Source organism: Chryseobacterium gilvum (genome assembly GCF_025628965.1).
Lineage (GTDB): Bacteria > Bacteroidota > Bacteroidia > Flavobacteriales > Weeksellaceae > Chryseobacterium > Chryseobacterium gilvum.
The window spans coordinates 1-57,671 of sequence record NZ_JAOTEN010000001.1 but is presented as its reverse complement, the minus strand read 5'-3'; the positions used below and the strand labels follow the sequence as shown (position 1 = coordinate 57,671).

Here is a 57,671-nt window from a genome sequence, read left to right as displayed (position 1 = left end):
TTTGGGAGTATCCAGTTTCGGAACCAAAACCGAAAGACACACCGAGATGATGATTGCATTTACAGAAAGTAAAATATTGGCCTTGCTATCTGCAATATCACTTAATCTGGTATGATTATTTAAAGTTACCCTGAACAGCGTATCTACACTGCGGTCGGATTTTGTATCTTTTTTACTTTCAGAATCATCTTTGTTGGATTTGTCTTTTTTATCAGATTTACTGAGCTTTTTTTCGAGCTTTTTTACATTTTTCATCTTAAGTGGCTCCCAGTTTTCTTTGGCATACTCTGTAAAATATCGGTGCTTGTTTTTCAGGAAATCGATATTCAGTTCATTCCATTCAGTATTTGAAAAACACATTCCGCCTGTCAATTCCCATTCTTTTCTCAGCGCTTCCGCAGAATCACTGTAAAACGGGCTAGAAAAATGACTGAAATCTGCATCTTTCATAATCTCTTCGAGAAGGTTTTGCGGCTGATGGTATTTTTCGGTAGAAAGAATGAGCTTTGCAACGACATCAACATATTCGTCTGAACGGTTTTCTCCTGCCAAAAATTCTTTCATGATCACCGCACTTCTTTCTTCATGGCCTTCCGCGTTACAGTCGGTAAATCCTACATCGTGGAACCATAAAGCAAGAAGCACTTTTTCGCGGTCTTCGGCAGAAACTTCCGTATGTTCCATGATCTCTTCCGCTTTCTGAACCGCAAACGTAGTATGGATAAAATTATGATAAAAGTATACTGAAGATAACTTATCTTTGAATAAGTTTTCAACATAATCTTTAGCTTTGTGCAAAATGCTCATTTCTGAATTTTCTTAATGTAAATGTATGAATTTATCCTTAAAATATTCTTTAAAAATATTCTTCGTAAGTACAAGAATCATGATCGTTTCTGGCTTTCTTTTTTCCTGTGCCACCTATAACGTACAAAAGGGAAAAAAAGTACATGAAATGAAAAATTCTGAAGCGGTTGCTGAGAATGATTTCAAAATTTTTCTTGTCGGCGATGCCGGAAACGCAGATGAACCACGGGCAAAGCAAACGCTAGATTTTATTAAAAACAAAATAGATTCTGCTGACAAAAATTCGATGCTTCTGTTTTTAGGTGATAATATTTATCCGTTGGGAATGCCGAAAGAAGGGGATAAAGATTACGATCTGGCAAAGGAAAAATTAGAGAACCAATTGGCAATTACCCGGAATTTTAAGGGTAAAACGTTGGTAATTCCCGGAAATCATGATTGGTATCATGGTGTAGATGGCTTAAAAGCTCAGGAAGAACTGGTCAAGAATTATCTGAACGACAAAAAGGCATTCTTACCTAAAAATTCATGCCCCATTGAAGACATCAGTCTTACAAAAGACATTAAACTGATTGTCATAGATTCGGAATGGGCTCTGATCAACTGGGATAAATATCCCGGAATCAACAAAGGCTGTGATATTAAAACACGGGAAGATTTTTACGCAGAATTTAAAGATCTGATTTTAAAAAACCAGGATAAAAGAATTATAGTCGCGATGCATCACCCGGTAATCAGCTCCGGGGTGCATGCAGGTTTTAATTCGGCAAAGTCAAATTTGGCAGCCTTTCACGGGAAGCTTCCGGTTCCGGGGGTTGCAAGCTTAATTAATATTCTCAGAAGCTCTTCCGGTGCAAGTATGGAAGATCTCAGCAACAAACATTACGCAGAATTCGCCAACAGAATCAAAAGTATTATTCAGGATAAAGAAAATGTGATCTTAGTTTCAGGACACGATCACAACCTGCAGTATCACGAAGATAGAAATATCAAACAGATCATCAGTGGAGCCGGTTCTAAAACAGATCCCTCTACAATTACCAAACCCACTGATTTTTCTTACGGTGGAAGCGGTTTTGCAGTTTTAAATCTCAGAAAAAACCTGAGCTCAGATGTTGAATTTTACAGCACTAAAAACAATACATTAAGGAAGCTGACTCAAATTTCGGTCATCAATAAACCTGAGATACTCAACAGCAGGTACGCAACCACTTTTTCTCCTATCGGTACAACGACTATTTATGCTGAAAAACAGACTAAAGCCGGGAAATTTTACACATGGCTTTGGGGAGAGCATTACAGAAAATATTACGCCATGCCGATTGAGGCAAAAACAGCCAATATTTCTGAATTGAACGGAGGATACACTCCTTTCAGGGAAGGCGGCGGAAACCAGTCAAACAGTCTCAGGCTAAAATCAAAAGACGGACAGGAATTTGTGATGCGCGGCGTGAAAAAAAGTGCGGTGCGTTTTCTCAACAATATGGCTTTTAAAAGAAATACGTTTGGAAATGAGCTCAACAATACGTTTCCGGACCGGTTTTTACTAGATTTTTATACCACAAGCCATCCATTTACCGGATTTTCGGTCAATAATATGGCAGACAAAATCAATCTTTTCCACAGCAATCCTGAATTATACTACGTTCCGAAACAAGAAGGTCTAGGAATATACAATAAAAACTACGGAGATGAGCTGTATATGATCGAAGAACATTTTTCTGCCGATCCTAAAACATTGGCTTCATTAGACAATGCGCAGGATATTCTCTCTACCGATGATGTGTTAAAGAATCTGAGAAAAGACAGTAAATATTCCGTAGATCAGGATCTGTACCTTCGTGCGAGAATTTTTGATATGCTAATCGGAGACTGGGACAGACATGAAGATCAGTGGAAATGGGCAGAATATAAAAACGGAAACAAAATCATATACAAACCCATTCCCAGAGACCGCGATCAGGCTTTCAGCAAATTTGACGGTACGGCTTTTAAAGTTATTATGAATATTCCGGCAATCCGTCATATGAAAACATTTAAAGATGACATCAAAAGTGTGCGATGGATGAATATGGAACCTTATCCCTTAGATTTAATTTTATTGAAAAATTCTGAACAAGGAGACTGGATTGTACAGGCAAAATACATTCAGGAACATTTAACGGATAATGATATCAACACCGCTTTTGACAACTTACCAAAAGAAGTAAAAGATGAGACCATCACCGATATTCAGAGAAAGCTTAAACTAAGAAAAGAAAAGCTCGAAGAGTATGCAATGCGGTATTTTGATGTGCTACAGGAAAAAGTACCTTTGACAGGAACGGTGAACAAGGACAAATTTGTAATTCTGAAAAACGGAAATTCTGTTGAAGTAAAACAATATGAAATTACTAAAGATAACGGAGAAAAGCTGGTTTTCGAAAAAACATACAACGATACCAAAACCAAAGAACTCTGGCTTTACGGGCTGGAAGACGATGATGTATATGAAGTTTCGGGGGAGGGAAAAGCAAGGATCAACATTCGGCTTATTGGTGGTTATAATCATGACACATACAATGTAGCCAACGGAAGCAGGATTAAAATTTATGATTTTAAATCCCAGAAAAATACCTATAACGCACGATCGGCTTCAAAACATATTAGCAACGATTACGAAGTTAATACCTACAACTGGAAACACCCGAAATACAATTTCTTTGCAGGCTATCCCAATGCTAATTTCAATCCCGACGACGGAGTTATTGTAGGTATCGTAGCCAATTACACGGTTAATAACTTTATCCGCGATCCTTACACCCAGAAGCACAGTTTAAGAGCCAATCTGTATACGGCAACCGGTGGATTTAATCTTGGGTATAAAGGGATTTTTAAAAAAGCGATCGGAAACTGGGATGCCGGAATTGACGCTTCTTACACTACCCCGTTTTTTGCAAGAACCTTTTTCGGGTTAGGAAACGAAACCGTATATGATAAAGACGTTGTAGAAAAAGACTACAACCGAGTGAGAATTTCTCAGATCAAATTTGCACCCTCCATTTCCACAACCAGCTGGCTGAATTTAAAACATCAGTTTCAGTTGAGTTTTGAGCATTCTAAGGTACAGAGAAATGAAGACCGTTTTATTGCTGTTTCGCCGGATGTGAATCCTGAAGTTTTTAACGGACAGCAATTTGCAGGGGGAAATTACACCTTCAGTTTTAAAAATTTTGATCAGAACGCATTTCCTATTTTAGGTTTAGAATTAGCATTAAATGCAGGATGGAAAGCCAATATTTCTGAAATTAAACAGAATTTTGCAGCATTTGAAGGGACTTTAAACCTGTTTCACCGAATTGATAAAAAAGGAAGATTTGTTTTTGCCAATTCCAGCAATACCATGATCATTAACAATAATAATTTTGAATTTTATCAGGCTGCAGCTATTGGAGGGAATAACGCCATGCGTGCCTATCGAAACGAGCGATTTGCCGGAAAATCCTATTTCGCCAATAATTCTGAGATCCGTTGGAATTTCGGAAGAATTAAAAACAATATTGCCCCAACCAATATGGGAATTCTGGTGGGTTACGACGTGGGAAGAGTCTGGAAAGACAACGAAATATCAGATAAATGGCATCAAGGGGTTGGAGCCGGATTATGGCTGAATATCCTTGAAACGTTTTCTGCAAAATTATCTTACTTTACCGGTGAAGACGGCGGAAGAATTTCCGGCGGTATCGGGATGAATTTTTAAGCGAAAATTCACAGATAAATCTACAAACAACCCTTCCAGCGTTTGAAACGCTGGAAGGGTTCTGAAAGGTAACTATTTAGAATCTATAGTAAACAAATAAATTTTTCCGCCTGTATCCTTGTCTTTCTCATCGGCAATAAGCACAGTTTGATCATCCGCAAAAACTACCGCTTCCTTTTGGGAATTGTGATTTAAAGATATTTTCTGAATTTTAGCGGTATTAAAATTGTCTGCCGTAAAGCCAGAAAGCAGATGAATATTTTTGTGGGTAAGCAAAACAACCTGATTTTTAGAATTTATAGATGCGGAAGTGATCGCAGCATCATTATAACCGCCTTCAAGCTTTAATTTCCCAACCAATTTTGCCTCAAAATCGCCTTCTTTATTAGGAATCTGAAAAACGAGAAAAGTCCCGTCAAAACCTTTGCTCCTGTTTTTGGTGAAAAGATAAAAATTACCTTCTTTTTCTACAAAAGCTTCGCTATCATACAACCAGTTTGATTTTTTTGGAGGAAACTCAGTTTGGCCTTCATAATGGAATGTGGTAGTCTGAGTTACTTTTGTAGTGTTCTGAGCACCATTTTTAAGATCAAGCTTAAGAATAGAAAGATTTTGCCGGTCATTATCATTATTCCCGAAATCCCCGATGTATATATTTCCTGCCGTATCTTTTGTAATATCTTCCCAATCTGTATTTTGGGTATTTTCCACCAAGGCCTCAGTGATGAGTTTCCCGGAACGGTCTAATCCGTAAACTACATTTTTATTTCCCTGGTCTTCAATAGCCCAGATTGTTTTCTGATCTTGGGATAACGCAATTCCTGAAACTTCTTTCAGTTTTTTTGGAAGAGAAAATTCAACTTTTAAGGGATTATTTGTTACCTGTTCGTTTTTGGTTTTCGGATTGCAGTTAATCAGCAAAAGTGAGGTTATCACGCAAATCATTGGTGTTTTCATGAGTTTTTGTTTACTGTTTTGGCTTGTTCCCAAAGCACATCCATTTCTTCTAATGACAGGTCTTCGAGTTTTACATTTTTATTGGAGGCGATTTTTTCCATGGTCTGAAATCTGGAAATAAATTTCAGATTGGTTCTTTCTAATGCCGAATCGGGATTTAAACCTGAAATTCTGGCATAATTTATCAGCGAAAAAAATACGTCGCCCAACTCCTGCTCTTTCTTATCAAGATCGGTTTCAGCATGAAATTCCTGAATTTCTTCATCCACTTTTTTCCATGCGTCTTCTGCATCATGGAACTCAAAACCGATTCCTTTTACTTTATCCTGAATTCTGTAGGCTTTTACCAAACTTGGCAATCCTTTCGGAACTCCACCCAAAATAGAGATATTGCCTTCTTTCAGTTTAAGTTTTTCCCAGTTTTGCTTGACTTCTTCTTCATCTTTTACCTCAACATCGCCATAAATATGAGGATGACGGAAAATAAGTTTCTCGTTGAGCGAATTAATCACATCTGCGATATCAAAACTTCCTTTTTCAGACCCTATTTTTGCATAAAAAACCAGGTGAAGAAGCACATCGCCCAATTCTTTTTTAATTTCAGTTAAATCTTCCTGCAGCAAAGCATCCGAAAGCTCGTATGTTTCTTCCAACGTTAGATGACGCAGGGTTTGTAAGGTCTGTTTCTGATCCCACGGACATTTTTCCCGCAGATCATCCATAATATCCAAAAGCCTTCCGAAAGCTTCAAGTTTTTCTTGTTTGGTATTCATGATAAGTGATCGACTGATTTATTTAAACAAAAAACTTTGCCAAATGAAATGACAAAGTTATTGAAAATTGTATCGTTAAGGATATTTATCCCATTTTTCTGTGCGTGCTTTTTGTGGCCGCTTTCGCGCCGGTAGATGCTTTTACTTTCGGAGTAGCCGGCTTATCTGCTTTCGGAGCCGCTTTTTTAGGCGCTTCTTTTTCAGCGGTGATATCGGCTTCTTCATTAGCAGAATCTGTAGTTTCCGGTTCTGCTTTTACAAAGCTTTCCGGAGTAATATATCCTGCCTTATGCAGAATATTGTACCATTGAGCCAGTTTTTTAATATCAGAATAATATACTCTTTCTGTATCATAATTGGGAAGAGATGCGCTCATAAAGTTTTTCAGCTCCTCTTCCGTAGATTTGTGAGAAATGGTTTCCTTATAATCGTAATTTTTGGCAATGTTTTCAAAAACCTCAAACAAAGGAACTTCTTTTTCAAAGGTAAACATGGCAATATTATCAAGAAGGCTTACCTGGCTTGAGTTACCAATGCTTACTTTCTTTTTTGTCGTTACATCTTCAATGATGAACCCATTCCTCAGTTGTGAAACTAATTTGAAAAGTCCCGGTTTTCCAGAAATTGAAATTATTTTTTCTAACAGCATAATTTATTTTTTTTTTAAAATTGAACACTCTGCCTGCGCAAAATGTGTTATTATGATTTATGTATTTATTATTTTGGAAATCTCATTTTATAGTTGATCGCAACATCGCCCTGAGAAATCTTTACCAATTTACCTTTGACCAGCTTTTTCTTTAAAGAGCTTAAATGATCGGTAAACAGTGTTCCTTCAATATGATCATATTCATGCTGAATTACGCGGGCTCTAATATCGGAAAAAGTTTCTGTATGCTTCACAAAATTTTCGTCATAATATTCTATAACGATATCACTTTTTCTTTTTACATCTTCTCTTACGTCCGGAATCGAAAGACAGCCTTCATTGAATTTCCACTCTTCCCCGGATTCTTCAAGAATCTGTGCATTGATAAAAACTTTTTTAAAATCTTTCAGTTCTTCAGCAATGTCTTCATAATCTTCATCATCTGCCAAAGGGCTCACATCTACGATAAATAAACGGATGTCTAACCCAATCTGAGGAGCCGCCAAACCTATTCCGTTGGCGCTGTACATGGTTTCAAACATATTATCAATCAGCTCCTGTAAACCGGGATACTCTTTTTCTATGTCTTTTCCTACTTTTCTCAAAACAGGATCTCCAAAAGCTCTTATTGGTAAAATCATCTTGTTCTTTGTTCTAAAAAATTCTGCAATATGATGGTTGCGCTCACTTTATCTATTAACCCTTTATCCTGTCTCTGTTTTTTACTTTTCCCGCTTTGAGAGATAAAAAACGAAGCCATTTTTGATGTAAATCTTTCATCCAAACGGTGAACCTGAACCTCCGGGAATTCTTTTTTGAACTCTTCGATAAATTTCAGAATATCTGTTTCTACCTCAGAAAGGTTCCCTCTTAAATCGGTAGGTAATCCTACGACAATAGCTTCAACGTTATTTTCACTGAAATACTTTTTTAAAAATACCGGGAAAACTTTCGTTTCTACAGTGGGAAGTCCGCTTGCGATAATCTGCATATCATCCGTCGCTGCAAGGCCACAACGCACTTTTCCGTAGTCAACTGCAAGGATTTGTCCCATAAGTCTGCAAATTTAAGAAATTTTAATGATTTTATCTGCAACGTAATTTTTTTTATAAATGTTGTTTTTTTCCACATTTTTTTTTATAATTTTAATTTTCCAAACTCAAAACTATGAAGAGACTTATCCTGGTGAGACATGCAAAAAGCGATTGGCCCGAAGAAACCGAAGATTTTGACAGACCTTTGGCAGACAAAGGGTTACAGGATGCATTGAAGATGTCTACATTTTTAAAAACCAGTAATGTAGCGATTGATTATCTGGTTTCCAGCCCGGCTGTGCGAGCATTGAATACCTGTAAAATTTTTAATCAGACGTATCAGATTAATTATATTACTGACGAAAAGCTGTATAATCCATCTGAAAACAATTTTCAGTCGGTTATTTATGATCTGAAAGATGAGGTAGATTCGGTGGCATTTTTTTCTCACAATAACGGGATTTCTAATTTTGCGAATTCTATTTCAGACGATATTTTTCATTTTCCCACCTGCGGTGTGGCGGGCTTTGAAATAGACTGCAAATCGTGGTCTGAGTTTGATAGTGCCAATAAAAAGCTGCTGTTTTTTTACGAACCGAATAAAATTCAGCTGTAAAATTGTATTATGAAAAACAAAATCAACCATTCTATTCTCATTGCGAGCTTCGTCTGTTTAGGATATATTTTGTTTTTGGTATACTATTCTTCTAATATGGAAAAAATTAATCTTGTAAATGTTTTTGCCGAGATTCTGACTATTCCAATCATTATAGCAACCGTTTTCATTTTCTCTTTTAACCTATATATTTTAATTAAAAATAAATTTAAATCAGCATCTGTACCTATTTTGAGTTTGTGTATACAGATAGTCTGCTTTTTAACCATGTTCTTTGCTGACTGATGCTTTCACAGGTTTTGGCTAAAGCCTGTTGAAGTGCATAATAAAAAAAACGGACTAAAGTCCGTTTCTATAATCATTGTAAACTAAGAAAGTTATTTCCTTTTCAAATCCAGATCATCAAAATCAAAGCTGAAATCCGTAACATCTGAAACAGGTTTCATTTTTGCAGATACCGCTTTTCCGTTTTCATCATACTCGAAGATCATATACGCATCGGCATCATAGCTTCTGTCATCCCATTTTACAATGAAAGAATTGTATGAATAAGGCAGCAATTCGCCTTTCAGCCTTGGAGAATTTTGACATGAAATTCTGTACATGTTTCCCTGCTGCATGATTTCTACATCCCCAAACCAAATATCATTGTATTTTCCGACAAACTGTTCCGGTTTTGGCTGCAGGTTTTTATCTTTTTTAAAAGCTTCAGATTTTGCAAACGCTTCTTTTTTCTGCTTGTTGAATCCTTCTTCCATTTTTTCCATTCGGTCACCGTATGTTTTCAGCCAGTTTCTGTCAGCAATGCCCAGATAAGAATCTTTTACCGTATTGGTAATGGTGTTAAAGGCGGCTCCTGACTGCTGATTGGTTAAAACAACAATTCCCAGTTTCATATCCGGAATCAGCGTAAACTGCGTCACTGTACCGATCAAACCTCCGGTATGTTGAATTTGCTTATGCCCTTTCACATCGCTTAAAAACCAGCCCATTCCGTATCCGTAAAAGCTGGTGTCATAAGGATTTTTCATCGCAACAGGACTTGGAATCTGCAAGCTCCAGAGCTGCTGAATCTGTTTATCGGAAACCAGCTTTTTTCCGTCTTTAGTGGTAAAACCATTTAAGAGGAATTCTGCCCAAGTAGTCATATCTTTGATATTGCTCATAATACCTCCCGCTGCATTTCCTATTTCACTCCAATCGTGGGGAACAGCAATAGCTTTTCCGTCTACAGGAGCATGAGCGTCAATTTTATTGCTCACGGCTTTGGCTCTGGTATAGCTTCCGAAACTTGAATTCATCCCGACTGGCTTCATAATTCTCTGCTCGATAAATTCTGCCCAGCTTACTCCCGAAACTCTGTGGATCACTTCTCCGGCCACGATAAACATGATATTATTATAGTCTAATGTAGTTCTGAAAGGATTTTCAGGCTTTAAGTACCGTACATGATGAACAATATCGTTCACCGAAAGATTTCCGCCTTCCGGAAAAAACATTAAATCTCCCTGTCCTAAACCCAAACCGGCTCTGTGTGTAACCAAATCTTTAATCGTAACATTTTGAGAAACATACGGATCATACATTTGAAACTCGGGGATATATTTTGAAACTTTATCATCCCAGCTCAGTTTGCCTTCATCTGCTAAAATAGCCAAGGCAGTGCAGGTGAAACCTTTTGAATTCGAAGCAATTCCTACCAAAGTAGTATCATCCATCGGTTGTTTCGTGGTTAGAGAGCGCACCCCGAATCCTTTAGAATATATAATTTTACCGTCTTTGATGATTCCCACAGACATTCCGGGAACATCAAAAGTTTTTAACGTATTCTGGATCAATTCATCCAGTTTTTTTTCTTCGACCTGAGCGAAAGTGATAAAAGAGATAAGAATAAAAAATAGAGATAGCTTTTGCTTCATTTTTAAATTTTTTCAAAGTTAATCAATTCAGGATTATTGAGTAAATTTGGATTTTGAAAATCTCATGCAATAATGACTAAAATCCTTCTCCTTTCCGATTCTCATTCTTATATTGATGACCGAATTGTAGAATATGCCAAACAAGCCGATGAAATATGGCATGGCGGGGATTTTGGAAGCTTTGAGATTATTGAGCAGCTTGAAAAAATAAAACCATTAAAAGGAGTGTACGGGAATATTGATGGCGCAAAAATCCGTTCTGAATTCCAGGAAGTGAGCCGGTTTTTCTGTGAAAATGTGGAGGTCTTAATGATTCACATTGGTGGATATCCCGGGAAATACACTCCTTTGGCACAAAAAGAGATTTCTGAAAAAGCTCCGAAACTATTTATTTCCGGGCATTCTCATATTTTAAAAGCGATGTTTGACCATAAAAATAATCTGCTCCACCTTAATCCCGGAGCTTGCGGAAAACAGGGATGGCACAAAATGAGGACAATGATGCGGTTTGTGATTGATGATACGGAAATAAAAGACTTAGAAATTATTGAGTTAGGAGCAAAAGTTTAACTTTTTTGCGTGTAGAATTGAATATAGATTATTTTGGCATCGAGGAAAGTTAAGATTGTAAGAGTTAAGAAATTGCTTCGCTTCCAACAATGACAAAGAAAAAATTATGAAAATAGGCGATACAGTTTCAGTGGTAGATGAAGATTTAAGCGGGGTGATCACTTCGGTGAACGGAAACATTGTGGTTTTCAAAGATGAATATGGCTTTACATATCAATATCCGAGAGAAAAGCTGGTGCCAAAAAACGCTTCAATCTATGAAAACATTCAGATTGTAAAAAAAGAAGAGACTAAAAGAGTTATTTCAAAAAAACATGATAAAAACCCTTTGGTCTTAGATCTCCACTTTGAGAATCTGGTTAAAAACCCAAATGATTATGACAGTTTTGAACGCCTGTTTCTGCAGAAAGAAAAACTGACGCAGGTAATTGGTTTTTGCAGGAAAAACCATCTGAAAAGGCTGGAAATTGTACATGGAATTGGTGACGGCGTACTTCAGAAAATGGTTTGGGATGTTTTGGAAAGCCAGACCGGACTTGATTTTTATAACAAAGAAATACTTCATCACCAATCGGGTGCGGTAATGGTAGAATTTCACTAAATTTGCATTAATTGTGATATGAACGTACTTACTTTACTTTTTACCAAAGACGGATTAATGTATCAGATCTCCAAAAACAAAAATGTTTTGGAAGAGAAATCCTATCTTGTCAATGAGGAATCTCCGGAAAATTTTATTGCCGGAAAGCTGGAAGAAGCTTTGCTCAAGCAAAGGTATGATGAAGTGTCTGTAATTTCAGCATTCAATCATTTTACCCTTATGCCGGAAGGTTTTTCTGATCACGAAGCAGGATATGAGCTGATTGCTTACAACGCTCCCGTTGATAAAGAACATGAAGAACTGATGCTTTCTGTGAATAAAAAATTTAAAGTACAGTTTTACTATACTTTTCCAAAAGATTTTTACAAGAAAATTAAAGACCTGTCGATTCCGGTGCTATTTAATTTCTCCGGAGAAAAGTTTCTGAATGCGCTCAGCAATAAAAACAATAAAGAAATTCATATTAATCTTTATCAGAACCAGTGTGAATTTTTCGCGATTAACCAGCAAAAAGTAATTTTATACAATAATCTGGATGTCACCTCTGAAGTGGATTTTTTATACTTCGTGATGTTTACTTTAAGCAAGATCGGCTTCGGAATCAATGAAACGAAATTTTTTGTTTATGGCGAGACTACTGAAAATGAAACATTCATCTCAGAATTGCAAAAGTTTGTGAAAAATTTAAAAATTGTCTTCGATAATATCCCGAACAGGAATTTTATTCTCAATTAATTTTAGGTTTATTTTGAGATTATTTTTCTCACATTTCTAAAATTTTTATGCCTTAAACAAATACTATGTACAGAATCATTGCCGGCAAATGGAAAGCCAAAAAAATAGCAGCACCAAAGAATTTTGATGTAAGACCTACAACAGATTTTGCCAAAGAAGCATTGTTCAGCATTCTGGAAAACAAATATGATATGCAGTCGATTTCCGTCCTGGACCTGTTTGCTGGAATCGGATCAATCACTTTTGAGTTTGCTTCAAGAGGCTGTCAGGATATTGCGTCTGTGGAAATGAATCCTAAGCATACTTCATTTTTGAATTCTACTGCGTCAGAACTGGGTTTCAGTCTTAATGTAAGTGTGCAGAGAGGAGATGTTTTTGATTGGCTGAAAAAATTCAGGAATAAAAAAAGCTATGAAATTGTATTTTCTGATGCGCCTTTTGAAACTGAAGAGAAGAAATATTACGAATTGCTGTCATTGGTTTTAAACAATAGATATCTGAAACCCAATGGCGTTTTAATCATCGAACATCAAAGCAGGTTAAAATTTGATCACCCGAATTTGATCGACACAAGGAAATACGGAAATGTAAGCTTCAGTTTTTTTGATCCGAACGCGGAAGAAGAAGAAGATCTAACAACAGAATAATTAACACAAAAGACTCATTGCTGAGTCTTTTTGATTTATAATACCTTCAGTTCAAGATCGATACTTTTCCCGAAGAATTTTTTTGAGATTTTTTCGAAGTTTTTGGTGATATCTGAAAGATAAAACTTGTAAGCCGGTGAAGGATTACTTTCGTTGAGCAAATGATATTTATCTAAAATGATATTCAGATGATTGGCGACAATATTCGGAGAATCAATGACCCGAACGCGGTTGCCGTAATATTGTCTGATCTCATCGATAAGCAAAGGATAATGGGTACATCCGAGAATCAAAGTTTCAATATTCTTCAATTTGGCATTGCTCAGATAATTATAAATGATGGAATGGGTAATCGGATGGTTTTTAAACCCCTCTTCAATAGCAGGAACGAGTAATGGTGTAGCCAATTCGTCCACTTTGATAAATTTATTGTGCTTACGGATGCTTTTTTTGTACAGCCCGGAATTTACCGTCGCTTTTGTAGCGATGACCCCCACATTATTATGAATTTCATACGCCACTTTTTCTGCAACAGGATTGATAACATCGATGACAGGAACTTTACCCGCCACAGAATCCATTACGTCATTTAATGCGTTTGCGGTAGCTGTATTACAGGCAATTACAATGGCTTTGCAGTTTTGCTGCAGCAGAAAATTGGTAATTTTTGTTGAATACTCGATAATCGCTTCTTTCGATTTTTCACCGTAAGGAAGGTGCTTTGTATCTCCGAAATAAATGAGGTCTTCGTGCGGAAGAAGTCTTTTAATTTCTTTAGCCACCGTTAAACCTCCTACTCCGCTGTCAAAAATGCCGATCGGCTGTTTGGGCGAAAGATGCGAATAGTTTTGTTTTTTATGTTTCAACGAAATAAAATTTTATGCAAAAATAGTGAATAGTTGACGAATTAATTCAGATTGCTGATTGAAAAATCTTTCGGGAACCTTACTTTATAACTGACTCTGATTTTTTTCGTTTCCGAAGGTGAAATTTTTACATTCCAGGTTAAAAATCCTTTTTCCTTATCCAGTTCGGCATTATCTGTCTGTAACAATTCTACTTTAACCAATTCATCTTTAGTGAGAGGAAACTGATCTTTTATCTCGATGTCAATACTTTCTTTTTTATTATTTCGCACAACAATATCGTATGTAACAGTTTTTTCCTGATAGGATGAAAACATTTTCACACTTGATTTATCATCAATTACCTCTTTTCTTACACTGATTTTCTTATCGTCCCCCAAAGTGATACTGAGTTCGTCTGTGGTCTGATTAGGTTTAATGGTTGTTTCACCGATATACATATTTTCAAAAACGATGTTTGCCGGAGCAGAAATAAGATCATATTTATTAAAATCTTTTATTTTAGCAACCAAGAAAGCGTCTTTACTATATTTAGGAGCCACAAAATACTTATATGTTGCAGGAATTTTTGTCTGTTTCAAATTGATAAAATTTTCCTGATTGTTTGATAAGATATCGTATGGAATATCAACATCAAAACTGATATTGAACTGATTTTCAACGGATCTGAAACCGACGCCCGTAACTACAACTTCTTCAATATTTTTTTCCATTGCTATCGTGTCTGAAATCCTGCCTGAATTTATTCTTCCTTCCAACTGTGGTTTATAAGATTCTAAAAACCATGGCTGCATCACAGGTGCAGTACTGTTTCTACTTGAATTTCCGTTGATTAACGACAGCTTTACCCCTTTCCAGTCTAAACCTGTTTCCTGTCGCACTTTTGCTTTAAACATGACATCGAGCGGCTCAGAAATTTTATTTCCTCGCACCTCATAAAAAGGATCCCAGGAAGCATTCTCCGCAAGATAATTGATCTCTGCTTTTACACTCACAGCGCTACTGCTCATCACTTTTAAAATCAAAACACCGTCAGAAGAAGCCTCTTCCATTTCAGAATTTATTTTTAAGCTGCTTCTCAATCGGTTGAGCTTTTTTTGTAAATCCAGGTTTTTTTTATTAATCTGAGCTACGGCAGTGCTTATTTCTATCCTTTTATTCTTATAATATTCGGTAAGCTGCATCAGCTGTGCAACACTTGAAGTATTGCTTCCCACTAAAACGGTTTGGTTTTTATCCAAAAGCTCAAGTGTTTTGTTACTTGCCTCTAATTCTATATTTGATTTGTAAATCAGATTTTCTACTAAACTGATACTGTCTGTAACCTTTTTGATTCTGGGATTGGTGTTGTCCATATCATATTCGGAAGTATAACTGTCGGTATACTGAACGGATAAAATATTCACATTTTTATTATTAATGCTTACCTGCAAAGATTTTTCATAAATTTCATCCGAAATATTGGAAATAACAATCTCTGAATTTCCCGTCGGCAAAGAAAATACGGCAGAATTCTGCAGTTCGGCAGAGGTTCTATAGACATTTACAGCATTTACTTTTGCCTTTGAAAAAATGGGTTTTTGCGCGTAATACAAGCTGCTCATTAATAGAAAAAACAGGAATATATTATTTTTCATTTGATCTTAATTTAATTTTAAATATACATGATTTGAATTTTAAACAACAAATAAATCCGAAGCAATTCCGTCTGCCATAAACCAATGCTTTTCAGGGATTTTGAGATGATTGTTTTCGATAGTCAGAATTCCGTCATTTATTTTGGATTGTATTTGTCTGGACAATTTTTCGATCCTATGCTCCGGAAACTTGGTTTTCAAGATTTGCATATCTACACCCCAAATTGTTCTTAAACCAATCATGATCATTTCATTAAACTGGTCATTTTCTGACAGAATTTCTTCTTCTTTGGCTAAAATATGAGAATTTATTTTACTGATGTACTGTTGATTATTCGCAATATTCCAGCTTCTGGTATCCAAACCGTTATAAGAATGCGCCGAAGGACCAATTCCCAGATATTCCCGGTATTTCCAGTACGCAGAATTGTGTTTAGAATAAAATCCGGGTTTTGCAAAGTTGGATACTTCATAATGTTCAAAACCGTGGTCTTTTAAAAAGTCGATCATATAATAAAACTCTTTATTCTGATCTTCTTCTTTAGGACCGGCAATTTTCCCTTTTAAAATCCAGTCACTCAACATCGTTTTAGGTTCTACTGTAAGTGCATAAGAAGAGATATGAGGAATATCCAGAGCAATGGTTTTATGAAGGTTTTCTTTCCAAATTTCCAGATTGGAAGTGGGCGAACCATACATGAGATCGATACTTAAATTTTCAAAACCGAAATCCTGGGCTCTTTTGATGGATGCTTCTGCTTCCGAAGCATTATGAGCACGGTTCATTAATCGTAAATCTTCATCAAAAAAACTTTGTGTACCGATCGAAAGGCGGTTTACAGGAGAATCTGATAATGCTTTCAAAAAAATTTTATCCAGATCATCAGGATTGGCTTCTAAAGTGATTTCAATATCATTGCTGAAGCTGAAATATTTTAAAACCTCATCAATGATAGATTTGATCTCATCACCGGAAAGAATGGAAGGGGTACCACCACCAAAATAAAGAGACTGCAGGTTTTTATTCTGCAATTCATCTTTTCTGAGGAATATTTCTTTTTTCATTGCGGCCACCATTTGATCTTTATGCTGTAAAGAGGTGGAAAAATGAAAATTGCAGTAGCTGCATTTCTGTTTACAGAATGGGATGTGAATATAAATCATAAAAAAAGCCCTGAAAAATTCAGAGCTCAAATTTATTTAAATTAAATCATATTAGTATCTAAATCCTCTATGATTAATAAAGTTATCAAAATTATACCCTACTCCCAACATAAAGCTGTTACCACCATATTCCTGAATATCAGACATTCCCAGATTATAAGTAGCGCCGATCATGAATTTGTTGAACCTTACTTTTACGACAGGAGAAACGCTCAATTGCTGATTGTCAAATCTGTTCTGAACTGTTCTGTAGCTCACTCCGAAAGAGAATGCGTTGATATCGTTTGAGAATGTAGCCATTAAGTTCAAATCCATCATTCTGGTAGAGTTGGTATTTAAGTTTACCAATACAGAAGGGGTTATTGCGATATTATCTGCAAGATTCCAGTTGTATCCTAAATTTAAAAAGAATTTAATCGGAGACGGCTCATAATTGTTAACAATAGCTTCGTCGTTACTTAAAGCGATATCATTTACAGAAACTCCTCCAAATATATTGTTATACGTTGCCGCTAAACCGAAGTTGGCGTATGCAATAAAAATATTACTCTCATTTCCTTGCAATAAAGGATCGTAGCCATCTTCCGTATTAATTTTAGAATAGTCAAAATTCATATTATAAAAATTAACACTGGTACCAAAAGAAAACTGGTCCTTTCTTTCTCCATCACTGCTTAGAGGAATAAAGTAAGAAGCTCCCGCTGTAATACCACCTGCAGAAATAGGGCCGTTGCTGTCTCTGAATACCGAAATACCCGCTCCCACTCTATCAAAAATATTCGCGTTGATCCCTACAGACTGTACGTTTGGGGATTCGCTGAATTTTGAAAATTGTTGCTGGTAGTTTAGATTGAGCTGAACATAGTCCGTTTTACCATATTGCGCAGGGTTAAACAGGAATTCACCATCCAAAAGATATTGCTGATAGTATGGTAATGATTCTTGTGCTTTGTATGCATTAGACAAAAGAGCTAAACATACGATAGCATATAGTTTTCTCATAACAAATCTTGATTTCAATTCAACAAATATAAAAAAATTCTTAATATATTTTTAGTTTTCTAAATAATTTCTCCATTTTTTTACAGCATCCGCCATATCTTGAGGCATTGGGCTTTCAAAATACAATTCCTTTTTTGTAGTAGGATGTATAAAACCTAAAGTATGGGCATGAAGTGCATGTCTTGGTAAAACCTCAAAAACATTTTTTATAAAATGCTTATACTTAGGTAAGTTAACGCCTCTTAAGGCAATATTCCCTTCATATCTTTCATCATTAAACAAAGTATGGCCGATGTGTTTGAAATGCGCCCTGATCTGGTGCGTTCTGCCGGTTTCCAGCTTACATTCCACCCAAGTCATGTATTTGAATCTTTCGAGCACCTTATAGTGGGTTACTGCGTGTTTACCCTGGCTTCCGTCTTCATAGGTAAACATCTGCATCCTGTTTTTAGGATGACGTCCGATATGTCCGGTAATGGTTCCAGTATCTTCTTTTACGTTTCCCCATACAAAAGCCCAGTACATTCGCTTGGTTTTTCTTTCAAAAAACTGTTTGGCAAGAAAACTCAGGGCATATTCGTTTTTAGCGATGACGAGAAGTCCCGAAGTGTCTTTATCGATTCTGTGAACCAATCCTACCCTGTCAAGATCAGTCTTTACTCCATTTTTATTAAAATGAAAAGCCAGTGCATTAACCAAAGTTCCGTCCCAATTTCCAAAACCAGGATGCACCACCATTCCCGGATCTTTATCTACAACCACGAGATCATCGTCTTCATAGACAATATTTACCGGGATATCCTGCGGAACGATGACATTTTCTCTCGGTGGATGCGCAAGCAAGACTGAAATCTGGTCTCCCGGTTTTACGCGGTAGTTTTGCTTAACAGGATTTCCGTTAACTACTACATTTCCTGCTCTGCATGTCTGTGAAATTTTATTTCTGGATGAGTTCTGACGGAATATCAGCAAAAATTTATCGATCCTCAAAGGTTCCTGTTTTGGATCAACGGTGATATTGACATGCTCATACAATCCTTTATTTTCCTCATCAATATCAATATTGATGGGATCCGGGAATTCTTCGTCTAAAAAATCATCTTTATCTTCTGTCATTCTTTCATTTTTACATAAAAGGCTCCAACATGGTACGTTGAAGCCTGAATTTTTATTATAAAGCGGTAAATTAATTAAATAATAACCCTTTTGGCTTTCGGTTTTTCTGCAGGTGCAGTAGTTTTAGGACGATCTGCAGTTCCTGTTGCTGATGTTTTAGGCTTAACTTCTGTTTTACCTGCTGTACCTGTTTTTACACCTGTATTTGCTGCGGGTTTTTGAACTTCTGTCTTCGGAGCTTCTTTTTTTGCGGGCGGTGTTGTTACCGGCGGTGTTTCCTCAGGAGTATTTTCCTGAAAATTAGGAACTTCTTCGTATCGGATTGGCGGCAAAGTAGTATCAACCTTCATACGGTAAATAGAATTTAGCTGTTCTATCTTATTTCGCAATTCGGCGGGTGTCTTCTTACTTGCCCAGAGATCAATCTGCATTCCCTGATCGCGCGCATCTCCTGCTGCAGGGTCTTGATAATAGACAATATCAGAATCGTCACTTCCTCCATCTTCATGTTCTACCAATCCCGCTTCAAAAAGATTTCTGGCAATAACTGCTTTTGCATCTTTTACCGTTAATCCCACTACATTCGGAATTGTTATGTTTCTCATAGGCCCTGATCCGATCACTACATCAATAGTTGAAAATCTTGGCAATAAAGAACCCGGTTTTATGGTATTTCCTTTAAATAAAATTCTAAGAACCGCATCTTTCTGAATACTTGGTTCAAAAATAGTATCATTAACTTTAAGGCCCACCTGTTCCAGTCTCTGAAAAGCCAGCCCGGAGTATTTATTGATTACATCCGGCACGGCAACAGGAGCCCAGCTTTTAGGATTTACCATTAAACGTATGGCTCGCCCGTCTTTTACACGCGAACCTGGTGAAGGATACACTTTAAGAACCTGAAGCGGTCTGTATTTAGGGTTAAAAGTAGCGCTGTCAACTTCATAATCAAGACCTGTATCTTCTAATATCCGCACTGCATCATGTACAGATTTGTTGATTACATTGGGAACGGGGATTTCCTGCCCGTGATTTGTATGATATTCCAACCAGCGAAACGTGAGATATACTAAACCCACGAAAAGACCGATGGCAACTAACAAATTGACTAAAACTTTCCAATTGAAAAGTGATTTAAGCATACTGAAAATACTTTAATTATAACGGCAAATATAGCCAATAATTTTAGAACATACTTTTTATTTGGCAGAATTCGCTTTTGAATTCAAAATTTGTAAAATTCCGTACCTGCGTGATATAATTTCATTAAATTTGCCTTAATTGATATAATTGGATATGAGCAAAAAACACGTTGCCGTGGTTATGGGAGGCTATTCTGACGAATATGTGGTTTCATTAAAAAGCGGGCAGTTAATCTATGATTCTTTAGACCGGGATCTTTACAATGTTTATAAAGTAATCATCCTGAAAGACGAATGGTATTTTTTAACGGAAAATGATGAAAAAATTCCTGTGAATAAAAGTGATTTTTCAGTCGTATTAAATACTAACGAAAAACTGAATTTTGACGTATGTTTTAATATCATCCACGGAACTCCCGGTGAAAATGGCCTTCTTCAGGCCTATTGGGATGCAATCGGGCAAGTCTATACCGGGTGTGATTTTTACCAGAGTGCACTTACCTTTAATAAAAAAGACACCCTCGCCGTTCTATCCAAATACGGAATCCCTTCCGCAAAAAGTGTCTATTTAAGAAAAGGAGAACCTATTGATGCTGATAAAATCATTAATCAGCTTGAGCTTCCCGTTTTTGTAAAGCCAAATCAATCCGGCTCTTCCCTTGGTATTTCTAAGGTAAAGGAAAAATCTGAACTGATTGCCGCTACTGAAATTGCCTTTAAGGAAGATGATGAAATTTTAATCGAAAGCTTCCTCAACGGGATGGAAGTTTCCGTAGGTGTGATTGATTTTAAAGGCGAAACTATTGTCTTAGGCATTACAGAAATTGTTCCCCAAAATGAATTTTTTGATTACGAAGCCAAATATGAAGGCGCTTCAGAAGAGATCACCCCTGCAAGAATTGATAAAGAAACCACCAAAAGAGTGGAAGAAATTGCCAAAAGAGCCTATGATTCTTTAGGAATGAGCGGTTTTTCAAGAAGTGAATTTATTCTGGTGGATGGAATACCATATATGCTGGAAATGAACACCAATCCCGGATTTTCTCCGGCAAGTATTTTACCGCAACAGGCAAAGCATTATGGGATTTCTATTAAAGACCTTTGCGGAAACGAAGTTGAAAAAGCACTTAATAAAATTAGAAATTAGGAGTTAGAAATTAAGATAAAGCCGAATATTGAAAAGTTAAAATTGACCATTCGTTATTTAATTTATCATTTATAAGCCATAACTATAGTAAACATGAGAATTGCCGTTTTCCCGGGATCTTTTGATCCTATTACATTAGGACATTACGATATTATTGAAAGAGCTGCGGCACTTTTCGATAAACTGATTATTGCAATTGGCCAGAATTCACAGAAAAAATATATGTTTCCGCTGGAAAAAAGAATGGAATTTATTCAGAATTCCGTTGCGGATTTCCCCAATGTGGAAGTCGATTATTTTGAAGGCTTAACGGTAGATTTCTGTTTTGAGAAAAACGCGCAGTTTATCCTTCGCGGGCTGCGGAATCCTGCCGATTTCGAATTTGAAAAAGCAATTGCCCATACCAATCATACTTTGGCCCACAAAAAACTGGAAACGGTTTTTCTTTTGACCTCATCAGGAAAATCATTCATCAGCAGCAGTATTGTGCGTGAAATCATCAATCACGGCGGCGAATATGAATTGTTGGTTCCGGAAGCGGTAAGAGTTGAGCATAAGTAATGGGTAATAGGTAATTAGTAATCTTTAATGTTATGGATTTTAATCAGATTTTCAGAGACAGAACAAAATCTTTTTCGATTTCTATCATTAAATTATTATCACCATTATCTTATTCAGATGCTCTTTCAATTATAAGAAAACAAATCATCAGATCATCTACTTCTGTAGCAGCAAATTATAGAGCCGTCGCACGAGCAAGATCTGATAAAGAAAGATTTGCAAAAATCTGTATTGTAGTTGAAGAAATTGATGAAACTCAGCTTTGGCTTGAAGTTATTGAAGAACTTCAATATGTAAATTTGGATGAATTATCTCCTTTAAAACTTGAATGCGACGAATTGGTAAAAGTAATGACCACCTACAAATTTAAATTATCTCAAAATTTAAAATAGCTCCAAATTACTTATCACCAATTACACATTACCCATATCCAATGCACGAACAGCTCAATTTTGCAATAGAAATCCTTGGAACGATCTCATTCTCGATGTCGGGAAGTTTTGCTGCAATGCAGAAACGGCTTGATCCTTTCGGCGTGCTTATTATTGCATTTGTGACTTCAGTGGGTGGCGGAACCGTGAGAGATCTGCTGCTTGATATCCCCGTATTCTGGATGCATGATTTGCTGATGTGCGGATTGATTTTGGCAACAAGCGCTTTTTCAATGGTTTTTAAATCGGTGGAGAAAAATTTTAAAGTCACTTTATTTATTTTTGACAGCTTCGGATTGGGATTATTTACCATAATCGGCATTCAGAAAGGTTTAAATGCAGGAATCCATCCTTTGATCTGTATTGGCCTTGGAACGATTACCGGCTGTTTTGGAGGGATTATCAGAGATATTTTATTAAACAGGATCCCATTAATTTTCCGGAAAGAGATTTACGCAAGCGCCTGTATCGTCGGTGGTGCTATTTTTCTCTTACTTACTCATTACACCCATTTATCGTACACGCTTATACAGGTTTTTACGATTTTGCTGATTGTAGCCATCAGAACATTAGCTGTCAAATACCATTGGCAAATGCCAAAATTTTATGGATACGAAAGCAATTCTGAAATGTGAAATATTTCAGAATTTATTATTTTTTAACTAAAAATTCGTATATTTAGGCTTAATTAATTTAAAAGCTTATGAAAATATCTACTATTTTTTACGGATTTATGATTACCCTTTTAGGATTTACAAAAATCACTGCACAACAGGAGGTGGTCATCGGAACAGGAACATCTTCATGGTACTATTCTCCGATCACAAGATTGTTTGAAAACGGAGCGAGCGAAACAATTTATGACAGCTCAGAAATAGGAACCACCGGTACTATAAATTCTGTAGGCTGGAACATTGTAAGCAGCGCCTATGCTACACCTACCGGTAACGTGTCCATTTACATGAAAATGACCACTCAGACAGACATTACGACGACTACATCTGTAACAGGTTATACATTGGTATATTCCGGAAGTGTTGCCAATAATGTTCTGGGATGGCAGAATATCGCTTTAACAACCCCTTTTCAGTATACTGATTCTTCAAAAAACCTGATGGTTTTAGTAGTACATGCCTCTGGAAATTATACTTTATCGCCTCCTAATTACGCGTACTCCACTGTTGCCAATAAATCTTCTTATTACTACAGCATTTCAAATGCATGGAATGATACGAGAACGATGACTACGACAAGCAACAGAACCAATATCAAGCTGTATTTTCAGAACCTGAGCACGGTAGAAATTGAAGGAAACCATTCATTAAAGTATTATCCTAATCCTGTGAAAAACTTATTAACGGTTTCCGGAAATCAGGCTTTTGTTTTATTGGAGATTTACAATATGATGGGACAGCGAATTGCAGAAAAGAAAACAAATGATAAGGAAGCGAAACTTGACACCTCAAGTTTTAAGTCCGGAAATTATATTTTAAAAATCACGCATAAAGACGGTTCCACGAAAACAGCAAAAATTATAAAAGAATAATAATACTTTACTAAATAAAAAAGGCAGAAATAATTTCTGCCTTTTTTATTTTAAAATTTTCCTCTCTGTCTCATATTGGGATTATGCATATGTTTCTGCATTGTCGGCATTTTCAGCTGATCTTTCATCATTTTGATCTGATCAGTCATCATTCCTGCAGTATCCAGCCTTTTTGCTTCTTCTAGAAGTCTTTGCCCTTCCTGCCTTCTTCCTTTAGAAATAGCTCCGGCTGCGAGATTGAGTGTAGCTATTGCTCGGTCATGCTTCATATTCAGACCGTATTCCAAGGCTTTCTTCATCAGCGGTTCTACTTTTGTAGGATGTTCCTGAGCTAAAGTCAACCCCTGAAGGTAGTGATAATATCCATACTGGTTTTTATGAAGCTGAGATTGAAAATCAGTTATGTTATTCAAAAACTTAGAAGCTTTAACCATATCCTGCTTTCTCAGCTGCCAAAATGCCAAAAGAATATTTTCATTTTTAAAGAAAAGGAAGATTGGAAGCGCTGCCAAAAGAAAAACAACAATTCCCCAACCCAGGTTTCTTGTGAAAATCATCAGATAAAGGCCCGCAATGATCAGAAGCGCCGCGACTGCAATTTTTATATATTTATTCATGATTAAAATTTAGAAGTGCAAAGATAAATAATTTAGGCAAGAAGCCGGAAGTTACTGCCAATAATTCTTACAGCGAATTGTCCTTAATCTTCTCAAAAGTCTGAAAATAAAAATCATACGGATTGTTATCATCTTTTTCATGAAAAACCTCACTGGTTTTTTTCCAGAAGTTTTCATGTATTTTAGGAAAAAAAGTATCCGCTTCCAAATTGGCTTTTACTAAAGTAACTTCAAGTTTGTCAGCAATTTCCATCGTCTGTTCATAAATATTTCCGCCACCGATGATGAAAATATCTTCATCTATTTTTTTGGCAAATTTCACGGCTTCTTTAATACTGCCTACAATCAGAATACCTTCCTGAAACCAGTTTTTCTTTCTCGAAACCACAATATTTGTACGGTTAGGAAGTGCCTTACCAATACTTTCGTATGTTTTTCTTCCCATAATAATAGGATGTCCCGAAGTAAGTTCTTTAAAATGTTTTAAATCCTTCGGAAGATGCCAAAGCAATTGGTTTTCAGAACCAATCTCATTATTCTCCCCCATTGCAACCACTATTGTCGTCATTGATTATAATTTTCTGCAAAATTAGCACATAATTTGTATATTTGAGTAGCACAAAAATTAAAACCTTAGATTCGCAATGATTCAAAATAAGAATAATTCAAAAGCGATTCTAAATAACTATTAAAATAAATAAAAATTCACATATGAAAAACAAAGGTTGTTTGAGCGCCGGAACGATTGGTATTGCGCTTCTTATTATTGTAGCAGTATTATTCTTCTGGGGGAAAAGCGGATACAATAACTTCGTAACCAAAGAACAAACGGTCAATACAAAATGGTCTAACGTAGAAACGGTATATCAGAAAAGAGCCAACCTGATTCCCAATCTGGAAAGAACGGTAAAATCCTATTCAAAATTTGAGCAGGAAACTTTAACAAAAGTTGTTGAGGCCCGTTCTAAAGCAACTTCAATCAATATTGATCCTACCAATATGACCGAGCAGGATCTAGCTAAATTTCAGGCTGCACAGGGAGAATTATCCGGAGCTTTAAGCCGATTGATGGCCGTGGTAGAATCTTATCCCAATTTAAAAGCAGATCAGCAGTATATTAACTTCCAAAGAGAATATACGGCGATCGAAAACAGCATCAGAGCCGAAACGGTATATTACAACAATGCTGCTCAGGATTACAATACATCCATAAAAACGTTCCCGAATAATATCTTGGCCAACTTTACCAACTTTAAAGAAAAACCATACTTCAAGGCTGCTGCGGGAGCAGAAAAAGCGCCGGAAGTTTTCACAGAATAATGAGCGCTTTTCTTACAAATGAACAGATAGCTTCCCTTGTGGAAGCTATTCAGTCTGCGGAAGATCATTCTACAGGAGAAATCCGGGTGCACATCGATTCTTCCACAGAAGACCATAATGCAGAAACCGCTTTTAAAGTTTTCAAAAAGCTCTCCATGGATCAAACGGCAGAAAGAAATGCCGTGCTCTTTCATGTAAATTTTGAGCAAAAATACCTTACGATTATAGGAGATAAAGGAATTCACGAAAAGGTACAGCAAGCGTATTGGGATCATCTTCACGACTATATCACTTCAGAATTTGCAAAAGGAAATTATTATAAAGCCTTAAAAAGCGCCATACTGGAAACTGGCCTTGAACTGAAAAAACATTTTCCCATAACAGGAAAAAACCACAACGAGCTTCCCAATGAGATTACCTTCTCTTAAAATATTGTTTTCCTTTCTGCTCTTCTGCTTTTACGGTTTCGTATCAGCACAATACAGCATTCCTGAAAAGCCTGCCGTTTTATATCCTGTTTACGATGAGGCCAATCTGCTTACCCAACAGGAAAAAGACGCCCTGAATCAGAAGCTGATTAAATTTTCAGATTCAAACTCAACGGAGATTGAAGTCATCATCATCCCGACCACAAAAGGGGAAGATGTAAATTATCTTGCCACCATGTTTGGTGAAAAATGGGGAATCGGACAAAAAGACGTCGATAACGGAGTGGTTTTCTTAATTGCAAAAGATGACAGAAAAATGTCTATCCAACAAGGAAGAGCGGTTGAACAATATATCACCGCATCTGTTGCCGGACAAATAATAGATTATATTGTTACCCCCAATTTTAAACAGGGAAAATGGTTTGAAGGCATCAATGGCGGAACTTCCGCAATTATGGAAGCCGTGCAGGGAAAATTCAAGCCTTTGGCAAAACAGGAAAAATCCGGCAATTCAGGAGTAACCCGATTACTTATTATCGCTTTTGTTATTTTTATTATTCTTGCCGTTTTGTTTGGAAATAAAGGCGGTGGCGGAAATAATGACGACGATGATGTCATCTTGACAAGAAGAGGGCGCAGAAATTATCCCGGTGGATTTTTCCCTTTTCCGGGGAGCTTCGGAGGTGGCGGCTTTGGCGGAGGAAGTTCCGGAGGCGGCGGAGGTTTTGGCGGCTTTGGCGGTGGAGGAAGTTTTGGCGGCGGCGGTGCTTCCGGTGGTTGGTAATAAAGCCGAAATTGATTATCTCTATTATTATCAATATTGATTTAATTAAGCTTTAAATCTACTTGCACTCATGATTTTTCAGTTAAAATTTAGTAAATTTACTAAAAACAGGTTTTATGAAGAAGACACTGGTCGTTTTTGCACATCCATATCTCGAGCATTCAACCTCGAATGTAGAACTTATGAATTTCTACGTTCGTCATCAGCATTATACTTTAAGAGACCTGTATGAAGATTACCCGGATTTTCATATTGCCGCTTTCCGCGAAAGAAAACGCCTGAAAAATTACGACCGTTTTATCTTTCAGTTTCCTATTATTTGGTTTGGCATTCCGCCATTACTCAAATTATGGATCGATGAGGTTTTTGACAGAAGCTGGCTCAACGAAGGTGAAAACAATCCTCTGGAAGGTAAAGAAGTATATATTGTTGTAACAACAGGCGGCAAAGAAAGATCATTCTCCAAAACCGGCACTTATAAATACACCATTGATGAGCTGATCAGCGGTCTGACTGTTTCTCTCAATGTTTTTAAAGCGAATATTAAAGACCTGTTTGTTGTATACGAAGCCAATAAGCTTTCAAAAAAAGAAATCATTTTGCGTAAACAGAAGTTTGTAGAACTGCTCAATCAATAATATGGAATCTACTTTAGCTATGAATACCTTGCTTTTTCTGGGTGTTGCCATTATTATGGTTCCGCTGGCAAGAAAACTGGGCTTAAGTTCGGTGATCGGTTATATTCTCGGCGGGATTATTATCGGGCCTTATGTTTTAAAACTGACCGGAAATGATGTAGATGATATCATGCACGCCAGTGAATTTGGGGTAATCATGCTTTTATTTCTCGTAGGGCTGGAATTGGAACCTAGAAAATTCTGGGAAATGCGGAAGAAAATTCTCGGTCTTGGATTGACGCAGATGCTGCTCACGATTACCCTGCTCTTTTTGATTTTTATTACATTTGGATGGAAAACCGATAAAGCCATATCCATCGCGATTTGTTTTGCATTATCGTCTACTGCCATCGTATTGCAGACTTTACAGGAAAAAAACAGTCTGAAATCTGTTGCCGGTGAAGCCTCATTTTCTACGCTTTTGTTCCAGGATATTGCTGTGATTCCTATTTTGGCAATTTTACCGCTTATTGCTAACTATAAATCCAGAAATAATGATAATGAAGTTCAGATCTTAATTCAGACGCTTCCGGAATGGCTTCAGGCAGTCACTGTAATTATGGGTGTTGTGAGTTTAATATTACTGGGAAGGTACGTTTTTGTGCCTTTTCTACGGTACGTTTCAAAATCCGGAATGACCGAATTATTAACCGCTTCTTCCCTTTTTCTGGTAATCGGAGTTTCAGAGTTAATGGTTTCCATTGGTTTATCTCCTGCTTTAGGGGCTTTTTTAGCGGGTGTGATGCTGGCAAACAGTGAGTTCAGGCATGAACTGGAAGCACAGATCAATCCTTTTAAAGGTCTTTTACTGGCTGTATTTTTCGTAAGTGTAGGTTCTACGATCAATTTTAATATCATTCAGAGAGATCCCGTATTTATTTTCAGTACTGTTTTTGCTGTTTTAGCGGTGAAATTTGCCGTATTATTTTCCATAGGAAAATTCTTTAAAATTGATACTCCGCAAAGTTTATTTTATGCCTTTGCACTCTCTCAGGTTGGAGAATTTGCGTTTGTTTTAATAAATTATGCATCTGATCTTTATCTTTTAAATGCCGAACTGAATGCACAGATGATGGCGGTGACGGCAATTACCATGTGCATAACCCCTTTTCTTTTGATTATTAATGATCATTGGATCATGCCTAAAATGATTACAGAAATTCCGGATTCGGATCAGGCCTTCAATATTCTTGACGGCAATATCAGCCAGAAAAAAATCATTATCGTAGGATTCGGACATTTCGGGAGTACCGTCGGACGATTGCTTAAAGCTAACAAAATTGCAGCAACGGTTCTGGACAGAGATCCGGACAGGATCAAACTCCTGAGAAGCTACGGCTTTAAAGTATACTACGGAGATGCGACAAGACTGCCCGTTTTGAGAGCTGCAGGAATTGAGGAGGCAAAAATCCTGGTGCTCTGTCTTGATGATCCTGATGATAATAAATTTGTCGCAGATGTCGTTCGGGAGCATTACCCCGAAGTAAGAATCTTTGTAAGAGCCAAAAACAGGATTGATGCGTATTCTTATCTGAATAACGGAATTGATCATATCTACCGTGAAACATTAGGAGCTGCTGTAGATATGGCCGTTGATGTGCTTCACGAAACAGGCATGAGAAAATATGCGGCAACACGCCTCGGAAAAAGGTTTATGGCCATTGATAAAGCATCTATCAGGAAGTTGGCTAAAGCCAATGATGAGGATGATGAGATCCGTCTTTTTACCACAAGAGAGATCCTCCAGCGTGAGGAGGAATTATTGGCTTATGACAACCTTAATTTTGACAACAACAGCAAAAACTGGGAAGGTTCCTCAACAGCCACCGAAGATGATGATGAGGAAACTTCCGGTTAAATTATTAATTGATTGTTACACTTCCGCCACTGTTTTCTTCTTTTTTAACCGCTGTAACATTTCCTTTTTTATACACATTCACGCTTCCTCCCGATGAAGCTTCCGCGTCTACCGTTGAGGTTGCACTTACTTCCAGGCTTGCTCCGCTCGATGCATCTGCTTTCAGATTTTTAACCATCATACTTTTTGCGTTGATACTGCTTCCTGATGAAGAACTGATGTCTGCATTTTCAGATTTTCCCGAAATACTGATACTTGCCGCAGATGAAGCATCCACATTAAGGTCTACAGCCCAGATTTTACCCTCAAAACTACTGCTGCTGTCTACAGAAATTTCAAAATCATTTGCCTCAAGATTTCCTACAATACTTGCCGCGCTTGACGCTTCAATATCCGTTTTTTCTTGCGTAAACTGGTCTTTTACTGTAATACTTGCAGAAGAATTCGCGATTAGCTTTACAAAATCTTTCGTATAAATTTTTGCCGAAACCTTATTGGTATTCATGACTCTGATGCCTGTCTTGTAATGAATATGTATTTTTTCTCCGGAACGGTCTACCAAAACTTCGTCAATAATATTGGCTGGAGCATAGATCACCACTTTTTCCGTTTCAGATTTAATGATTTCTGCTTCTATAGACTGGGAAACTTCGATTTCGTCAAAGTCTCCGCCGACTTCCTTTTGTTTTAAAGGGCCGTGATCCTGATTGGTGACATCAGAAAGCCATTTTGTTTTTTCGTTTTTTTCATTACAGGCAGAAAAAACCATCAATCCTGATAAAAGTAAAATTGCAGTAGATTTCATGGGTATTGTTTTAAATATTCGTTTATTAATTTATAACAACGAATGTATAAAAAATATTACATCATTTCGGATAATGCATCCAATCGAACTAAGTTGACCTGTATTGAAACTCATTTCGTTTTTATATGCACTTGAGAAGGCACCATGATTTTCAATTACTTTTTAATATCTTTATATTTTAATAATAACTATATGAAAAATATTTCATCCGTATTGCTAATTTCTGCTTTAGCATTTAATTACTCTTGTACCACCATGAAAACAAATGATATCAAACAGGAGATTCCTGTGCCAGATTCTTCTTTATCCTCAAATCCTTTGATGAAAAAAAGCAAGCTTCAGTACGAAGCCCCTGAATTTGACAAAATCAAAAATGAACATTTTAAACCGGCTTTCGACTTTGGATTAAAACAGCACGATGCTGAAATTTTACAAATCGCAAACAATACCCAAACTCCTACTTTTGAAAACACCATTGTTGCATTGGAAAAAAGCGGTGAAATTCTAAAAAGAGCGTTAACCATATTTTCAAATTTAACCGGCGCAAATACAAACCCTACATTACAGGCTTTGGATGAAGAATATGCACCTGTTTTTGCCGCTCATTCTGATAAAATGTATTTAAATGAAAATCTTTATAACAGAATAAAAGCGATCACAGAAAACGGATTGGATACTGAAAGCAAAAGATTATTACAGTTTTACAAACAGAATTTCGAAATTGCGGGCGCCAATCTATCCGTTTCAGATAAAGAGAAATTAAAGCAGGTAAATCAGGAATTGGCTTCCCTTTCTACCCAATATTCAAATAAATTACTGGAAGCCAGAAAACAGGGTGGTGTTTTCTTTTCTGATGCTAAAGAGCTGGATGGACTTTCGCCGGATGAGATCGAAGCGGCCGCGGCTGATGCCAAAACAGCAGGACAACCCGGAAAATATCTTCTAGCTTTACAGAACACAACGCAACAACCTCTTTTACAGAATTTAAAAAACAGAGCTACCAGAGAAAAGCTGTTTAAAGCGTCATGGTCGAGAGCTGAAAAAGGAGATGCAAACGATACAAGGGAAACCATAGAGAAACTGGCAAAATTAAGACTGAGAAAAGCTCAGATTTTAGGAAAGAAAAGTTTTGCAGAATGGAAACTGCAGGATCAGATGGCAAAAACTCCTGAAGCAGCGGTTCACCTGATGAATCAGATTGCAACTCCTGCCGTAGAAACCTCAAAACGTGAAGCAAAAGACATTCAGGACCTGATTGATCAGCAAAAAGGAGGCTTCAAAGTAGAACCATGGGACTGGAATTTCTACGCCGAACAGGTAAGAAAAGCAAAATTTGACCTTGATGAAAACCAGATCAAACCTTATTTTGAAATCACAACGGTTTTGGAAAAAGGAGTTTTCTTCGCTGCTGAAAAATTCTACGGGCTTACTTTTAAAAAAAGAACAGATCTTCCGGTATATCATCCGGATGTCGTTACATATGAAGTTTTCGATCGGGACGGAAAATCCATCGCGATTTATTATTTAGATTTTTATACAAGAGATTCTAAAAACGGCGGAGCCTGGATGAGTAATTTTGTGGAGCAGTCTTACCTTTTAGGAACAAAACCTGTGATTGTAAATTGCTATAATTACCAAAAACCCGCTCCTGGAAAACCTTCATTAATCAGCTATGATGATGTTTCAACAATCTTCCACGAATTTGGCCACTCTATTCACGGGATGTTTGCAAGCCAGAAATATCCTTCTCTTTCAGGAACCAATGTGCCGAGAGATTTTGTAGAATTCCCTTCTCAGATTAATGAACACTGGGCTTTAGATCCCGTTGTTCTTAAAAATTATGCGCTTCATTACGAAACAAAACAGCCTATTCCGCAAGCTTTGGTTGATAAGATTAAAAAAGCAGCCACTTTCAATCAGGGTTATATGACGACCGAATTGGTTTCTGCAGCAGCTCTGGATATGGATTGGCATTCTGTAACCAACGAAAGTCAGCTTATTCCGGTTTTAGATTTTGAAAAGCAATCGCTGACCAACCACGGATTTACATTGGCCACAGTTCCGCCAAGATATCACACCCCTTATTTTGCTCATATTTGGGGAGGAGGTTATTCAGCGGGATATTATGCGTATTTATGGTCTGAAACTTTGGACAACGACGCTTGGGAATGGATTTCAAAGAATGGCGGCTTGACCAGAGAAAATGGCGACCGTTTCAGAAAATACATTCTTTCCGTTGGAAACTCTGTTGATTTGAACCAAGCATTTAGAGATTTTACAGGACACGATCCGGATATTAAACCTTTATTGAGAAACAGAGGTTTTATTAAATAAATGTACAAGCATTCATTAATTTGGATGCTTTTTTTTGTTTAAACCGAATTAAACAAATGCTGTTGCAAACTGCATATGAATGTTAATGTGTTTACATTTCGGCTAAAGCCAATTTGGAATTATCATATTATTCAAACGGGCTAAAGCCCGTTCCTATTGATATGAAATGAGTGTTATTTTTTGAAAGAATATTCGTGTACATTTGTATTTTAAATTTAAAAATAGAAATGAATTGCCCCTGCTGCTCCGGAAAATCCTACGAAGAATGCTGCAAACCGTATCACGCGGGAGAAAAGTATGCTCCAACTGCAGAAGCTTTGATGCGCTCGAGGTTTTCTGCGTTTGCAATTCCGAATGGAGAATATTTAATGGAAACCACTCTTCCCGAAAAAAGAAAATTCCATAATAAAGAAGATCTTCAGGAATGGGGCGAAATCAATCAATGGACAAAACTGGAAATTATAAAAACTCCTGCTTTGAATCAGGTAGAATTTAAGGCTTATTATAATGATGAAGACGGAAAACCGCAGATTCATCATGAGTTTTCAACTTTTAAGAAAGTTGATGAACGCTGGTATTACGTTTCGGGAAAATTTTTAGAATAATTTAATCAAAAAAAATGTCCGATAAAATCGGACATTTATATTATATTTAGATGTTATTAGTGAGCTTCGTCTCCGTCAACACCGTGAGCATGGCCATGAGCCAACTCTTCTTCTGTCGCAGGACGCGTATTTAAAATTTCGACCTGGAAATCCAAAACTTTACCCGCCATTGGATGGTTAAGGTCTGCAATGACCACTTCCGGGGTAACTTCTACCACAAATGCCTGAAAATTATTTCCCTGATCATCAGATAAGGGTAAAATAGCTCCTACAGGCGGAATTCCGGCGTCGCCAAACATCTCGATAGGCAATTGTGCAATAGCATCTTCCTGCTTTTCACCGTATGCTTCTTCCGGCTGAATGACAAAAGCAGCTTTATCACCCGCTTTTAAACCGAAGATATTCTGTTCAAATTTTGGAATCATCATTCCAACTCCATATAAAAATGTAAGTGGATTTTCTGCAGTCGTTTCTTCAACAAGAACTTTACTTCCATCCCCTTCAATAGTGTGAAGTATGTAGCTCACCGCTACTACGTGATTGTGATCAATTGTCATAATTTTACTTTTTTTCGTGAGATTTTTCACGATTAACGGCGCAAATATACTGCTTTTGAAATCATTGAATGCTGAAATACCTGCAAAGATTCATCGTTTGAATGTTTTATTTTAGTTTAATTTAAGTATAAATTTTAAATAAATACACGATTGCTAAGTGTACAATTTGCCATACTCCATCACGCCTAATTGCCCTTTATTCTTTTCTACTATATTTAAAAATTACTTATCAACCTGTTGTCTCTTCCATAAAGAATTGCAAATCCTTTTTGGTTAATTGCAAGTTTATCTAAAGCCCTTTGAAAATTGTCAATTGCACTCGGTTCTACAATAATCTCAAGTTTCAATTTGTTTTTTTGTTCTTCTCTAAATTCTGTAGCAACCTTATCTTCTAAATTTATTTCAAGTCCTATGTGTCCTATTTTGTCTATACAATAAAATCGCATAGAAAAATAAGCATAGCCATCTTTATATCCAGTTTCATAAAATGTAGTTTGGTGGTGATTTGGAAAATTAATTAAAGTCTGTGCAAAATTTAATAATGATTCTGTCGTATCGTAAACTTCTGTAATACCATAATAACGCCCGTTAGATACTGTAACTTTTAATTCAAACATATCATCATCTTTCCAAATTATTTCCAACTCTAAAAATGACTTTAATTTTTCTTTATCCATTTAGCTTTTATTTAGTTTCGGAAAGCAGCTTCTGCATACTATTTCTCATTTTTTGCTTCATTTTTCTTTTTCTGCCTTAAAACATAGAGATACAGACTTTCTACTTTTGCTCTCGCCCACTCTGTTTTACGCAAAAATTTCAGCGAAGAGTTTATACTCGGATTGTCTGTAAAGCATTTGATATTGATTTGTTCGCCCAGTTTTTCAAATCCCTGATAATATTCTACCAGTTCTTCAAGAATCGCATCGAGACGCTTTCCGTGTAGAGGATCTTTTGATTGTTGCTCCATGCTGTAAAAATAGAAATAAAATTGTATTTCTTTACAAATAAGACTGTTTTAGCTTAACGTAAACCGCATTTGGTTACAAACAGCATTGAAACAAACCAACCGCAACCGCATTTAATTACAAACAATAGTGTTTTAAACAAAAGTATTCTGCATTTGGTTCTCAACAAATTGAAACAAACCAACTGCAACTGCATTTGGTTACAAACAAACGTTGAAAAATTTCTCACTTCCAAACTGACCTGTTAAATAAAAATTATTTTTCAATAAAAAAACGTCAGAATTAAAAATTGAAAATAGCATCTGATACAAATTTTATCTACAGAATAGATTAATTTAGCAATACCAATTATAAAGTAAAATCTACATAATAAAGTTGAGATGAGTAGAAATACAGAAGCCAACAGAAAAGCAAATAAAAAGAAAATAGATAATAAAAAACGTAAAATTCAGGAAGCTGAACTGAAAAGAAAAAACCGATTAAAGGAAATGCGTGAAAATACAAAATCCAAATTAGCTTCAGAACCAGAAGACCAATCTCAAGCATTATGAAAATCCTCCACACCGCCGATTGGCATCTCGGTAAACGCCTCGACCGTTTTTCGCGGCTTGAAGAGCAGGTTTTGGTCATGAATGAAATTGTAGAAATTGCTGATACGCAGGATGTTGATGTAGTTTTAATCGCCGGAGATTTATTTGATAATTTCAACCCTGGTGTTGAAGCAGTAGAACTTTTCTATAAAACCTTAAAGCGCCTGTCGTTAAATGGAAAGCGTCCCGTAATTGCCATATCAGGAAATCATGATTCACCGAATCTTATTAACGCGCCGGATCCTTTAGCCCGCGAGTGCGGAATCATCCTGATCGGGCATCCCAAAACGAAAATTGCTCCTTTTGAACTCGAATATTTTAAAATTTCAAATTCTGCCGAAGGTTTTATTGAGCTGGAATTAAAAAACCACAAATTCCCGATCAGGATTTTGCATACCCCTTTTGCGAATGAGGTGCGCCTGAAAGAATATTTTGGCGAAAATAAAGAGGAAAAACTCAATCAGGTTTTAGCGGAAAGCTGGAGTAAAACCGCTAATGAATTTGGTGATCAGAATGGTGTTAATATTTTGGTCGCACATTTATACATGAATAAAAGAGGTGCTCCGCTTCTTGAAGAGCCGGAAGGTGAAAAACCTATTAAAATAGGCAATGCAGACCTGATTTATTCGGACAGCATTCCTCCGCAGATTCAGTACACTGCTTTAGGGCATCTCCATGGTTTCCAAAATATAGGGACCACTGAAAAACCTGTTGTTTATGCGTCATCACCTTTATGCTACAGCTTTAGCGAGGCAGGACAAACCAAGTACGTATCTATCATTGAAGCTGAGCCAAATCAACCCGTAACCTTTGAAAAGATCGCTATACAAAACGGAAGATGTCTTACAAGAAAATCTTTTGATTCTGTGGAAACTTCAGTACAGTGGCTTCGTGAATATCCAAACACATTCGTTGAGCTTACTATAGAAAGCGAAACTTTTCTGAAAGCCGATGAAAGAAAACAGATTTATCAGTCTCACAGCGGGATTGTACATCTTATCCCCAAAGTGAAAAATCAGGAATTCAATGAAAATCAATTGCAGGATATTAATCTGAATCAGGATATTCAGGTACTTTTTAAAGATTTTTTTAAATCTAAGAACGGCGGCCAGGAAGCTAATGATGAACTTATTCATTTATTTAAAGAAATTTTAAATCCGTAAAACATGATTCCTATTCAGCTTACTATTGAAGGGTTATATTCTTATCAGACCCGCCAAACCATTGATTTCAAAAACCTTACGGACGCAGGTTTATTTGGAATTTTCGGATCGGTAGGCTCCGGAAAATCTTCCATTCTGGAGGCCATCTCTTTTGCATTGTACGGAGAAACTGAACGCCTGAATATGCGTGACAAGAGGGCTTATAATATGATGAATCTGAAATCAAACGCATCTTATATCCAGTTTGATTTTATCAATTATGAAAACAAAATCTTCCGTGCAACACGAGATTTTAAAAGAAATTCCAAAAAATTTGATGACGTAAAACCTTCATCCGTTACTTTTTACGAGAAAATAAAAGAGCAATGGATTCCGCTGGAGCATTCGGATGCTGAAAAAATCGTTGGGTTAAGCTATGCTAACTTTAAGCGCACCATTATTATTCCGCAAGGTCAGTTCAAAGAATTTCTGGAATTGGGCGCTGCTGAAAGAACCAATATGATGAAAGAAATTTTCAGCCTTCAGCGTTTTGATCTTCAGCATAATGTTTCTGCTCTTGCGGTCAGAAATAAGTCAGATCTGGATCAGCTCGAAGGTCAGCTGAAAGGTTTTGAAGACGTCAGCGAAGAACAGATTCTTCTTCAGAAGGAAAATCTTATCCATGAAAGTCAAAAATTAAAAGATGTAAGCGCACGATTTGAAGAGATTAATGAAAAATACCGGCTGCTCAAAAATTTGAAATCTGACTTTGAGTTGCTGAATCAGAAGAAAGAACTTTTTAAAAAAGCATCCCTTCAAAAACCTGAAATTGACGCTTTAGAAGCAAAAACAGAATTATTCGACACTGTTTTCAGGGTTTTTAATCCTTTACGCATTGAAAAAAATAAGCTTCGGGACGAAATTTTATCGAAGAGGCAGGAAAAAGAACATCACAGCACAATTTTAAAAGCCACCGAAGACCAGTTTTCTGTTTTAAGAGAGCAGCTTGCAGCCATTCTTCCAAAATTTGAGGCATTAGACCAATCTAAAATTCAGGAAAATGATCTGGGTTTAATTGTGCACATGCTGAAGTTTTCTGAGGAAATTGAAATTTTAAAAGAAAGAACAAAAAAAGGCTCAGAAAAGGTAGAGGAAGTTGAAGAGAAAAATAAACTGATTGAAAAAAAGCTTACGGAGCTTGCACAAGAATCGGAAATTTTAAAGCCGAAAAAATTAAATTCAACTTTATTAATCGATGTCGGAAACTGGTTTTTAGAAAAGAAAAACCTGACAGAAGCTTATCAAAATCAAATTGAAAAAACAAATCAGAAGAAAGCTGAAATCGCAAAAATTGCCGCGGAATTACAGCCTTTTGGAATTAATGCTGAAAGTTTTAAAAATGATTTTAAGAGTAAATCTGATGCTTTAGAAATTCAGAGAAAGCAATTGTTAGAGAAGCAAAAGCATCTGGAAGTTCAGCAAAAGTTATCCCATTTTGCCAGTGAATTGCATGATGGCGAATCTTGCCCGCTTTGCGGCTCGCTGGAACATCCGAATGTTGTGGAATTTGATGATGTACATTCTGAACTGGATGAAATTCAAAAACAAATCGACAATCTTGAAGTTCAAAAGCAGGAAATTCAGAAAAAAACTCTGGAAATCGAAAAAATTCTCAACCGGAAAAATATTTTTGAAGAGCAGTTAAAATCCGAGGAAGAAATCTTAAAGCAAATTCAGATCAGTTTAAAAAATCATGCGCAGAATTTTATCTGGAAAGATTTTGATGCTGAAAATGAATCTGAATTTGAACAAAAACGCCTGCAGTCTTTTGAAATAGAAAAACAGATTGACCTGATAAGCCAGAATATTTCGTTGGAACAGAAAAATCTTGAGAAAGAGCGTGATACTCTTGACCAATACAACAAAGCTTTGGAAAAACTCAGGCTGGATGAAGCGAAAAAAGCAGAACAGATTAAAACCAATGAATCGAATCTGAAAATTGCAGAATGGAAAAATTACCAGCAAAAATCAATTGCCGAAGTTGAAGAAAGCTTTCAGAAACTCGTACAGTCAAATACAGAAACCGAACAAAATTATCAGCATTTAGTGAGAAAAGAAAAAGAACTTTCTCCGAAACTGGCTGAATATAAAACCATCGTCTTACAGCTTGATAAAAGAATCCTGGAGCTAGAGAAAGAAATTTCGGAAAATGAAAATGATATACAGCAATCTTTAGAACGTCACAATTTCAAAGATCTGAGTGAAATTGAGCCTATTTTATCACAGGAAATCAACGTTCAGGAAGCCAGAAATGAAATTCAGAAATTCAGGATAGATTTTGAAACGTTAAAAAATAGTATTGAAGATTTAAACACAAAACTTAACGGTTTTTCTTTTGATGAAGAACAGTTTTCTGCCAGTGAAAATCAGTTTAAACAGGTTGAACATGAACGGAAAATGGCATATGACGCTGTTGTAAAAACAAGTTCTGAAATTGAAAGGCTGGAAAAAGAATACCGCAAAAAAGAAAATCTTTTACATGAATTTGTCAAGCTGCAGAAACGCGCCGATAACCTTAAAATCATGACAAATCTTTTCAAAGGAGCCGGTTTTGTACAGTATGTTTCGTCGATTTATCTGAGACAGCTTTGTGATCATGCCAATATCCGTTTTCACCGGATGACGAGAAACCAGCTCAGTCTGCAGCTGAACGAAAACAATGATTTTGAAATCATCGATTACCTCAACGAAGGCAGAAGCAGAAGTGTAAAAACGCTTTCCGGCGGCCAGGCTTTTCAGGTTTCATTAAGTCTTGCGCTCGCTTTGGCAGAAAGTGTTCAGGCCAATGCGCAATCTGAAAAGAATTTCTTTTTTATTGATGAGGGTTTCGGAACCCAGGATCTGGAATCGGTAAATATTGTTTTTGAAACACTGATGAGCCTTCAGAAAGAAAACCGCATTGTAGGAATCATTTCCCATGTTGAAGAGCTGAAAGAGAAAATTCCCGTTTCACTGAATATTACCAAAGATGAGGAAAAAGGAAGCCTGATAGAAATTAAATAAGCTTATATTTTAAATCTTATGCAGAATGTACCCGTTATTTTAAAACCCAGTAAAATTAAAAGCATCATTCTTATGCTGATCAGCATTGGTTTTGTAAGTCTAGGGATTTCTTTGCTGGAGCGCAATATAATGATCGCTATTTTAAACATTATTTTCTTTGGAATGACAATGATTATTTTTATCATCAATCTGATCCCAAATTCTGTCTATCTTAAAATTGATGAGAAGGGAATTGAGATGAAGAATCTTTTCAGAATTACATTTATTCCTTGGCAGGCTGTGAGTAATTTTACGGTGAAGGATCTGTTTTTTAAAAAATGGTCATGTATCGTATTAGTGAAAAACTTTTGAGCGGTAAGGAAAAACGGCCGAAAGAAGCAGGATTTCCCGATACTTATGGAATGTCTGCTCAAAAACTGGCTGCAATGCTGAACGAGTATAAGAATTATTTTAGTGAAAAATAAAAACATAAATTAAAAGCTCCATTATAAAATGGAGCTTAATTATTATTTTACATTCTGGGCAACTTTATCACCCATTAATTCTATAGATTTCATCATGATGTCATGATTCGGATCTCCTACATCCATATGCCCAACAAATCGTGTAATCCCGAAAATTTCTTTTATATAGTTAATCTTATCCGAAACTTCTTTCGGATTCCCTATGAATAAAGCCCCTTCTCTTGCTCTTCCGCCATCGTACTGCATTTTTGTATATGGCGCCCAACCTCTGGATTTGCCTATTCTATCCATCTGAGATTTATAGTTATGAAAATATCCGTCTACAACATTCTGGTCTTCACTTACAAACGTATGTGAATGAATAGCAATCTGCATTTCGGATGCATCATGACCTGCATTCAGATATTCCTGCTTATAGAAATCAACTAAATTTTTAAACTGAACCGGCATTCCTCCGATAATGGCAACTACCAAAGGCATCCCCAATTTTGCAGCACTTAAAACCGATTGCGGAGTTCCGCCAACGGCTCTCCAGATCGGAAGTTTTCCATTATTTTTCGCTCTGGGATAAACGGTTTGGTTCTGCATGGGTGCACGCAGTTTTCCGGACCATGAAACGTTTTCTTCAGAATTTATCTTTAGCAATAATTCTAATTTTTCGTCAAAAAGTTCATCATAATCATTTAGAGAGTATCCGTACAGCGGAAAAGATTCAATAAAACTTCCACGTCCTACGAATATTTCGGCTCTTCCGTCCGAAATCAAATCCAGTGTTGAAAAATCTTCATATACTTTTACGGGTTCTGAAGAGCTCAATACTGTTACTCCACTTGCCAATTTTATATTTTTGGTGATACTTGCCGCTGCTGCCAAAACCATTTCCGGGGAAGAGACTGCGTAGTCTGCACGGTGATGCTCTCCCATTGCAAAAACATCTATTCCTACCTCATCCATTAATTTTACCTGCTCAAGAATCTCACGGATTTTAATTCCCGCATCTTTATATTTTCCGGTTTTCGGGTCAAAAGCTAAATCGCCGAACATTCCTATTCCTAATTCCATAGTGTTTGTATTTATAAGAACAAAATTAAGATAATGAAAAATCAAATGCATTGATAAATGATAAGAACGGATTTTTCACACACAAATATCACCAACATTTCATATATTTCGCATGAATTATTTACTTCTTTGGTATAATACAATAGTGTCATTATATATTTAAAATAAAAATCCAACCTCATCGGCTGGATTTAATTTTATTTCTTTAAATACTGATCAAAATAATCGGTGACTTTCTGCATCAGATGCACTCTGTCTTTCCCGATTACGTTGTGAGGATGTCCCGGATATACAAAATAATCCAGCTGAACACCATTATCTACGGCAGATTTAATGAATTTAACGGAATGTTGCCAAACTACCACATCATCCTGCGCGCCGTGAATCATTAATAGTTTTCCTTTTAAATTCTGAACCTTATCTAAAAGATTGGCGGTTGCATATCCCTGCGGATTTTCTTCCGGCGTATCCATATATCTTTCGCCATACATGATCTCATACATTTTCCAATCGATTACCGGACCTCCAGCAACACCTACTTTGAAAACTTCAGGATGACGGAGCATGAAGCTGGTTGTCATGAATCCGCCAAAGCTCCAGCCGTGAATTCCCATTCTCTCGGAATCAACATAGGGAAGCGATTTTAAATATTCTACGCCTTTCATCTGATCATTCATTTCGGTTGTTCCTAAATTTCTGAAAACCGCCTGTTCAAATTTCATCCCCCTGTTTGCAGAACCTCTTCCATCCATTGTGAAAATAATGTATCCGTTTTGAGCCATATATTCGTACCATAGATTGCCTGAAGCCGGAAAAGTATTGGTAATCAATTGTAAGTGAGGTCCGTTGTATAAATAAACAATGACAGGATATTTCTTGTTCGGGTCAAAGTTTGTCGGAAGAATAATCTTTCCATATAACGGTGTCCCGTCATCGGCTATAAGGTTTACATTTTTAACTTCAGGACGCTGATAATTTTTTAAGGTATTTTCAGCGGTAAGAATAGTAGCGGTTTTTAACGTATTGGTATTGATAATATTGACAGCTCGCGGTGTGGTTGCATTGGTGTACATATCATACAGATAATTTCCGTCACTGCTTAAAATTCCCATATGAACGCCTTCTGCATTGTCTAAACGCTGCATTTTGAAATTGGCCCAGTTGATTTTATACAAATGCTTTTCTAAAGGAGTTTCTTTGGTTGAGGTAAAATAAATTTCCTTTTTCTTTTCATTGAACCCTAAAATATCGGTAACCAGCCAATCTCCTTTTGTGATCTGAGCAACCAATCCTTTTTCCAAACTGTAATGGAACAGATGATTATACCCTGTTCTCTGGCTTTGCCAGATAAAATCTGTATTAGAATTCGGAAAAAAAGTCAGCGGATGTTGTGGTTCTACATATTTGCTGTCTGTTTCTTCGAATAAAGTTTTTACTAAATTTCCTGTCGCTGCATCATATTGATTCATTTTCATATGATTCTGGCCTCTGTTTAGTACCCCGACAAAAATATATTTTGAATCCGGGCTCCAGGTAACTGCCGTTAAGTATTGATCTTTTTCACCTTCGATATTCAGGAACGTTGTTGATGCATTCTTTATATTGTAAACGCCTAATGTTACCTGATGCGACGTTTGTCCTGCCATCGGATATTTAACATTATGATTTACAGCAGGGGTTACCGACCAATCGATGACAGGATAATCTGCAACCATAGTCTGATCCATTCTGTAAAAAGCGATATGTTCAGCGTTGGGAGAGGGGAAAATCCCGGTATCAATCCCGAATTCGTTCCGGTGAACATTGGAAGCACCGTTGAGAATATTCTCATCAGAATCGTTGGTTATCGCAATCTTTTTCCCGTTTTTATTGATCAAAAGATTATTCTTAACCGTATATACAACAGTCTGATTATCTGCAAGAACTTTGATATTTTCAGCATTTTCACCTACCTCAGATGAACGTTTTACTTTCCATTCGCTTCCCGATTTTTCAATCCAGTACATTTGGTTATTGGCTGAAAAATAAGCGTTAGAAATGCCGGTAAATTTGATTGGAGGAAGACCTTTAAGATTTTTATCCGCAAAATTTTTATTGAGCTGAGATAATGAAACCAGAGTGTCCTGCTTATTCGTTTTCAGGTCTGTCATTACGTACCCGCCTTTTACTGCCTGGATATAGGATTTCCCATCATTTGACCATGAAAACTGAGCGATATTTTTTACGGCAAGATTGCTTCGTAATCCATTCACGGCTTCTGCCATGGTAAATTTCTGAGTCTGAGCAAAGGCCGAACTGCCCAAAACCATCAGTAATAAAGAGAAGGTATTTAATTTCATTATATAAAAATTGAATCTGTCAAAAATAAGAAATAAAAGCTTATCTGTTAATACATGTTAAAAAAACCTTTAAAAAGTGATATTTAATAAGTTCTCTCGTTCTGAAAATAATATAGCATAGTCTGATTAAAATAAGAAGATGTAAAGCAAATGATTTTCTTATCCTAAGTCAATGATTTGTATCGTCTTCCTGTCATACATTTGCACCATACAATAACAAATTAAAAATAATACAATGGCTACAAAATGGAATTTAGACCCTGCACACAGTGAAATTACTTTTAAAGTAAAGCACATGATGATTTCTAATATTAAAGGAAACTTTACCGATTTCACCGCTGAAATCGATGCAGAAGATGATACCTTCAGAAATGCGAAAACGACGGCTACAATTCAGGCCAATTCTATCTCTACACACAATACCGACAGAGACAATCACCTGAAATCTGCTGAGTTTTTCAATACGGAAGCAAATCCGACAATTACTTTTGAATCTGACGCTTTAAATGATTCGGTAACCGGAAACCTTACCGTAAACGGGGTTACAAAACCTATCACTCTGGATGTAGATTTTGGCGGAATCAACGTAGATCCTTGGGGAAATACGAAAGCCGGTTTTTCTTTTGAGGGAAAAATCAACAGAAAAGATTTCGGACTCAACTGGAATGCCGCTCTGGAAGCAGGAGGTGTAATGGTGAGCGAAGAAGTAAAAATTGCAGGCGAACTGCAGTTTGTAAAACAAGCATAGTAAATTAATATATTTTTGAGATTCGATGATTTATAGTAAAATCATCGAATCTTTTTATTTTAAATATTGTTATGAATCTCAACGACCTGCAAAACATCAGTGATCAATTCAGAAGTACTCAAAAGATGCCTGTTCTTTTTCTGGGACATGGCTCTCCAATGAATGCTATTGAAGAAAATCAGTTTGTGAAAGGCTTCCGGGATATTGCAAAAGAAATCCCTAAACCGAATGCCATTATTTGTATTTCTGCACATTGGCTGACTAAGGGAACATTTGTAACTGCGATGGAAATTCCCAAAACCATTCATGATTTCGGAGGGTTTCCACAGGCCTTATTTGATGTACAATATCCTGCACCGGGAAATCCGGAATTGGCAAAAGAAACAGTAGAAATACTTGCTCCATTTCTGGTTGAGGAAGATCACAGCTGGGGTCTGGATCATGGAGCATGGTCTGTTATTAAACACCTGTATCCAACAGCAGAAATTCCTGTCATTCAGCTGAGTATCGATTATACAAAGCCTCCTCAATATCATTTTGATTTGGCAAAAAAACTGGACAAACTTCGCGAAAAAGGAATTTTAATCATCGGAAGCGGCAATATTGTTCATAATCTGAGAATGATCGACTGGAAAAACATCAACACGGTGGGTTCTGGATGGGATTGGGCCATCGAAGCACGTGAAAATATCAACAACTGGCTTTTGGATGGTAATTTCCAGAATATTATTGATTATCAGAAGCAGGGAACTTCCCTGCAATATGCAGTTCCGACTCCTGATCATTACTTGCCATTAATTTATTCTTTAGGCTTAAAAGATACATCAGAAAACCTTACTTTATTTAATGATGAATTAATTGCCGGCTCGCTCAGCATGACCAGTGTGAAAATTGGGTAAAGATCTTAGATCAATTTATAAAATTCTTATAAGCAAAAAAAGCTTCCTAACGGAAGCTTTTTATTTATAAAAAAATTTAATTGACGATAAATTTTCTTTCATTAATCAATTCGGCAATCGCCAACATATCTTTTCCAATCAATCGGTCATCTTCCAGCTTATCCACTTTCGAACGTAGAATAGCAAAGTTTTCTTCAATGATTTTCGAACATTTTGCAGGCCTTCTGAATTCTAAACCTTGTGCGGCAAACATCAATTCTACCGCTAAGATATTCACTAAATTGCCAAGAACCTGGTTAAACTTTCTTCCGGAAATACTTCCCATCGACACATGATCTTCCTGTCCTAAACTGGTAGGAATAGAATCTGCTGAAGCCGGGAAACATAAAGTTTTATTTTCGGTAACCAAAGCCGCCGAAGTATACTGAGGGATCATAAAACCGGAATTCAAGCCTGAACTTTCTGTCAATAATCTCGGCAAACCATATTTTCCTTCCAGTAAAAGATAACTTCTACGGTCTGAGATATTTCCCAATTCGGCAGCAGCCAAAGTAGCATAATCCAAAGGCATTGCCATTAACTGCCCATGAAAATTACCTCCGGAAATAGATTCTTCTGCGCTCAGAACAATAGGATTATCGGTCACAGAATTCAATTCTGTTTCTGCCATCAATTTTAAATGTTCAAACGCATTTCTGCTGGCTCCGTGAACCTGCGGAACACATCGCATGGAATAAGGATCCTGTACTCTGTCACAGTATTCATGGGACTTCAGGTTATCAGAATTTTTTAAAAATTTCAGCATTCTTGCTGCTACTTTTTTACTTCCTTCAAAAGGTCTTATATCATGGAGTTCTTTTTTAAAGGGACTTGCAGAACCTCGGTAGGCTTCAATACTCATTGCCGCCGTCATATCTGCTAAATCTAAAAGATATTCAAATTTTTCTAAACCTTTTATGGCATGTGCCAGAATAAATTGGGTCCCGTTAATCAGTCCTAATCCTTCTTTCGGTCCTAAAACCAAAGGTTCAAGATCATGTTTCTCAAGAATTTCGGCCGTTTCAAAGACTTCATTTCCAACCCAGACCTCCCCTAAACCCAAAAGTGGCAATACCAAATGGGACAACGGTGCCAAATCTCCTGAAGCCCCTACAGAACCTTGCTCCGGAACTACAGGAATAATATCTTTTTCAAGCATTAAAATCAATCGTTCAATCACTTCCAGAGAAACTCCCGAAAAACCCTTTGACAATGCATGTACTTTGGCAATCATCATAATTTTAGATAATTCTTTATCAATAGGTTTACCTACTCCTACAGCATGGGAAATAATTAAATTATACTGAAGCTGCGCCGTTTCATCGGCTGAAATTTTAGTATCGCACAAAGGTCCGAATCCGGTATTGATTCCGTAAACGCATCGGTCAGACGCTACAATCTCCTTTACATTATTCTGAGATTTTAAAATCTGGTTTCGTGATTTCTCATTAAGTCTCGCTTTATCAGGGGTTTTGCAGATTTCCAAAACATCATGAAAACCCAAAACATCTACTCCGTATATCATTTCAAAAATTTGCTTAAAAATACACATTTTAAAGGAAAGTATAAAAAGGTGGTTTCATCAAAATTAATTTCCTGAAAAGTCAATTTATTTGTTATTTTTACGCCTTAAATAAACCAATACCTTATGAAAATTAAAGCTTTATTATTTGTATTATGTTTAGTAAGCGCAACGACTTTTGCGCAAAAAACAAAATACTCCAAAGAAGAAATCAAAAAGATGGAACAATACCTTTTCAATGAAGGATTCAATGCTCCGTCTCCAAAAAAGACCTCTACTGTTATTTTAAAAGACGGAAGCGTTCACAAAGGTTTCTGCAGCAACATTGAGACTAAAAAAGGACAGATTTATGAAGTTGCCCTTAAAGACAGTGCTACTAAAAAGAATGAAAAATTTGTTGCGGATAATATCAGTGAGATGTATGTGTACCCCAGTAACGCAGAAAAAATCGCAAAAGTGGCAAAATATATGGGGAACATTAGAAATTACAGCACAAAAAAACTTACTAAAAATACCAATAACGACCGCATTTATTTCGTAAATCAAACGGTTTCTTTAAAGAATAAAAAAGATGACAAAGAATTTCTGATGCAGGTTATCAATCCAGGATTTGACGATATTATATCGGTATATCATGACCCGAGAGCTAAAGAAACTACCGGCTTTTCTGTAATGGGCTCTCCTCAATTGGGTGGCGGCGTCATCAAATCTTATTATGTAAAAAAAGGCGACAAAGTCTTATGGCTTCACAAAGATGATTTCGAAGATAATTATGATTTCCTTTTCGGGGATAATGCGGAATTTATGAAGAAGTACCCAAAAAATTCTACGGAATGGGATTATTTCAGCTTTCTGGTGAGTGAATATACCCAGTTGAGCAACGGATAAAAATATAAGAATAAACAAAAATAAATGGCTGCAGTATCTTCTGCAGCTTTTTTTTTATGCCTTTAATCCGTAATTTTGTTTTTATGAATCCTTCGTTAGAATTACAGCTTCAGACTTTACCATCCGAACCCGGCGTTTATCGTTACTATGATAAAAACGAAAATTTACTGTACGTAGGGAAAGCAAAAAATTTAAAGAAAAGGGTTCTTTCCTATTTCAATAAAAATCTTTTAGGATACAGAACGAAAATAATGGTCGGGAAAATTAACCGGCTGGAAACTACCATTGTCAACAGTGAATATGATGCGCTTTTACTGGAAAATAATCTGATTAAAGAACATCAGCCGTTTTATAATGTCATGCTGAAAGATGATAAAACGTATCCCTGGATCTGTATTAAAAATGAGCCTTTTCCCAGAATCTTTCTTACACGGACGATGATTAAAGATGGTTCTGAATATTACGGACCCTATGCTAAAGTGCGTCCCGCAAAAATTTTATTGGATACGATAAAGCATATTTACAAACTACGGACGTGTAATCTGAATCTTGCCCCGAATAAAATTGATGAGGGAAAGTACAAAGTGTGCCTTGAATTTCATATTAAAAATTGTGAAGGCCCATGCGAAGCGCTCGAAAGCAAGGAAGAATATGACGAAAAAATAGACGCCATACGCGGGATTATAAAAGGAGATTTTCAGAAAGCGAAGCAATATCTCATTAATCAAATGATGAAGCATGCGAGCAATCTTCAGTTTGAAAGCGCACAGATCATTAAGGAAAGAATCAACATATTGGAAGACTATCAGGTGAAACATACTGTGGTAAATCCCAATATTGATGATGTGGATGTTTTCGGAATGACCAGTGATGAAACCGCGGCATATGTAAATTTTTTCAAAATCAGAAACGGAAATATTATTCAGAGCTTTACCACCGAAATCAAAAAAATTCTTGAAGAAAGTGATGAAGACATTCTTGAGGAAGCTTTGATTGAGATCCGGCAGAAATTCGGGTCAGATTCGAAAGAAGTTTTAATCCCGTTTCATTTAACCGTAGAAATCCCAAATGTAAAACTGATCGTTCCTAAAGTCGGCGACAAAAAAAGGATTGTTGAATTATCTGAAAAAAATGCAAAAGAATACCGGATTGAAAAACTAAAACAGGTGCAGATCGTAGATCCGGAACGGCATTCAAACAGAATCATGGCAGAAATGCAGAAGCTTTTGAGAATGCCCGTAGAACCGCGCCATATTGAAGGTTTTGATAACTCTAATATTCAAGGGACCAATCCTGTCTCGGCATGTGTGGTTTTTAAAGATGGAAAACCGAGTAAAGCCGATTATAGAATTTTTCACCCGAAAACAGTAGAAGGCCCCAATGATTTTGCAACGATGGAAGAAGTGATCTACCGACGTTACAAAAGGCTTTTAGACGAAGGTGATGCGCTTCCGCAGCTTATTTTGATTGATGGTGGAAAAGGGCAATTGTCTTCTGCGGTAAAAAGTTTAAAATTACTGGGACTTTACGGAAAAATAACAATTGTAGGCATCGCAAAAAGACTGGAAGAAATTTTCTTTCCGGAAGATCCGATCCCTTTATATCTGGACAAAAAATCTGAAACCCTTAAAATTTTACAACGGGTGCGGGATGAAGCGCACCGTTTCGGGGTAAGGCATCACAGAACGAGAAGAACCAACTCAACCATACAGTCTGAACTGGAACTCATTCCCGGTGTGGGCGGAAGAACCATTGAGCTGCTTTTGTCTAGATTAAAATCGGTAAAAAGAATTAAAGAATCGAGCCTGGAAACCCTTGAGGAAATTCTGGGTAAAAGTAAAGCAAAAATAGTCTACGATTTTTTTAATAAAGGCCCTATTAAACAATAAAAGCTCGGTTCAAATCTGAACCGAGCTTTTTTTATAATAATGTCTTCTAATTAATTTTTTAAACGCCTCCCATTACAAACATATTCTCCATGGTAGGTACTTCGCTACCTCCTTTCTTTTCAAGAGTAATGGCAAACGCCTGTGCATTAGGAATATTTGACAAGGCAATGACACTGTCTTTATCTTCAGAATACATTCCTGCATTTACAGGTTTTCCGTCTGCAATGGCCCAAAGCTGATACTGCATTCCTTCAGGAGCTTTCGGAAGGCTGTTTGCCGTTAAATATACATCTTTAGAAGTGGTATCCCAAAATACGGTCGCTTTAGAATCCGGATGCTTTTCTACACCTGCCAATATGATTTTTTTCATATCGGGATTGGCAACCATATTAAATTTCTGCTGCATATTCTGCAAAGCGATGTCTTTCGATTTCTTTTCTGCTTCTAGTTTGGAAATCTGTTCCTCACTTGTAGAATGATTGCTCATCCAGTACAAATTACTCGCGACACTTACCAGAAATAATAATGAAGCTGCAACAGCATATGTTTTCCAGCTGCTGTTATTTTCCTTTTTTACCTTCTGTACATTGTTTTCGTGTACACCAGATCTTGCTTCATCAATAGAAACAATCGGTTTTAGTTCTTCAGATTTTGGCTGCTGCTGAATTTTGTCCCAAATTTTATTCTTTAAATCTGCGGGCGGTGTTACAGCTTGCGCCGTGGCAAGCATTTCCAGCGTTTTCTGAGTTTCTTCGAAAGCTTCTTTTACTTCTGCATTATTTTTCATCACACACTCCAGAATCCCTGCTTCCTCAGGAGAAGCAAGACCTAGAATATAAGATTCTAGAATTCCGGACGATATGTATTCTTTACTATTCAATTTATTGATAATCTTTTAATAAATCCTTTAATTTTAACAATGCATTACGCATTTTTGTTTTAACAGTACCCAAAGGCATATTCAGCTTTTCTGATATTTCATTTTGCGTATATCCCTGATAGTAGGCAAGATCTATTATTTCCTGCTTATCGGATTCTAAACTTTCCAGCACATTGCTAAAACCAATAAAATCAGTTTTATTAGCTGTTGAAAGTTCCGCATTGTCATATACGAAATCCGGAAGCGGTTGGTTTTTTAATTCGTTCTGAAAACTTTTAGATTTTAAATAATCGATCGCAGTATTTCTGGCAATATTGATCATCCAGGTATAAAATCTTCCTTTGGAAGCATCATATTGCTGAATAGAATTCCAGATTTTCATAAAAACGTCCTGAATAATTTCTTCAGTATATTCTTTTGACTGCACTATCCGAAGAATAACACCGTACAATGCACCAGAATAGTGATCGTACAGGTGGTGAAAACCATTTTCGCTTTTTTGTCTAAGCAAAATGATAAGTTCCTCTTCTGAATAGGTTGTTTTTATAGCAAATATTTTACATCTCAAATTTAATCAAATTAACCGGAAAACAATACCGATTTTTAAAAATTTAATGCTCTTTGTTTATTAAAAGAAGAAAGCAGACACAAATTTATATGTAAAATAAGAAACTGTTTATTTTAAAATCTGATCTAAAAATTTATTTTATATCAATTAAAAAAAAATAAGTGTCTCTTTTTCAATATTTTACATAAAATAAATATTTTTTGAAATCTAAATATAATCTGTACTCGTAGATGATTATAACAAAAAGAAATTCGATAACACTCAAATAATAATTAATAAAAAATCTAAAAGAAATGAACACAAGATCAAAAATCGCAGTATTCGGAATGGTAGCTTTATCATTTGCATTCAGTGGAAATGTCGCTGCACAGAAGATGAAAGAAAAAACGGTGATGGTAGGTGGCGCAGCAATGTATCCTTCTAAAAATATAATCGAAAATGCGGTAAATTCCAAAGATCACAAAACGTTGGTTGCCGCAGTAAAAGCAGCCGGCCTGGTTGAAACTTTGCAAGGTGATGGTCCTTTCACCGTTTTTGCTCCTACAGACGCAGCTTTTGCAAAATTGCCAAAAGGTACTGTTGAAAGTTTGGTAAAGCCTGAAAATAAGGAAATGCTTACCAAGATTTTAACATATCACGTACTTGCAGGTAAATACAGCGCAAAACAGGTTTGGGCAGCAGTAAAGGCAGGGAACGGAAAAGCGATGATGAAAACGGTAGAGGGTGAAGAGCTTACCTTCTGGACAAAAGGAAAAGATTTATACATTAAAGATGCAAAAGGAAACAATGCAAAAGTCACTATTGCTGATGTTAATCAATCTAATGGGGTAATTCATGTAATAGACACGGTTCTATTACCATAGTTTTAGTTTTTTATGGTTTATTTAGAAACCTTACTTTTAGGAGTAAGGTTTCTTTTTTGATACTATCAGTTTAATTATTGTGAAAAACCTCTTTAGAATATTCTCCGTTTGGCTGAGGCATTTCAATGACAATATTTTTATCTTCTAAATACCCAATTGTTGTTGTTCCATTTTTTAATTTTACCCTAAAAACATCCTTCTTTGTGGTTGCCCTGAATGTAGCATAAGGAGTAGATTCGTTGGTTTCTATAAGGATAAACTGATTGCCATCGATCTGAACTCTTTGAAACATGGTTTTGCCATTGCTGTATTTTGCAGACCTGCTTTCCGAAGATTTTGGGCTTTCATTAGATTCGTTAGTGCTGCTGCTTTCCACCTGAGTCGTAGAAATTACCATTTTGGGATTGGATACCGGTACCGTTACCAAGGCTTGTTTCAAAGCATCCTGAAATCCTTCAACATATTCTTTAATGATGGTATTTGCCTTTTGGCTAGAAACAACATTGTTGTTACAATCTTTGAATTCTAAAATAATCTTATTCCTGAGCAATCCGCTGTCATTTACAACATCTGCATTCAAAACACTGCATGGATTGGAAAATGCTTCTTCCGGCCACTCGCTTTTATTACCAGAAATTACAATATACTTTTTTCCTTTTAAGGATTTTGCAAGCGCAGTATCTACTCCGTACTGATTGTTTTTAAATCCGGTAAACTTTTCAGGGATGGAAATATATTTATAATCTGAAACTTTTTGTGCAAAAGAAAATGATGCGCAAAAAACAGCTATTGTTATTGATAATTTTTTCATAAGATTGATGTATCTATAAAAGTTTAATCATTTCTAAACTCTCCCATATCCAGTTTTAGTGAGAAGAAATTAGAATAAAAATTAGATCCGCCGATCCCAGAATTGCTGATGGCATAATCCAATGTTAACCCTCTGTATTTTATTCCGATCCCTGCACTGGGCTGAAAAGAAACTTTTCTCTGAAGGTCTTCTATATCTGTAATCGACTGGAATCTGTTGACCCCCACTCTCACAAAAATCATTTTCTGATATCCCAGTTCAGCTCCCGCATACGGTGTAATACTGGCGAAATCTGTTGAGACAAGTGCCGCTGTTTTAGCAAAGTCAACATTGATCCCGGCTTCCGGTAAGAGGTATAAACTGCTGTTGATATCAAATTTTTTACTGGCGCCTGCATTTAACTTTGGCATCGTTAATTCTAACTTATCTGTAGGTGCAGGGTTAAATTCTTCCCCATTAACAATCGTGGTAAGCTCTTTCTGATTAATTGTCCAGAAATTGACCGTAGTGGTGGCATCACGAAGCATACCTCCGAATCTCCATCCGTTATCAGCTTTATAAATAGCTCCTACATCAAAACCAAAACCATAGCCACTGGCAAATTTTCCTACATTTCTGTACACTAGTTTGGCATTCACCCCAACATCCAGTTTAGGATTTCCTCCCGGATTAAAAGCATACGAGATTAATGCTGCATAATCTGACTGTGAAAATTTCGTGATTTTATCATAATCAATATTTCCTTCTGTGTCAATCAATTGGGTGGTATTCAAAATATTGTCAACTCCTAATCGTACAATGGAAATTCCGAAAACGCCTTCTTCCAACACTTTTGCATAGGCCAAATAATCATATTTCGCAATAGATTCGAAGTATTCTGCGTGCATCGCTGCGCCTTGCCAGTCTTTTTGGATGGCCATCAATCCGGCGGGATTCCACATCGGAGAATATACGTCATCCTGATTGGAGATTACTGCGCCTCCCATTCCCAAGCCTCTTGCTCCGGCTCCGATATTTAAAAATTCATTGGAATATTTTCTGATGATCTGAGATTGAGAAAATCCAAATAACAGAGAAAATAAAAGTAAAAGATATTTTTTCATCATATTTTATTGATGCTTAATTAATGTTTTTTGTTTTCTGTTTTTTATCAGTGCATTGGCAACAATTGCCAAAATCATAACAAACGATGCTATATAAAATATAGGACTCATATGTTCTGATTCTCCAAAGATAAAAAAAGCTAGTATAATTCCGTAGACCGGCTCTAAATTAACTGTTAAAATTAAAGTAAATGGCGAAATATATTTCATTAATTTCACTGATTCCAACATTGGGAAAGCTGTGAAAACACTTGCCAATAAGCATATTAACGCAAGATCCCGGTAGTTTATTTCATTCATTTGAAATATTTGTCCGGAGAATAGATAAAAAATCAATAAAATAAGCCATCCGGAGAATATTTCATAAAAAATAATTTTTTCAGGTGAAGTTTTACCAAATAATTTGCCGTTAAAAACAGAAAATATAGTTCCGAAAACAGCACACAGCACTCCGAAAATAATGCCTTCTTTATAATGAAATTCAGTTTTGAATATTAATAAAATACACGCTACAATAACAACACCCATGATAACCTCCGAAATATCGATCTTTCTCTTAAAAATAATGGGTTCTAAAATTGCTGCAAATAACGTTGACAATGAGAGACAGCTTAAAGCAATAGAAACATTAGAAACCTTGATTGCGTAAAAAAAGCAAAACCAGTGGAGCGCCATAAAAAATCCTACGGTTGCCAGTTGAAAAAAAAGTTTCTTTGAAATTTTAAGGCTTTCTTTTTTAAAGAACCTTATAAAAATAAATAAAAATACTGATGCAAAAAACATTCTGTAAAAGACCAGAATAGTTGCATTTGCATGAATGAGCTTTCCCAGAATTGCAGTAAATCCCCATAAGAAAACGATAGAATGTAATCTGAGGAGCGCTAATTTCTGCATAACTTCTTTAAAATTTATATCAATGCAAATCTACGAATACGTTTACAGAAATTCCCGAAATCAATCAATAATTATTATAATTGATCCATATAAAATATAGTTTATAACAGATATTTAATCAAAAACCCTGAAAGTCTGTTCAACTTTCAGGGCCTTCAAATAATAAACTATTAAAAAAATAAACTAGGAACTAGAGGAATTGTATGGAGTAATCAGCTCCTTCCTCTTTTGTAAAATTAGAAAAAAAAACAAATAAAAAAAAATATTTAGTTGTTAAATATTTCATAAATTTCTGACTATCATAACTTTAAATATTAATAGCTGTTATCAATATATTTTTTATAAAATTAGTATCTTAGACACTTAAAATAGAAATTTCATGGATATTGAATTCAACAAAAGAGAAGATCAAAACAAACTAAAATTATCTGAAATAAATCGCCTGCTTTCTGAAATCAAAAAAGGAGGTGGAGAAAAAAGGCTGCAGAAACTTCGTGATGAAGGGAAAATGACTGCAAGAGAAAGAATTGATTATCTTCTCGATAAAGATTCAAATTCCATAGAAATCGGGGCTTTTGCCGGTTATGAAATGTATGAAGAACACGGAGGCTGCCCAAGCGGTGGTGTGGTAGTGGTAATGGGATATGTTTCCGGTAAGCAATGTTTGGTGGTTGCCAATGACGCTTCCGTAAAAGCAGGGGCATGGTTTCCCATTACCGGAAAGAAAAACCTGAGAGCGCAGGAAATCGCAATGGAAAATAGGCTCCCAATTATTTATCTGGTAGATTCCGCAGGGGTTTATCTTCCTATGCAGGACGAAATTTTTCCTGACAAAGAACACTTTGGAAGAATTTTTAGAAATAATGCTAAAATGAGCTCAATGGGAATTATCCAGATTTCTGCTGTAATGGGCAGTTGTGTTGCCGGTGGAGCTTATTTGCCTATCATGAGTGATGAGGCGATGATTGTTGATAAAACAGGCTCTATCTTCCTTGCAGGAAGTTATCTGGTAAAAGCCGCCATTGGTGAAAGCATTGATAACGAAACTTTGGGAGGTGCCACAACGCACTGCTCAATTTCGGGTGTTACAGATTACAAAGCAAAAGATGATAAAGATGCTTTAGACAGAATCAAAAATATCATGAAATCTGTAGGAAGCTATGAGAAGGCAGGCTTCGATAGAATTGAAAGTTTCCCGCCAAAAGAAAATTCAGATCATATTTTCGGAATTATGCCTGTTTCGCGGGCAGATCAATATGATACTTTAGATATTATCAAATGCCTTGTTGACAATTCTGGATATGAAGAATATAAACCTGATTACGGTAAAACCATTATTTGTGCTACCGCAAGAATTGACGGCTGGTCTGTAGGAATTGTGGCAAATCAGAGAAAACTGGTAAAAAGCGGAAAGGGTGAAATGCAGTTTGGAGGGGTAATTTATTCGGATTCTGCAGATAAGGCAACACGTTTTATTGCCAATTGTAACCAGAGAAAAATTCCTTTGGTATTTTTACAGGATGTAACCGGATTTATGGTAGGATCAAAATCTGAACACGGAGGAATTATCAAAGACGGTGCAAAAATGGTAAATGCAGTTTCTAATTCTGTAGTACCAAAATTCACCATTATCACAGGAAATTCTTATGGAGCCGGAAATTACGCAATGTGTGGAAAAGCATATGATCCTCGTCTAATTGTTGCATGGCCATGGGCAGATCTGGCGGTAATGGGCGGTTCTCAGGCGGCAAAAGTTTTAGCCCAGATTCAGGAATCTACATTAAAAAAACAAGGAAAGGAAATTACAGAAGAAGCACACCAGGAAATTTTAGATTCCATTTCTAAAAAATACCTTAAGCAAACCGAAGCTACCTATGCTGCCTCAAGACTCTGGACTGATGCCATCATCAATCCTATTGATACCAGAAAGTGGATTTCAATGGGAATTGAAGCTGCAGATCATGCTCCTATCACTGAAAAATTCAATTTGGGGGTTATTCAGGTCTGAAAATACACAAATAATATTCATTAAAGTCCCATCTTATTAAAGATGGGACTTTTATTATGTTAAATAATACTAAAAAATGATAAAGTTTCAAAATCGGATACTATGAAGGTAAGATTGTTGTTATTATTATAGAACTAACATTCTTTTTTATTACTAATCCCAAAAGGAAACCTATGAAAAGATATTTTTCAATATTCATTTTTTTATACACCCTAGTTTTGTTCTATATGATGTTTTACGCTTCAGGAAGAGAGCCCTCAAATATTTCTTATCTACAGATAAAGCCTTTTATCACCATTCAGCATTTTTTTAAAGATCATACAGATTCACAAGCATTTCTTGTTAATATTTTTGGCAATGTATTCTTATTTAGTCCATTTGGATGGCTTGGATTGGTCATTAAGAGATTTAACCGCTTTCCTTCAATAACACTATTTTTCGTAGTAGCAATTAGCTTCATTGAAACTGCTCAATATTTTACAGGAAGAGGAGTTGCAGACATCGATGATATCTTTCTAAATACTTTAGGAATGAGTATCGGTTTTTTATTATTTAAATATGCTACGTGGAAAAATATTGCAGATATTCAATTTCACTTTGACCTGTTGGATAGAAAAAGACGGGTTTCAATTTCATAGATGCGTTTACGGGTTAGTTATTAATGCACTAACGTTATTATTATCTGATTATACACAGATTTGAATTTAAAAGTTTATCATTTTTAGGATTGAACAAAGAAAAAAATAAAATTGCCATAATTTCACCGCACAAAACCTTAAGCTTTTATCCGCTGATTCGGGTTATATCAAGATTGCCCATCGTATATTGAGTAACATTATTGGGTAGATTAATATGGATATACTGTAATCTCTCCTGCGATATTATATAAAAGATAATCGTCACTTATTAACACAGGTTATAATCACATTTGTCAAATAATGTTTAATTTTAGACAAACATCATAGTTTATTTTCTGTTTACAAAGAATAATAGGGCAAATAATAATGAATTACATAATTTAGACGAAAGCTGAATTGCTTCAATACTATTGAGCAAGTATATTTTGACCTATTTTTAAATTAGCCTTGAACATAATTATATATAGGTTAAAAGATAATATATATATAAACGCAAAAAGCTCATCAATGTTGTATTGATGAGCTTTTAAAAAAAGACTGGCGGCGACCTACTCTCCCGCTTTCGCAGTACCATCGGCGCTGGTGGGCTTAACTTCTGTGTTCGGAATGGGAACAGGTGAGCCCCACCGCTAAAACCACCCTAAAGAAGGTA

General features: G+C 36.3%; 56 protein-coding genes and 1 rRNA gene (1 of these 57 running past the window's edge). 29 read left to right on the top strand and 28 right to left on the bottom strand.

Features of this window, described 5'->3' with window-relative positions; translation table 11 throughout:
* Positions 1–807, bottom strand: the 5' portion of a protein-coding gene (locus N0B16_RS00285; protein WP_262988726.1) for a Pycsar system effector family protein. The gene continues 369 nt to the left of window position 1, outside the view; the window shows 807 of its 1,176 coding nt (coding positions 1–807); the start codon lies at positions 805–807; the stop codon falls past the left edge of the window.
* A 25-nt stretch (positions 808–832) separates the two neighbouring features.
* On the opposite strand from N0B16_RS00285, the gene N0B16_RS00280 reads away from it, so the two are divergent.
* Positions 833–4,546, top strand: a complete 3,714-nt coding sequence (locus tag N0B16_RS00280) for a metallophosphoesterase (protein ID WP_262988725.1) — start codon at positions 833–835, stop codon at positions 4,544–4,546.
* 72 nt (positions 4,547–4,618) lie between these two features.
* Here N0B16_RS00280 and N0B16_RS00275 read toward each other — a convergent pair whose 3' ends face one another.
* The 5 genes from N0B16_RS00275 to ruvX form a co-directional block, all read right to left on the bottom strand.
* Positions 4,619–5,503, bottom strand: a complete 885-nt coding sequence (locus N0B16_RS00275; protein ID WP_262988724.1) for a hypothetical protein — start codon at positions 5,501–5,503, stop codon at positions 4,619–4,621.
* Positions 5,500–6,276, bottom strand: a complete 777-nt coding sequence (gene mazG / locus N0B16_RS00270) for a nucleoside triphosphate pyrophosphohydrolase (protein WP_262988723.1) — start codon at positions 6,274–6,276, stop codon at positions 5,500–5,502. Before mazG ends, N0B16_RS00275 begins: the two co-directional genes overlap by 4 nt.
* Before the next feature lie 85 nt (positions 6,277–6,361).
* Positions 6,362–6,925, bottom strand: a complete 564-nt coding sequence (locus N0B16_RS00265) for a DUF5606 family protein (RefSeq protein WP_262988722.1) — start codon at positions 6,923–6,925, stop codon at positions 6,362–6,364.
* Between the two features lie 68 nt (positions 6,926–6,993).
* Positions 6,994–7,566 (bottom strand): peptide deformylase, encoded by a 573-nt coding sequence (gene def / locus N0B16_RS00260; RefSeq protein WP_262988721.1) that lies wholly within the window; start codon positions 7,564–7,566, stop codon positions 6,994–6,996.
* Positions 7,563–7,979 carry a Holliday junction resolvase RuvX gene (gene ruvX / locus N0B16_RS00255; RefSeq protein ID WP_262988720.1) on the bottom strand — a complete coding sequence of 139 codons (417 nt, stop codon included), beginning with the start codon at positions 7,977–7,979 and terminating at the stop codon, positions 7,563–7,565. The genes def and ruvX overlap by 4 nt, the downstream gene beginning before the upstream one ends.
* Before the next feature lie 113 nt (positions 7,980–8,092).
* On the opposite strand from ruvX, the gene N0B16_RS00250 reads away from it, so the two are divergent.
* Positions 8,093–8,575 carry a SixA phosphatase family protein gene (locus N0B16_RS00250; protein ID WP_262988719.1) on the top strand — a complete coding sequence of 161 codons (483 nt, stop codon included), beginning with the start codon at positions 8,093–8,095 and terminating at the stop codon, positions 8,573–8,575.
* Between the two features lie 377 nt (positions 8,576–8,952).
* On the opposite strand, the gene N0B16_RS00245 is transcribed toward N0B16_RS00250, so the two are convergent.
* Complete coding sequence (locus N0B16_RS00245) at positions 8,953–10,494, bottom strand: serine hydrolase (protein WP_262988718.1); 1,542 nt, start codon at positions 10,492–10,494, stop codon at positions 8,953–8,955.
* A gap of 72 nt (positions 10,495–10,566) precedes the next feature.
* On the opposite strand from N0B16_RS00245, the gene N0B16_RS00240 reads away from it, so the two are divergent.
* The 4 genes from N0B16_RS00240 (at position 10,567) to N0B16_RS00225 (ending at position 13,047) form a co-directional block, all read left to right on the top strand.
* Positions 10,567–11,064 (top strand): metallophosphoesterase family protein, encoded by a 498-nt coding sequence (locus N0B16_RS00240; RefSeq protein ID WP_262988717.1) that lies wholly within the window; start codon positions 10,567–10,569, stop codon positions 11,062–11,064.
* Between the two features lie 106 nt (positions 11,065–11,170).
* Positions 11,171–11,665 (top strand): Smr/MutS family protein, encoded by a 495-nt coding sequence (locus tag N0B16_RS00235; protein WP_262988716.1) that lies wholly within the window; start codon positions 11,171–11,173, stop codon positions 11,663–11,665.
* 18 nt (positions 11,666–11,683) lie between these two features.
* Complete coding sequence (locus tag N0B16_RS00230; protein WP_262988715.1) at positions 11,684–12,400, top strand: DUF3822 family protein; 717 nt, start codon at positions 11,684–11,686, stop codon at positions 12,398–12,400.
* 65 nt (positions 12,401–12,465) lie between these two features.
* Complete coding sequence (locus tag N0B16_RS00225) at positions 12,466–13,047, top strand: RsmD family RNA methyltransferase (protein ID WP_262988714.1); 582 nt, start codon at positions 12,466–12,468, stop codon at positions 13,045–13,047.
* Positions 13,048–13,082: 35 nt separating this feature from the next.
* Here N0B16_RS00225 and murI read toward each other — a convergent pair whose 3' ends face one another.
* From murI to N0B16_RS00195, 6 genes are all read right to left on the bottom strand, one after another.
* Complete coding sequence (murI, locus tag N0B16_RS00220) at positions 13,083–13,913, bottom strand: glutamate racemase (protein ID WP_262988713.1); 831 nt, start codon at positions 13,911–13,913, stop codon at positions 13,083–13,085.
* A gap of 41 nt (positions 13,914–13,954) precedes the next feature.
* Positions 13,955–15,550 carry a DUF4139 domain-containing protein gene (locus N0B16_RS00215; protein WP_262988712.1) on the bottom strand — a complete coding sequence of 532 codons (1,596 nt, stop codon included), beginning with the start codon at positions 15,548–15,550 and terminating at the stop codon, positions 13,955–13,957.
* Positions 15,551–15,589: 39 nt separating this feature from the next.
* Positions 15,590–16,714, bottom strand: a complete 1,125-nt coding sequence (hemW, locus tag N0B16_RS00210; RefSeq protein WP_262989944.1) for a radical SAM family heme chaperone HemW — start codon at positions 16,712–16,714, stop codon at positions 15,590–15,592.
* 51 nt (positions 16,715–16,765) lie between these two features.
* Entirely contained in the window at positions 16,766–17,716 is a 951-nt protein-coding gene (locus tag N0B16_RS00205; RefSeq protein ID WP_262988711.1) for a PorP/SprF family type IX secretion system membrane protein, read from the bottom strand.
* A gap of 51 nt (positions 17,717–17,767) precedes the next feature.
* The gene (locus N0B16_RS00200) at positions 17,768–18,832 is read right to left on the bottom strand and encodes an RluA family pseudouridine synthase (RefSeq protein WP_262988710.1); all 1,065 of its coding nucleotides are present in this window, start codon (positions 18,830–18,832) and stop codon (positions 17,768–17,770) included.
* A gap of 74 nt (positions 18,833–18,906) precedes the next feature.
* Positions 18,907–19,974: a PASTA domain-containing protein gene (locus N0B16_RS00195; protein ID WP_262988709.1), complete on the bottom strand. Its 1,068-nt coding sequence runs from the start codon at positions 19,972–19,974 to the stop codon at positions 18,907–18,909.
* 154 nt (positions 19,975–20,128) lie between these two features.
* On the opposite strand from N0B16_RS00195, the gene N0B16_RS00190 reads away from it, so the two are divergent.
* The 5 genes from N0B16_RS00190 to N0B16_RS00170 all read left to right on the top strand — a co-directional run bounded on the left by N0B16_RS00190 (position 20,129) and on the right by N0B16_RS00170 (position 23,659).
* A complete protein-coding gene (locus N0B16_RS00190) occupies positions 20,129–21,121 on the top strand; it encodes a D-alanine--D-alanine ligase (RefSeq protein WP_262988708.1) in 993 nt (330 codons plus the stop codon).
* 93 nt (positions 21,122–21,214) lie between these two features.
* Positions 21,215–21,682, top strand: coding sequence for a pantetheine-phosphate adenylyltransferase (coaD, locus tag N0B16_RS00185; protein ID WP_262988707.1), 468 nt, complete (start codon positions 21,215–21,217; stop codon positions 21,680–21,682).
* Positions 21,683–21,714: 32 nt separating this feature from the next.
* Positions 21,715–22,074, top strand: coding sequence for a four helix bundle protein (locus N0B16_RS00180; protein WP_262988706.1), 360 nt, complete (start codon positions 21,715–21,717; stop codon positions 22,072–22,074).
* A 41-nt stretch (positions 22,075–22,115) separates the two neighbouring features.
* Positions 22,116–22,748 (top strand): trimeric intracellular cation channel family protein, encoded by a 633-nt coding sequence (locus N0B16_RS00175; protein WP_262988705.1) that lies wholly within the window; start codon positions 22,116–22,118, stop codon positions 22,746–22,748.
* Between the two features lie 68 nt (positions 22,749–22,816).
* Positions 22,817–23,659: a T9SS type A sorting domain-containing protein gene (locus N0B16_RS00170; RefSeq protein ID WP_262988704.1), complete on the top strand. Its 843-nt coding sequence runs from the start codon at positions 22,817–22,819 to the stop codon at positions 23,657–23,659.
* Between the two features lie 50 nt (positions 23,660–23,709).
* Here N0B16_RS00170 and N0B16_RS00165 read toward each other — a convergent pair whose 3' ends face one another.
* On the bottom strand, positions 23,710–24,276 hold the full coding sequence (locus tag N0B16_RS00165) for a DUF2892 domain-containing protein (RefSeq protein WP_262988703.1): 567 nt from the start codon (positions 24,274–24,276) through the stop codon (positions 23,710–23,712).
* A gap of 67 nt (positions 24,277–24,343) precedes the next feature.
* A complete protein-coding gene (locus N0B16_RS00160) occupies positions 24,344–24,844 on the bottom strand; it encodes a dihydrofolate reductase (RefSeq protein ID WP_262988702.1) in 501 nt (166 codons plus the stop codon).
* 143 nt (positions 24,845–24,987) lie between these two features.
* Between N0B16_RS00160 and N0B16_RS00155 the strand changes: the two genes are divergently transcribed.
* The 5 genes from N0B16_RS00155 to N0B16_RS00135 all read left to right on the top strand — a co-directional run bounded on the left by N0B16_RS00155 (position 24,988) and on the right by N0B16_RS00135 (position 29,343).
* The gene (locus N0B16_RS00155) at positions 24,988–25,596 is read left to right on the top strand and encodes a LemA family protein (RefSeq protein WP_262988701.1); all 609 of its coding nucleotides are present in this window, start codon (positions 24,988–24,990) and stop codon (positions 25,594–25,596) included.
* Positions 25,596–26,024 carry a TPM domain-containing protein gene (locus N0B16_RS00150; RefSeq protein WP_303647410.1) on the top strand — a complete coding sequence of 143 codons (429 nt, stop codon included), beginning with the start codon at positions 25,596–25,598 and terminating at the stop codon, positions 26,022–26,024. The genes N0B16_RS00155 and N0B16_RS00150 overlap by 1 nt, the downstream gene beginning before the upstream one ends.
* Positions 26,005–26,808: a TPM domain-containing protein gene (locus N0B16_RS00145; protein WP_262988700.1), complete on the top strand. Its 804-nt coding sequence runs from the start codon at positions 26,005–26,007 to the stop codon at positions 26,806–26,808. The genes N0B16_RS00150 and N0B16_RS00145 overlap by 20 nt, the downstream gene beginning before the upstream one ends.
* Positions 26,809–26,924: 116 nt before the next feature.
* The gene (locus tag N0B16_RS00140; protein WP_262988699.1) at positions 26,925–27,446 is read left to right on the top strand and encodes an NAD(P)H-dependent oxidoreductase; all 522 of its coding nucleotides are present in this window, start codon (positions 26,925–26,927) and stop codon (positions 27,444–27,446) included.
* Position 27,447: 1 nt separating this feature from the next.
* Positions 27,448–29,343 carry a monovalent cation:proton antiporter-2 (CPA2) family protein gene (locus N0B16_RS00135; protein WP_262988698.1) on the top strand — a complete coding sequence of 632 codons (1,896 nt, stop codon included), beginning with the start codon at positions 27,448–27,450 and terminating at the stop codon, positions 29,341–29,343.
* A gap of 4 nt (positions 29,344–29,347) precedes the next feature.
* Here the strand turns inward: N0B16_RS00135 and N0B16_RS00130 are convergent, their stop codons facing one another.
* The gene (locus N0B16_RS00130) at positions 29,348–30,148 is read right to left on the bottom strand and encodes a GIN domain-containing protein (RefSeq protein ID WP_262988697.1); all 801 of its coding nucleotides are present in this window, start codon (positions 30,146–30,148) and stop codon (positions 29,348–29,350) included.
* Between the two features lie 192 nt (positions 30,149–30,340).
* Here N0B16_RS00130 and N0B16_RS00125 point away from each other — a divergent pair, with 192 nt between their 5' ends.
* Together N0B16_RS00125 and N0B16_RS00120 are read left to right on the top strand one after the other, a co-directional pair.
* A complete protein-coding gene (locus N0B16_RS00125; RefSeq protein ID WP_262988696.1) occupies positions 30,341–32,482 on the top strand; it encodes a M3 family metallopeptidase in 2,142 nt (713 codons plus the stop codon).
* 227 nt (positions 32,483–32,709) lie between these two features.
* Positions 32,710–33,087 (top strand): YchJ family protein, encoded by a 378-nt coding sequence (locus N0B16_RS00120; protein ID WP_262988695.1) that lies wholly within the window; start codon positions 32,710–32,712, stop codon positions 33,085–33,087.
* Between the two features lie 56 nt (positions 33,088–33,143).
* Here N0B16_RS00120 and N0B16_RS00115 read toward each other — a convergent pair whose 3' ends face one another.
* From N0B16_RS00115 to N0B16_RS00105, 3 genes are all read right to left on the bottom strand, one after another.
* Positions 33,144–33,644 carry an FKBP-type peptidyl-prolyl cis-trans isomerase gene (locus N0B16_RS00115; protein WP_262988694.1) on the bottom strand — a complete coding sequence of 167 codons (501 nt, stop codon included), beginning with the start codon at positions 33,642–33,644 and terminating at the stop codon, positions 33,144–33,146.
* Positions 33,645–33,859: 215 nt separating this feature from the next.
* On the bottom strand, positions 33,860–34,321 hold the full coding sequence (locus N0B16_RS00110) for a hypothetical protein (RefSeq protein WP_262988693.1): 462 nt from the start codon (positions 34,319–34,321) through the stop codon (positions 33,860–33,862).
* 38 nt (positions 34,322–34,359) lie between these two features.
* On the bottom strand, positions 34,360–34,611 hold the full coding sequence (locus N0B16_RS00105; RefSeq protein ID WP_262988692.1) for a VF530 family protein: 252 nt from the start codon (positions 34,609–34,611) through the stop codon (positions 34,360–34,362).
* A gap of 378 nt (positions 34,612–34,989) precedes the next feature.
* On the opposite strand from N0B16_RS00105, the gene N0B16_RS00100 reads away from it, so the two are divergent.
* The 4 genes from N0B16_RS00100 to N0B16_RS00085 are packed head-to-tail and all read left to right on the top strand — an operon-like array spanning position 34,990 to position 39,755.
* Positions 34,990–35,160, top strand: coding sequence for a hypothetical protein (locus N0B16_RS00100; protein ID WP_262988691.1), 171 nt, complete (start codon positions 34,990–34,992; stop codon positions 35,158–35,160).
* Positions 35,157–36,362, top strand: a complete 1,206-nt coding sequence (locus tag N0B16_RS00095; RefSeq protein WP_262988690.1) for a metallophosphoesterase family protein — start codon at positions 35,157–35,159, stop codon at positions 36,360–36,362. The genes N0B16_RS00100 and N0B16_RS00095 overlap by 4 nt, the downstream gene beginning before the upstream one ends.
* A gap of 3 nt (positions 36,363–36,365) precedes the next feature.
* A complete protein-coding gene (locus N0B16_RS00090) occupies positions 36,366–39,404 on the top strand; it encodes an AAA family ATPase (protein ID WP_262988689.1) in 3,039 nt (1,012 codons plus the stop codon).
* 18 nt (positions 39,405–39,422) lie between these two features.
* Complete coding sequence (locus N0B16_RS00085) at positions 39,423–39,755, top strand: hypothetical protein (protein WP_262988688.1); 333 nt, start codon at positions 39,423–39,425, stop codon at positions 39,753–39,755.
* 155 nt (positions 39,756–39,910) lie between these two features.
* On the opposite strand, the gene N0B16_RS00080 is transcribed toward N0B16_RS00085, so the two are convergent.
* Both N0B16_RS00080 and N0B16_RS00075 read right to left on the bottom strand, forming a co-directional pair.
* Positions 39,911–40,930, bottom strand: coding sequence for an LLM class flavin-dependent oxidoreductase (locus N0B16_RS00080; RefSeq protein ID WP_262988687.1), 1,020 nt, complete (start codon positions 40,928–40,930; stop codon positions 39,911–39,913).
* Between the two features lie 197 nt (positions 40,931–41,127).
* On the bottom strand, positions 41,128–43,269 hold the full coding sequence (locus N0B16_RS00075; protein WP_262988686.1) for a S9 family peptidase: 2,142 nt from the start codon (positions 43,267–43,269) through the stop codon (positions 41,128–41,130).
* Positions 43,270–43,504: 235 nt separating this feature from the next.
* Here N0B16_RS00075 and N0B16_RS00070 point away from each other — a divergent pair, with 235 nt between their 5' ends.
* Both N0B16_RS00070 and ygiD read left to right on the top strand, forming a co-directional pair.
* On the top strand, positions 43,505–44,017 hold the full coding sequence (locus N0B16_RS00070) for a YceI family protein (RefSeq protein WP_262988685.1): 513 nt from the start codon (positions 43,505–43,507) through the stop codon (positions 44,015–44,017).
* Positions 44,018–44,088: 71 nt separating this feature from the next.
* Positions 44,089–44,916, top strand: coding sequence for a 4,5-DOPA-extradiol-dioxygenase (ygiD, locus tag N0B16_RS00065; protein ID WP_262988684.1), 828 nt, complete (start codon positions 44,089–44,091; stop codon positions 44,914–44,916).
* Between the two features lie 76 nt (positions 44,917–44,992).
* Here ygiD and hutH read toward each other — a convergent pair whose 3' ends face one another.
* The gene (gene hutH / locus N0B16_RS00060; protein ID WP_262988683.1) at positions 44,993–46,480 is read right to left on the bottom strand and encodes a histidine ammonia-lyase; all 1,488 of its coding nucleotides are present in this window, start codon (positions 46,478–46,480) and stop codon (positions 44,993–44,995) included.
* A gap of 123 nt (positions 46,481–46,603) precedes the next feature.
* Here hutH and N0B16_RS00055 point away from each other — a divergent pair, with 123 nt between their 5' ends.
* Positions 46,604–47,365 (top strand): hypothetical protein, encoded by a 762-nt coding sequence (locus N0B16_RS00055; protein WP_262988682.1) that lies wholly within the window; start codon positions 46,604–46,606, stop codon positions 47,363–47,365.
* Between the two features lie 83 nt (positions 47,366–47,448).
* Positions 47,449–49,254 (top strand): excinuclease ABC subunit UvrC, encoded by a 1,806-nt coding sequence (gene uvrC, locus N0B16_RS00050; protein ID WP_262988681.1) that lies wholly within the window; start codon positions 47,449–47,451, stop codon positions 49,252–49,254.
* Between the two features lie 58 nt (positions 49,255–49,312).
* On the opposite strand, the gene N0B16_RS00045 is transcribed toward uvrC, so the two are convergent.
* Together N0B16_RS00045 and N0B16_RS00040 are read right to left on the bottom strand one after the other, a co-directional pair.
* On the bottom strand, positions 49,313–50,134 hold the full coding sequence (locus N0B16_RS00045; RefSeq protein WP_262988680.1) for an anti-sigma factor: 822 nt from the start codon (positions 50,132–50,134) through the stop codon (positions 49,313–49,315).
* Between the two features lies 1 nt (position 50,135).
* Positions 50,136–50,702, bottom strand: a complete 567-nt coding sequence (locus tag N0B16_RS00040; RefSeq protein WP_262988679.1) for an RNA polymerase sigma factor — start codon at positions 50,700–50,702, stop codon at positions 50,136–50,138.
* Between the two features lie 293 nt (positions 50,703–50,995).
* On the opposite strand from N0B16_RS00040, the gene N0B16_RS00035 reads away from it, so the two are divergent.
* Positions 50,996–51,565: a fasciclin domain-containing protein gene (locus N0B16_RS00035; protein WP_262988678.1), complete on the top strand. Its 570-nt coding sequence runs from the start codon at positions 50,996–50,998 to the stop codon at positions 51,563–51,565.
* Between the two features lie 70 nt (positions 51,566–51,635).
* On the opposite strand, the gene N0B16_RS00030 is transcribed toward N0B16_RS00035, so the two are convergent.
* The 3 genes from N0B16_RS00030 to N0B16_RS00020 are packed head-to-tail and all read right to left on the bottom strand — an operon-like array spanning position 51,636 to position 54,373.
* Positions 51,636–52,376 carry a hypothetical protein gene (locus tag N0B16_RS00030; RefSeq protein WP_262988677.1) on the bottom strand — a complete coding sequence of 247 codons (741 nt, stop codon included), beginning with the start codon at positions 52,374–52,376 and terminating at the stop codon, positions 51,636–51,638.
* 23 nt (positions 52,377–52,399) lie between these two features.
* Positions 52,400–53,479, bottom strand: coding sequence for a putative type IX sorting system protein PorV2 (locus N0B16_RS00025; RefSeq protein WP_262989940.1), 1,080 nt, complete (start codon positions 53,477–53,479; stop codon positions 52,400–52,402).
* Positions 53,480–53,485: 6 nt separating this feature from the next.
* Entirely contained in the window at positions 53,486–54,373 is an 888-nt protein-coding gene (locus tag N0B16_RS00020; protein ID WP_262988676.1) for a DMT family transporter, read from the bottom strand.
* Between the two features lie 379 nt (positions 54,374–54,752).
* Here N0B16_RS00020 and N0B16_RS00015 point away from each other — a divergent pair, with 379 nt between their 5' ends.
* Entirely contained in the window at positions 54,753–56,381 is a 1,629-nt protein-coding gene (locus N0B16_RS00015) for an acyl-CoA carboxylase subunit beta (RefSeq protein ID WP_262988675.1), read from the top strand.
* A gap of 173 nt (positions 56,382–56,554) precedes the next feature.
* Positions 56,555–57,019, top strand: a complete 465-nt coding sequence (locus N0B16_RS00010; protein WP_262988674.1) for a VanZ family protein — start codon at positions 56,555–56,557, stop codon at positions 57,017–57,019.
* 535 nt (positions 57,020–57,554) lie between these two features.
* Here the strand turns inward: N0B16_RS00010 and rrf are convergent.
* Positions 57,555–57,662 (bottom strand): 5S ribosomal RNA (gene rrf, locus N0B16_RS00005).
* Between the last annotated feature and the right edge of the window lie 9 nt (positions 57,663–57,671).

Coding starts and splice junctions, on each gene's coding strand:
- N0B16_RS00280 (WP_262988725.1), top strand. CDS start 833: ATGAATTTATCCTTAAAATATTCTTTAAAAATATTCTTCGTAAGTACA.
- N0B16_RS00275 (WP_262988724.1), bottom strand. CDS start 5,503: ATGAAAACACCAATGATTTGCGTGATAACCTCACTTTTGCTGATTAAC.
- mazG (WP_262988723.1), bottom strand. CDS start 6,276: ATGAATACCAAACAAGAAAAACTTGAAGCTTTCGGAAGGCTTTTGGAT.
- N0B16_RS00265 (WP_262988722.1), bottom strand. CDS start 6,925: ATGCTGTTAGAAAAAATAATTTCAATTTCTGGAAAACCGGGACTTTTC.
- def (WP_262988721.1), bottom strand. CDS start 7,566: ATGATTTTACCAATAAGAGCTTTTGGAGATCCTGTTTTGAGAAAAGTA.
- ruvX (WP_262988720.1), bottom strand. CDS start 7,979: ATGGGACAAATCCTTGCAGTTGACTACGGAAAAGTGCGTTGTGGCCTT.
- N0B16_RS00250 (WP_262988719.1), top strand. CDS start 8,093: ATGAAGAGACTTATCCTGGTGAGACATGCAAAAAGCGATTGGCCCGAA.
- N0B16_RS00245 (WP_262988718.1), bottom strand. CDS start 10,494: ATGAAGCAAAAGCTATCTCTATTTTTTATTCTTATCTCTTTTATCACT.
- N0B16_RS00240 (WP_262988717.1), top strand. CDS start 10,567: ATGACTAAAATCCTTCTCCTTTCCGATTCTCATTCTTATATTGATGAC.
- N0B16_RS00235 (WP_262988716.1), top strand. CDS start 11,171: ATGAAAATAGGCGATACAGTTTCAGTGGTAGATGAAGATTTAAGCGGG.
- N0B16_RS00230 (WP_262988715.1), top strand. CDS start 11,684: ATGAACGTACTTACTTTACTTTTTACCAAAGACGGATTAATGTATCAG.
- N0B16_RS00225 (WP_262988714.1), top strand. CDS start 12,466: ATGTACAGAATCATTGCCGGCAAATGGAAAGCCAAAAAAATAGCAGCA.
- N0B16_RS00215 (WP_262988712.1), bottom strand. CDS start 15,550: ATGAAAAATAATATATTCCTGTTTTTTCTATTAATGAGCAGCTTGTAT.
- hemW (WP_262989944.1), bottom strand. CDS start 16,714: ATGATTTATATTCACATCCCATTCTGTAAACAGAAATGCAGCTACTGC.
- N0B16_RS00205 (WP_262988711.1), bottom strand. CDS start 17,716: ATGAGAAAACTATATGCTATCGTATGTTTAGCTCTTTTGTCTAATGCA.
- N0B16_RS00200 (WP_262988710.1), bottom strand. CDS start 18,832: ATGACAGAAGATAAAGATGATTTTTTAGACGAAGAATTCCCGGATCCC.
- N0B16_RS00195 (WP_262988709.1), bottom strand. CDS start 19,974: ATGCTTAAATCACTTTTCAATTGGAAAGTTTTAGTCAATTTGTTAGTT.
- N0B16_RS00190 (WP_262988708.1), top strand. CDS start 20,129: ATGAGCAAAAAACACGTTGCCGTGGTTATGGGAGGCTATTCTGACGAA.
- coaD (WP_262988707.1), top strand. CDS start 21,215: ATGAGAATTGCCGTTTTCCCGGGATCTTTTGATCCTATTACATTAGGA.
- N0B16_RS00180 (WP_262988706.1), top strand. CDS start 21,715: ATGGATTTTAATCAGATTTTCAGAGACAGAACAAAATCTTTTTCGATT.
- N0B16_RS00175 (WP_262988705.1), top strand. CDS start 22,116: ATGCACGAACAGCTCAATTTTGCAATAGAAATCCTTGGAACGATCTCA.
- N0B16_RS00170 (WP_262988704.1), top strand. CDS start 22,817: ATGAAAATATCTACTATTTTTTACGGATTTATGATTACCCTTTTAGGA.
- N0B16_RS00165 (WP_262988703.1), bottom strand. CDS start 24,276: ATGAATAAATATATAAAAATTGCAGTCGCGGCGCTTCTGATCATTGCG.
- N0B16_RS00160 (WP_262988702.1), bottom strand. CDS start 24,844: ATGACGACAATAGTGGTTGCAATGGGGGAGAATAATGAGATTGGTTCT.
- N0B16_RS00155 (WP_262988701.1), top strand. CDS start 24,988: ATGAAAAACAAAGGTTGTTTGAGCGCCGGAACGATTGGTATTGCGCTT.
- N0B16_RS00150 (WP_303647410.1), top strand. CDS start 25,596: ATGAGCGCTTTTCTTACAAATGAACAGATAGCTTCCCTTGTGGAAGCT.
- N0B16_RS00145 (WP_262988700.1), top strand. CDS start 26,005: ATGAGATTACCTTCTCTTAAAATATTGTTTTCCTTTCTGCTCTTCTGC.
- N0B16_RS00140 (WP_262988699.1), top strand. CDS start 26,925: ATGAAGAAGACACTGGTCGTTTTTGCACATCCATATCTCGAGCATTCA.
- N0B16_RS00135 (WP_262988698.1), top strand. CDS start 27,448: ATGGAATCTACTTTAGCTATGAATACCTTGCTTTTTCTGGGTGTTGCC.
- N0B16_RS00130 (WP_262988697.1), bottom strand. CDS start 30,148: ATGAAATCTACTGCAATTTTACTTTTATCAGGATTGATGGTTTTTTCT.
- N0B16_RS00125 (WP_262988696.1), top strand. CDS start 30,341: ATGAAAAATATTTCATCCGTATTGCTAATTTCTGCTTTAGCATTTAAT.
- N0B16_RS00120 (WP_262988695.1), top strand. CDS start 32,710: ATGAATTGCCCCTGCTGCTCCGGAAAATCCTACGAAGAATGCTGCAAA.
- N0B16_RS00115 (WP_262988694.1), bottom strand. CDS start 33,644: ATGACAATTGATCACAATCACGTAGTAGCGGTGAGCTACATACTTCAC.
- N0B16_RS00110 (WP_262988693.1), bottom strand. CDS start 34,321: ATGGATAAAGAAAAATTAAAGTCATTTTTAGAGTTGGAAATAATTTGG.
- N0B16_RS00105 (WP_262988692.1), bottom strand. CDS start 34,611: ATGGAGCAACAATCAAAAGATCCTCTACACGGAAAGCGTCTCGATGCG.
- N0B16_RS00100 (WP_262988691.1), top strand. CDS start 34,990: ATGAGTAGAAATACAGAAGCCAACAGAAAAGCAAATAAAAAGAAAATA.
- N0B16_RS00095 (WP_262988690.1), top strand. CDS start 35,157: ATGAAAATCCTCCACACCGCCGATTGGCATCTCGGTAAACGCCTCGAC.
- N0B16_RS00090 (WP_262988689.1), top strand. CDS start 36,366: ATGATTCCTATTCAGCTTACTATTGAAGGGTTATATTCTTATCAGACC.
- N0B16_RS00085 (WP_262988688.1), top strand. CDS start 39,423: ATGCAGAATGTACCCGTTATTTTAAAACCCAGTAAAATTAAAAGCATC.
- N0B16_RS00080 (WP_262988687.1), bottom strand. CDS start 40,930: ATGGAATTAGGAATAGGAATGTTCGGCGATTTAGCTTTTGACCCGAAA.
- N0B16_RS00075 (WP_262988686.1), bottom strand. CDS start 43,269: ATGAAATTAAATACCTTCTCTTTATTACTGATGGTTTTGGGCAGTTCG.
- N0B16_RS00070 (WP_262988685.1), top strand. CDS start 43,505: ATGGCTACAAAATGGAATTTAGACCCTGCACACAGTGAAATTACTTTT.
- ygiD (WP_262988684.1), top strand. CDS start 44,089: ATGAATCTCAACGACCTGCAAAACATCAGTGATCAATTCAGAAGTACT.
- hutH (WP_262988683.1), bottom strand. CDS start 46,480: ATGATATACGGAGTAGATGTTTTGGGTTTTCATGATGTTTTGGAAATC.
- N0B16_RS00055 (WP_262988682.1), top strand. CDS start 46,604: ATGAAAATTAAAGCTTTATTATTTGTATTATGTTTAGTAAGCGCAACG.
- uvrC (WP_262988681.1), top strand. CDS start 47,449: ATGAATCCTTCGTTAGAATTACAGCTTCAGACTTTACCATCCGAACCC.
- N0B16_RS00035 (WP_262988678.1), top strand. CDS start 50,996: ATGAACACAAGATCAAAAATCGCAGTATTCGGAATGGTAGCTTTATCA.
- N0B16_RS00030 (WP_262988677.1), bottom strand. CDS start 52,376: ATGAAAAAATTATCAATAACAATAGCTGTTTTTTGCGCATCATTTTCT.
- N0B16_RS00025 (WP_262989940.1), bottom strand. CDS start 53,479: ATGAAAAAATATCTTTTACTTTTATTTTCTCTGTTATTTGGATTTTCT.
- N0B16_RS00020 (WP_262988676.1), bottom strand. CDS start 54,373: ATGCAGAAATTAGCGCTCCTCAGATTACATTCTATCGTTTTCTTATGG.
- N0B16_RS00015 (WP_262988675.1), top strand. CDS start 54,753: ATGGATATTGAATTCAACAAAAGAGAAGATCAAAACAAACTAAAATTA.
- N0B16_RS00010 (WP_262988674.1), top strand. CDS start 56,555: ATGAAAAGATATTTTTCAATATTCATTTTTTTATACACCCTAGTTTTG.